Annotated in this window: 23 protein-coding genes (1 of these 23 running past the window's edge); 16 read left to right on the top strand and 7 right to left on the bottom strand. The window is 75.0% G+C overall.

All coding sequences use genetic code 11. From position 1 onward, the window contains the following. The first annotated feature begins 285 nt into the window (after window positions 1-285). The 4 genes from ABZ449_RS14265 to ABZ449_RS14280 all read left to right on the top strand — a co-directional run bounded on the left by ABZ449_RS14265 (window position 286) and on the right by ABZ449_RS14280 (window position 25977). Window positions 286-735 (top strand): YbaB/EbfC family nucleoid-associated protein, encoded by a 450-nt coding sequence (locus ABZ449_RS14265; protein WP_360345258.1) that lies wholly within the window; start codon window positions 286-288, stop codon window positions 733-735. Then, window positions 728-1024 carry a hypothetical protein gene (locus tag ABZ449_RS14270; RefSeq protein ID WP_360345260.1) on the top strand — a complete coding sequence of 99 codons (297 nt, stop codon included), beginning with the start codon at window positions 728-730 and terminating at the stop codon, window positions 1022-1024. Before ABZ449_RS14265 ends, ABZ449_RS14270 begins: the two co-directional genes overlap by 8 nt. Window positions 1025-1136: 112 nt before the next feature. Continuing rightward, window positions 1137-25304 carry an ADP-ribosyltransferase gene (locus ABZ449_RS14275; RefSeq protein WP_360345406.1) on the top strand — a complete coding sequence of 8056 codons (24168 nt, stop codon included), beginning with the start codon at window positions 1137-1139 and terminating at the stop codon, window positions 25302-25304. A gap of 25 nt (window positions 25305-25329) precedes the next feature. After that, window positions 25330-25977, top strand: a complete 648-nt coding sequence (locus tag ABZ449_RS14280) for a type VII secretion system-associated protein (protein WP_360345262.1) — start codon at window positions 25330-25332, stop codon at window positions 25975-25977. A 103-nt stretch (window positions 25978-26080) separates the two neighbouring features. Here the strand turns inward: ABZ449_RS14280 and eccD are convergent, their stop codons facing one another. Next, complete coding sequence (gene eccD / locus ABZ449_RS14285; RefSeq protein ID WP_360345264.1) at window positions 26081-27481, bottom strand: type VII secretion integral membrane protein EccD; 1401 nt, start codon at window positions 27479-27481, stop codon at window positions 26081-26083. A 235-nt stretch (window positions 27482-27716) separates the two neighbouring features. Here eccD and eccCa point away from each other — a divergent pair, with 235 nt between their 5' ends. Both eccCa and ABZ449_RS14295 read left to right on the top strand, forming a co-directional pair. Then, window positions 27717-31631, top strand: a complete 3915-nt coding sequence (gene eccCa / locus ABZ449_RS14290) for a type VII secretion protein EccCa (RefSeq protein ID WP_360345408.1) — start codon at window positions 27717-27719, stop codon at window positions 31629-31631. Then, window positions 31631-34054 carry a hypothetical protein gene (locus tag ABZ449_RS14295; RefSeq protein ID WP_360345266.1) on the top strand — a complete coding sequence of 808 codons (2424 nt, stop codon included), beginning with the start codon at window positions 31631-31633 and terminating at the stop codon, window positions 34052-34054. Before eccCa ends, ABZ449_RS14295 begins: the two co-directional genes overlap by 1 nt. 18 nt (window positions 34055-34072) lie before the next feature. On the opposite strand, the gene ABZ449_RS14300 is transcribed toward ABZ449_RS14295, so the two are convergent. Next, window positions 34073-34516: a DUF4259 domain-containing protein gene (locus ABZ449_RS14300; RefSeq protein WP_360345268.1), complete on the bottom strand. Its 444-nt coding sequence runs from the start codon at window positions 34514-34516 to the stop codon at window positions 34073-34075. A 278-nt stretch (window positions 34517-34794) separates the two neighbouring features. Here ABZ449_RS14300 and ABZ449_RS14305 point away from each other — a divergent pair, with 278 nt between their 5' ends. The 5 genes from ABZ449_RS14305 (at window position 34795) to ABZ449_RS14325 (ending at window position 42787) form a co-directional block, all read left to right on the top strand. Next, window positions 34795-35880: a hypothetical protein gene (locus ABZ449_RS14305; protein ID WP_360345270.1), complete on the top strand. Its 1086-nt coding sequence runs from the start codon at window positions 34795-34797 to the stop codon at window positions 35878-35880. 206 nt (window positions 35881-36086) lie between these two features. Then, window positions 36087-36524, top strand: a complete 438-nt coding sequence (locus ABZ449_RS14310) for a hypothetical protein (protein ID WP_360345272.1) — start codon at window positions 36087-36089, stop codon at window positions 36522-36524. A 79-nt stretch (window positions 36525-36603) separates the two neighbouring features. Next, window positions 36604-38067, top strand: coding sequence for a hypothetical protein (locus ABZ449_RS14315; RefSeq protein WP_360345274.1), 1464 nt, complete (start codon window positions 36604-36606; stop codon window positions 38065-38067). A gap of 86 nt (window positions 38068-38153) precedes the next feature. Next, window positions 38154-41513 carry a right-handed parallel beta-helix repeat-containing protein gene (locus ABZ449_RS14320; RefSeq protein ID WP_360345276.1) on the top strand — a complete coding sequence of 1120 codons (3360 nt, stop codon included), beginning with the start codon at window positions 38154-38156 and terminating at the stop codon, window positions 41511-41513. Further along, window positions 41510-42787 carry a S8 family serine peptidase gene (locus tag ABZ449_RS14325; RefSeq protein ID WP_360345278.1) on the top strand — a complete coding sequence of 426 codons (1278 nt, stop codon included), beginning with the start codon at window positions 41510-41512 and terminating at the stop codon, window positions 42785-42787. The genes ABZ449_RS14320 and ABZ449_RS14325 overlap by 4 nt, the downstream gene beginning before the upstream one ends. 37 nt (window positions 42788-42824) lie before the next feature. On the opposite strand, the gene ABZ449_RS14330 is transcribed toward ABZ449_RS14325, so the two are convergent. Together ABZ449_RS14330 and ABZ449_RS14335 are read right to left on the bottom strand one after the other, a co-directional pair. Further along, entirely contained in the window at window positions 42825-43085 is a 261-nt protein-coding gene (locus tag ABZ449_RS14330) for a hypothetical protein (RefSeq protein WP_360345280.1), read from the bottom strand. 276 nt (window positions 43086-43361) lie between these two features. Further along, window positions 43362-44348, bottom strand: coding sequence for a hypothetical protein (locus tag ABZ449_RS14335; RefSeq protein ID WP_360345282.1), 987 nt, complete (start codon window positions 44346-44348; stop codon window positions 43362-43364). A gap of 287 nt (window positions 44349-44635) precedes the next feature. Here ABZ449_RS14335 and ABZ449_RS14340 point away from each other — a divergent pair, with 287 nt between their 5' ends. Continuing rightward, window positions 44636-45013 (top strand): hypothetical protein, encoded by a 378-nt coding sequence (locus ABZ449_RS14340; protein ID WP_360345284.1) that lies wholly within the window; start codon window positions 44636-44638, stop codon window positions 45011-45013. A gap of 289 nt (window positions 45014-45302) precedes the next feature. Then, window positions 45303-45941 (top strand): sigma-70 family RNA polymerase sigma factor, encoded by a 639-nt coding sequence (locus tag ABZ449_RS14345; protein ID WP_360345286.1) that lies wholly within the window; start codon window positions 45303-45305, stop codon window positions 45939-45941. A gap of 125 nt (window positions 45942-46066) precedes the next feature. On the opposite strand, the gene ABZ449_RS14350 is transcribed toward ABZ449_RS14345, so the two are convergent. Next, window positions 46067-48928 carry a BTAD domain-containing putative transcriptional regulator gene (locus ABZ449_RS14350; RefSeq protein ID WP_360345288.1) on the bottom strand — a complete coding sequence of 954 codons (2862 nt, stop codon included), beginning with the start codon at window positions 48926-48928 and terminating at the stop codon, window positions 46067-46069. 349 nt (window positions 48929-49277) lie between these two features. Here ABZ449_RS14350 and ABZ449_RS14355 point away from each other — a divergent pair, with 349 nt between their 5' ends. Together ABZ449_RS14355 and ABZ449_RS14360 are read left to right on the top strand one after the other, a co-directional pair. Further along, window positions 49278-51941: a BTAD domain-containing putative transcriptional regulator gene (locus ABZ449_RS14355; RefSeq protein WP_360345290.1), complete on the top strand. Its 2664-nt coding sequence runs from the start codon at window positions 49278-49280 to the stop codon at window positions 51939-51941. A gap of 340 nt (window positions 51942-52281) precedes the next feature. Further along, window positions 52282-54666: a tetratricopeptide repeat protein gene (locus tag ABZ449_RS14360; RefSeq protein WP_360345292.1), complete on the top strand. Its 2385-nt coding sequence runs from the start codon at window positions 52282-52284 to the stop codon at window positions 54664-54666. 124 nt (window positions 54667-54790) lie between these two features. Here the strand turns inward: ABZ449_RS14360 and ABZ449_RS14365 are convergent, their stop codons facing one another. Continuing rightward, window positions 54791-56059, bottom strand: a complete 1269-nt coding sequence (locus tag ABZ449_RS14365; RefSeq protein WP_360345294.1) for a serine hydrolase domain-containing protein — start codon at window positions 56057-56059, stop codon at window positions 54791-54793. Window positions 56060-56392: 333 nt separating this feature from the next. On the opposite strand from ABZ449_RS14365, the gene ABZ449_RS14370 reads away from it, so the two are divergent. Further along, window positions 56393-57289 carry an alkaline phosphatase family protein gene (locus ABZ449_RS14370; protein WP_360345296.1) on the top strand — a complete coding sequence of 299 codons (897 nt, stop codon included), beginning with the start codon at window positions 56393-56395 and terminating at the stop codon, window positions 57287-57289. Between the two features lie 320 nt (window positions 57290-57609). Here the strand turns inward: ABZ449_RS14370 and ABZ449_RS14375 are convergent, their stop codons facing one another. Next, on the bottom strand, window positions 57610-57671 hold the end of the coding sequence (locus tag ABZ449_RS14375) for a hypothetical protein (protein WP_360345298.1). The gene runs 1009 nt beyond the window's last position; only the last 62 of its 1071 coding nucleotides appear in the window; its start codon lies off the right edge, out of view; its stop codon occupies window positions 57610-57612.

Below are 57671 nucleotides of genomic sequence, written 5' to 3' on the forward strand. Positions count from 1 at the left end.
GCCGGAGCAGGGGCGCCCGGCCAGAGCGAGAAGGAGCGGCAGCGCACCACCTGGCTGTCCGAGGACGAGGAGGTCTGGGGCACCGACTCGGGAGCGGTGACGGGCGTCATCGGCCGCTGACGGACCGGCCGCCGGGGCAGGCCGATCCGGCCCGGCGTCGAACCGCCGGCCGCGCCCCGGCCGTAGAGAGAACCGTACGACCCCACGAGCGGGTGCGTCCCGGGCCGGACCCCCGGGCCCGGGACGCGCCACGGGGACACCGGAAGAGACGGGAGAAGCGGGCGGATGACGTTCTCGTACGCCGAGCAGATCGACCAGGCCATGGCGGCCCTGGCGGAACAGCAGGTCAAGATGGCCGAGGCGGCCAAGGAGCTGCAGGCGGCCACCGCCTCGGCGACCAGCAAGGACCGGATGGTCACCGCCACGGTGGGCGCGCAGGGCCAGGTGGTGTCCCTGGTCTTCCACACCACCGGGTACCGGACGATGGCTCCGGCCCAGCTCGGAGCGATGATCGCCGACGTGCTGAACACCGCCCGGGCCGACCTCGGCGAGCGGTTGATCGAGACCATGGGGCCGTTCAGCGGCCTGGGCGAGACCCTCCGGGCCTCGATGACCGGCGGCACCGAACTGGACGAACTCTTCGCGCCGCTGCGGGAGATGCGCCCCGGGTACGCCGAGACGGAAGCCGCGGAGGAGCGGCGCAAGCGCGACCGGCAGGAGGAGTTCCGTGGGTAACCAGCTGAACATCGGCGCGGACCTGGACGCCAAGTTCAAGAAGTTCGAGCCGCTCTCGGACATCCTCGACGACATCGGCCGCCGGTGCGACGAGATCAACACCTTCAACAAGGAGTCGGCCGGGAACGACGAGATCGGCAAGACGTACCACGAGAACGTGGACAGCGCGACCGTCGACCTCGTCAAGCTGTTCGCCACGGTGAGCACCGAGGTGGAGAAGCTCGGCCTCAAGGGCCGGCGGACCTCCCTGATCCTGCACAACGCGGACGAGGACGCCAGGCGCCTCTGACCGGCCCGCCCGGCCTCCCCGCTTCCGCCCCGCTTCCCGTCCCCACCGGCTCCCGCCCGCGGCCGTGCGCCGCCCGAGCTCCCCGAACGCCTGGAGTGCCCCCGTGTCGATCATGCTGCCGCCGGGCTTGGCGAAGTTCTTCAGCATCGTGACCGGCATGAAGTGGCCGGAGGCGGACGAGGACCGGCTGCGCACGGCCGGGGACGACTACCTGGCCATCGCCAAGGAGATCCCGGAACTCCGCGACTGGCTGCGGCGGTTGCTGACCACCGTCCACGACAACGACGAGTTCGCGGGCGAGGCCGCCGACCGGTTCTACCAGCGGGTGCTGCCGCTCATCGGCGGAACCGGCGGCACCGACTACGTGACCTCGGCCGGCGTGATGGCGCAGCAGCTCGGGGACTTCGCCCACAAGGTGGCCAACCAGGTCGAGTACGCCAAGTGGATGATCATCGCCCAGCTCATCCAGCTGGTGGCCCAGATCGCCTGGGCGATCTCCATGCTGCCGATCACCTTCGGCGGCTCGGTCGCGGCGATCTTCGCGGCCTACGAGACCGCGGGCGCGATCATCAAGCAGATCTTCATCTGGCTGTTCAAGCAGCTCCTGCTGCACGAGTTCCTCTCCATCACCACCGCGATGGTGATGGACGGGATCATCCAGGCCATCCAGATCGACAAGGGCCACAAGGACAAGTGGGAGAAGGAGTCCTTCATCCAGGCCGTCGAGATGGGCGCGATCAACGGCCTGCTCACCGGTCCGCTGGAACTGCTCACCTTCGGCATCGGCAAGCTGTTCGGACGGATGCTCGGGCGCGGTCTCAGCAAGGAGCTCCAGGCCGACCTCAAGGCGCTGGCCGGCTCCGAGTTCAAGAGCCTGACGGAGAACGAGCTCAAGTCGCTGAGCGGCGCCGAACTGAAGCAGGTCGTCACCCTCCTGCGGAAGAACGAGACCAACCTCACCGTCCGGGAGGCCATCGCCCAGGTCCGGGAGAACCTCACCAAGGACCTGGGCAAGACCGTCACGAAGGACGTCGGGAAGACGGTCCGGAACAACGCCCTCAAGGAACTCGCCGACGGCGTCAGGAACAACGTCGCCAAGGAGGGCGCGGAGAGCGCCTTCAAGGGCGCCGGCAAGGATGCCGTCGAGAACGTCGCGCAGAAGCTCAGCAAGGTCGAGAAGCTCACCCAGCAGATGGGGGAGGCGTTCGAGCAGCACCTCGTCCAGCTGGGCGTCGACAAGGAACTCTCCAACGCCGCCGGCCGGTTGGTGGCCGCGCGGCTCGCCAGCGAGGGCGCCCGGCACGCCATCGACCTCGGAACCTTCAACAAGCTCGTGAAGACGCTGGCCGAGGGCGCCGGAGGGGTCGAGATCGGCGCGCTCAAGGCCGACCTGAAGGGCGTCCTCAAGAACATCGGCCAGGTGCAGAACGAGCTCAGGCACCTCAGCGGCGACGCGCTGGAGAACGGGACGAGGGACCTGGGCTTCCTCAGGGCGGAACAGCAGCACCTCTCGGAGACCATCCGGGCCACCCAGGACCTCGCGGAGCGCGCGGTGGGCCTGATGGACGGCCTGCACCCGCAGACCGCCGGGCAGTTCCTGTACCGGCTCGGCGAGGGCGTCGGCAACTACCTGAAGGGGGGCGTCCAGAACGTCCTCAGCGAGGGGGCCTACAACCTGACCTTCGGCGAGGACCACACCTTCACCGTCAGCGTCGAGAGCTTCTACGGCGGCGTCGCGATGGGGGCGCTCGGCCACCTCGGGCACATCGCCGGCGGCCCGTTGCGGCTGAAGCTCGCGGACATCAACCTCCCCAACTACGCGCGCTTCCCGCTGGCCGTGGTGTCCACCCTGATGGGCCACCCGACCTCGCTGTGGGTCTCCCGCCCGGACACCCCGGGGGCGGTGGGCGGCCCCGAGGGCATCGGCGGCAAGCTGCCCGGGACCGGCCCGCTGGACGCCTCGCGGCCGGAGAGCCTGAGGACGGACTCCGACGGCTCCGCGGCTCCGGCCGGGGACAAGTCGGCGAAGCCCCCGGCAGGCAGTCCGAGGACGACCGGCGGGGACGGCTCGACGAGGACGTCGTCCGAGGCGCCCAGGTCCTCCTCGAACAACGAGGGGCCGGAGGCTCCGAAGCCGGCCAATACGACGGGGGGCCCGAAGGAGACGCCGGAGCAGGCGCCGAGGCACGAATCGGAGCAGAAGACCGCGGAGCAGACCGCGGAGGGGTCCGCCCCGCCTGTGACGCGGTCCAGGACGGAGTCGTCGGCCGAGGCGCCGACGACGGCGGAGCACCCGGCCACACCGCCCCGGCAGCACGACGACGGCGGGAACCAGGGCACCCGCGAGCGGCAGGACCTCGACCCGAAGCCGAGGGAGTCGCACGACCCCAAGGACCCCAAGGACCCCAAGGACCCCAACGAGCCCGAGGGGTCGGACGGGCCGTCGAAGCCCCGGCCGGAGCCGCAGCCCGACCTGCAGCCGAAGCCCGACGCACAGCCGAAGCCCGAGCCGGTCGTCCACGAGCGTCTGGACTACCTCCGCACGGGCGACGACGGCGACGTCCCGTGGGACCGCGGCAACTTCCTGCCCGAGGGCGAGGGGCGGCAGCCCGGGTGGGTCGCGGGCAAGCCGGGCGCCGACCTGCCGGACGTGCTGTCGCTGCTGCCCGTCAGGAACGACCGCTACACCGTCGCGATCCACACCGACGACAGCGGCGTGCCCGTATCGGCGAAGGACCTGGCCGCCGTGATCGTGGGCCTGGACAGCCTCGGACACCTGTCGGGCGGTCGCCGCACGATCGAGTTCGTCTCCTGCAACCTCGACAGCGCGCACCCGAACTACATCAGGCAGGTGATGGCCGAGGTCTGGTCGCACCCGAAGCTCGCCGACCTGAAGGCGGTCGCGGCGAACGGGCCGGTCTGGGTGGCGCCCGGGTTCGACGGTACGACCATGAAGACGGCCTCCGGCACCGGCCACGTGATCGTCGCGGACAAGGTCGGCTTCGACTCGCTGGGCCGCCCGGCGGTCGTCGGCGGCGGCGAATGGCACACGTACGCCAAGTCGCCCGACGGCGACCAGCCGATCGTGACCACGACCGCATCGACGAACCCGACGGGGTACCAGCACCAGTCCGAGGGCGACCTGCGCCCCATGGACACCGCCGTGCGCTTCGGCACCGAATCGGACTCCTACCACTACACCGACGCCCCCGAGCACATCCGCGCCGAGGCGGACGGCGAGCGGGCGGAGCAGTGGCGCCGGACCCAGCGGGACCTCCAGGACCAGTACGAGGCCAAGCTCACCGACGCGGCCGAGGAGCTGCGGGCCGACCCGGACGGCAGCGGCCACCGGCGCGAGGACGAGGCCGAGCGGCTGCTGAACGAGGCCCTCGACGCCCCCGGCCGGTTCCCGGAGGACGCACCGGCGAACCTGCGCGGAGCGGTCCACGAGCGCGCCCGGGCGATGATGTACGAGGAGCTGGCCGCCCGGCCGGGGGAGCGCGAGCGGATCCTCGGTGACCTCGACGGCGTGGTGAGGGTCGCCTCCGTCCGAGAGGCGGCCGTCCGGGTGGCGGTGCAGCACTTCGACCGGGCGGCGGCCGCCTGGAACGCCCCGCGGATCACCGACGGCGCCACCGGAGTCGCGCACACCCCCGACCGCACCCCCGCTCCCGTCATGGACCTCGTCCGGCAGGACTTCACGGCGCGGGCGGAGGCGGAGGTCGCCCGGATCTACGCCGACGCGGACAGCCTCACCACCGAGGCCAACACCCGGGCCGGGAACGCCCTCCAGCAGCTCACCGAGCACGCGCGCGACGAACTCGCCCTGCACACCGACCGGGCGAACGCCCTGGCCCTCGCCAGGGACCGGGTCGAGTGGGCCGCCCACGACTGGTACGAGCGGCTCTCCCCGGCCGACCGGGAACTGCTCGACGCCGCCGGGGTGACGGAACGCCCCGACCTGTCGTCGAGCAGCATGCAGGCGGTCCGGGACCGGCTGCGCGACCGCCTCGCCGCCGACTTCGAGCGGGCGGCCGGCCCGCTCGACGGGGCGACCGGCAAGCGCCGGGACCGCGACGAGGCCGTGGAGCTGTTCACCCGGTCCCTGGCCGGGCACGACCAGGCGCTGCCGCACGAGTTCGCCGTCCAGGCGGTCCGCGAGGCGGCGATCCGCCGGGTCGTCGCGGAGACGGAGAAGGCTGCCGAATCCTGGGCCGAGGACGCCGCGCGCAAGGAGTTCGCCGAGAAGTTCGGCGCCGGCGAGTCCGACGTGCTGCGGGCCAGGGACACGGTGCTCCGCGAACTCGCCGAGGACGTGGACCGGGCCGCCGCCGAACGCGTCGGTGAGCCGGCCGCGCTCCGCGGCGCCCTCGACCGGCTCACCGACCGCGCCGTCCTGCACGACCGGCTCACCCACCAGGCCGCCCGCCTCGCCGTCCGCCGGCAGGCCACCGCGGAGGCCCAGGCCGTCGCCCGCGAGCACGGCCTGTCCACGCACGCCGCCGAGCGCCTGGCGGAGGGCCACGGCGACCGGATCGCCCGCGCCTTCGACGAGTCCTTCCGCTCCCACGAGGACCTCGCCGGCCGCCAGGAGCGCTGGGAGGAGAGCCGTCGCGAACTCACCGGGGAACTGGCCGAGCACGCCGCCTTCGAGAAGGAGGCCGCCCCCGCCCTGCGCGAGGCCGCCAAGGGCTTCGACGGGCTCGCGGCGCGCCACGACCTCAACGAGGCCCTGACCGACCACCTCAAGCGCGAGTACGGCGACGACTTCATCGCCCACTACCGCGAGTTGTGGACGCTCGCCCACTTCGACGCGGCCGGCTGGAAGGCCCACCAGCGCGCACACGAGGACGCCTTCGGCCGCCGGACGGAAGCACATCCCGAGGAGGGCGGCGACCGCTCCCCGTACGAGGGCGCCGCGGGGGCCCTGATCCGGACCACGGGCGGCGACCACGGCGGCGCCGACGGCCGAGGCACCGACGGCCGAGGCACCGACGGCGGAGGTGTCGTCCGGGCCCGGGACACCGCCGACCTGCCCGGCGAGCACGACCTGCCGGTGCCCACGACCCCGGAGCCCGGCGCCCCGGGCGCCCTCCACGAGCGCCCGCCGGCCACGACCGAGGTCCGCCCCGGTGTGCACTGGCTGGCCGACCGCGGCTCCGACCCGCGCGCCACCGAGGAGGCGCTCGCCCACTTCCCCTCCGACCCGTCCCACTTCACCCTGGTCTTCCACGGCAAGGGACCGGACGGCGCACCGCATGTCGACGGAAAGCCCGTCCCGCCCCGCGAGTTGGCCAGGACCGCGCTCGACCTGTACGACCGGGGCGTGTGGGACGGCCGGCCGCTGCGCCTGGCCGGCTGCGACGTCGGCCGCGGCGGCGCGGACTCGTACGCGGCCCGTTTCGTCGCCGCGCTGCGCGAGCGGCGACCGGCGCTGAAGGTCGAGGTGGACGCCCCGGGCGGCACCCTGTGGCTGGTGCCCGACCGCGTCGCGGGCGACGGTTCGCGCCGGCTGGTCGTCACCCGCGACGTCGGCTTCGACAGCGCCGGACTGCCGCGCGTCGAGTCGGGCGGCCACTGGATCCGGCTCACCGTCCCGGCGGAGCACGCCCCCGCCGAGCACATCCAGGTGGTGGCCACCGAGCTGCCGGCCCACCAGGACGGCGGGTCCGCACCGCTGACCGCCACGCCCGAGCACCGGATCGTCGCGCCGGACCCGCAGGCGCACGAGTTCGGCGCGGGCCGCAAGCACCTGTACAACGCGCCGGAATACGAGACCGTCGCGCAGAACTTCGAGAGGTCCGTCGGCCTGCTCGCCTACCGGGACGAACGGGCGCTGCAAGCGGCCCGGGGAAGTGCGTACCGGCTGTACGAGGTGCTGAAGGCGGCGCACGGCGACCCGACCGGCGAGCAGGTCTACCGGGTCTTCCTGAGCAAGGACCTGACCTCGGCCGGGCAGGTCGGCGAGCACCTCACCCAGGACGAGTTCCACGAACTGCTGGCGAAGGGCAACCTCCGCGAGCTGATGACGGCCTTCTTCAACGCCGCCTACGCCCACGACGGCACGCAGGCACCCGGCTCGTACGGTCTCAAGCAGGTGCTGAACGGCCTGGCCGAGCACGGGAGTCCGGCCGACCGGCTGCGCGAGCTGGGACTGGACACCACCCGGGTGCCGCACCAGCTGGACTACCTCAACAGCTCCACCCGGAAGGTCTCGTACAAGCTGACCGGCGGGACCAGCTACTTCGACAAGGACTACTTCGCCACCGGTGCGGTCGCACACCGGGCTCCATTGGCACTCCACCGGGAGTACCGGGCCAGCTCCGATGCCCGCAGGCCGCGGACCGAGACGAATCCGCCCGAGCTGGACCGGAAGCTCATCGAGCTCCGGATGCCGCTGAGCCCCCGGGAGAAGACCTTCCAGGGCGACGACCCGTCCCAGGCCCTCCGGTGGGAGCCCGGCAACTTCAAGCACGACGTCAACACGGCCTCCACGTGGTACGGCGAGACCCGGAACACCAAGGGGATGCAACTCAGCACCGGCGTCTCGGCGACCGCGGCGAAGATGCTCGGCGCGTTCCGCGCGCTCAAGGTCCCGGACGTACCCGCCCAGGACATGCTGCTCGCCCTGGTCGGCTGGATGCTGCCGCTCGGCGACCACTCGCTCTACGAGATCCTCAAGGGGGCCGAACTCGCCGGGGAGCTCCCGCCGGCGCCGGTGCACGTGCTGACCGAGGCCTCGGCCATGTACCGGCACGTCCCGGGTCTGTCCGAAGGCACCCTGCGGCGGGAGCTCGGCATGCTCCCGCACGAGGCGGTGTACCACGCACTGGCGAACCGCTCGCGCCGCAACGGCGGCTTCGACGAGCCGGGCCTGGAGTCCGCACGCCGGGTGTGGCAGCGGCTGACCGACCCGGGCATGCCGCTCCACCCGCACGAGCAGGAGTGGCTGGCCGACAACGGGCTGACGCGGGCCACGCTGGGCGAGCGGCTGAGCCTGGCCCACGTCGAGGCGCTCAACATCTACACCGGGACGCTGTACCCGCTGATCAACGTGCTGCTGAAGTACGACGGCGGACCGTGGTTGCACACCGCGCTGGGCCGGCAGATCGACGCCCTGCTGGCCGGACCGTCGTCGGCCCGGGTGCCGCAGATGTTCCTGCAGCACCCGGAGCTCGGTCCGCTCATCGCCAACCCCGAGCCGGCGTTCCGGACGCCCGAGCACTCCGCGGAACTCTCCCGGCTGGCGCGGAAGCTGCTCCCCGCGTTCGAGCGGGAACTGCGGATCCACACCGAGATGATCATCGAGGCGCTGGACCGGCTGCCCGCGGCGACCGGAGTCGTCTACCGGGGCGACTGGGCGCTGGGACGCCTGGACGGACCGGAGAACGTGTTCACGGCCACCAGGACCGGGAACGTGCTGAGCAGTTCGGCGCTGCTCAGCACCAGCCGACTGCCCCTGGCGGCCGAGAAGTTCCTGCCGTCCGACGAGAAGCTGGCCCTGCTCGGACTCTCCCACCGGGTGCTGGCCCGGATCCGCCTGGCGGGTGAGAGCGGCGTCGACATCACGCCCTTCTCCCGGTACCGTGCCGGGGAACGGGAAGTCCTGGTCAAGCCCGACACGGTCTTCACCTCCACGGGCAGCGGCACGGGCAGCACGACCGTCGGGCCGCACGAGCGGATCGACTACGTGGAGACCGCGTCCGCGCGGCCGTTCGAGTGGCGGAACGACTCGTCCGAGTGGCAGCAGCCGCTCCACGAGAAGCTCAGGTCCCAACTGGCCCGCCTGGCCAATGTTTCCGACGTGCGGTTCCACCGGGACCTCTGGCCGCTCGCCAAGGCCGCGGGCGCCCACCTCGGGCTGCCCGACGGGCACCGGGCCGACGCCGCCGCCCCCGACGCCGCCCTGGTCCGTCGGGCGACCGAGCACCTGTGGGACGCCGCCCGGATCGCCGCCACCCTGCACGAGGCCGTCGGGCACACCCTCGCCGAGGTCACGGGCGTGTCCCTGGTCGCCACCCTGGCCCGCGCCGAACTCCTCCTGCCGCCGGACCACCGGATGACCCAGGACGACCTGCAGCGGTTCACCGATCAGGTGACCGGCGCGTCCGGGACCGGCGACCACGACCTGCGGCGGCTCCTGGCGCTCGCCCAGGACGTCGAGTACACCGACCACGCCTCGGCCCTGGCCGCCCTGCGAACGGCCTGGTCGGCCGCCGGGCGGGCCGACGCCGAGCCGGTGGCCCCGGGCGAGCAGGGCCTGTACCTGCTGGGGGACCGGCCCGCGAACCACGACGACGTGGTCACGCTCCTGACGACGCTGCAGTACCGGGACGAGAACGTCACCGTGGTGCTGGACACCGTCGGCGGGCGCCCCGCCCTCAACGGCACCGCCCTCACCCCGGCCGAGGCCGCGCACGCCCTGTACAAGCTGGTGCAGGACGGAAGCTGGGACGTCCGCAGGCCGCTGCGCCTGTTGGCCACCGACCTGGCGTCGGACGCCCACCGGTCGTACGCCGAGCAGATGCTGGGCCACCTGTGGCGGATGAACCGGAAGATCGTCGCCTACGCGGCGGCGGGGAACGTCTGGATCGTCACCTCCACGCAGAACACCACGCACCTCCTCGTCACCGAGAAGGTCGCCCGGGCCGCCGACGACGGACATCCGGTGTACGTCGGCCCCGGCAACTGGGTCTGGCTGGAGCACGGGAGCCGGCCGGAGGAGGTCGGGCCGTTCTTCATGGACGAGTTCACCGAGTTCAACGTGGGCAACGGCGAGGGGGTCGTCACCTCCGGCCCGGCGCCACGCGCCGTCGGGCTCGGCGTCGACGCCTCGCTCGTCCAGGGGCTTCACCACCCGGATTCGGATCCGACCGGTGCCCAGCCGTCGCACACCCCGGAGGAGGAGTCCGGGGGGCGGATCATCGAGCTGGACGACCTGCTGGAGGACGGCTCCGACCACGAGTCGCAGGACGGGAGCAGTACGGGAGGGCCGCACCAGTCGCTGACGCCGCAGGTGCCGCAGCCTTCGCAGGCCGGGCCGCCCGTACCCGTTCAGCCCGCGCCCGTTCCGCCGGCGCCGGTGCCCGTGACACTGGCGCCCGTTCCGCCCGTGCACCAGCTGGCCGGCCCCGACTGGGTCCAGCCGGGCCGGCCGCTCGCGGACCAGGGGGGACAGTTCCACGGCTGGGTGCTGGACGGCAGCGTGCTGCCGGAGTTCGGGTACCTGGAGGGGTCGGCCGGCACCTTCGAGATGGTGGTCCACACGGACGCGGACGGCTACCCGACGGTCAACGGGCACCGGATCGCCGCCGACGAGATGGCCGATCTGATCGTCGCCCTCAGGTACCACCGGTACTACAACGGCCGGGACGACATCGAGTTCGTCGCCTGCCGGCTCGGCGAGACGCAGCAGGGCGCGTACCTGGCCGCCCTCCAGGTCCACCTCTCCGTCGCGAACGTGCACGTCACCGTCCGGGCGCCCAAGACGGACATCTGGTTCGCACCCTTCCCGGGCCTGCACGCCGACGACCACGCGCTTCCCGGCGGCGGCCGGGCCTTCGTCGCCTCGGCCACGGTCGGATACGACGCCCACGGCTTCCCGGTGGTCGCCGCAGGCGGCGAGTGGTCGATCGTCGACCCGTACGCGGGACACGGCGGCAATGTGCAGATGGCGACGGCGACCATGGAGATCCCGGCCGGATACGCGGAGGTCCCGGCCGACCAGGTCGTCAGGGAGCTGCCCGTGGAGCTGCGGTTCGCGGAGCGGAGCCCCGAACCGCCGCCGCTCGACACCGCCGGACGGTCCGGGCGCGGCGGCGACGAGGCCGCCGACACGATCGCCGACGTCCTGTCACCCCGGGCCGCGCACGACACCCGGGAGGCGGACGACCCCGCTCGGCAGGGGCCGTCGGCGACGCTGCCGCCGCCGGCGTCGACCGGGCAGGCAGGGCAGGCAGGGCAGGAGGGGCAGGCCGTCGTGGGCCGGCCGCCGGTGGGGCTGGGCGGCGGGGAGATGCCGGTGCCCGGGCCGCTGCACGAGTGGGTGCAGGTGTTGGAGCACCTCTCGTCGGAGGACCGGCGTGAACTCGCGGCGGACGAGGCCTTCATGGCGGGTCTGCGGAGCGAGCTGGGGCCGGAGGACTTCGCGCAGGCGGCGGCGAGGCTGCTCGTCGACGTCGACCCCCGGACGCACCAGCCGGTCGCGGCGCGCCGGACGGCCGAGGACCTGGTGGCGAGGATGCTGGCGAACAAGGAGGTCGCGGAGCGGCTGGTGGCGGCGGGCCTGCGGGTCGGGGTGGTGCCGCGTGACGTGCCGATGACGGAGGTCCCCGGCTTCTCGGCGTCCGGGCACGCTACGGGTGACGGGCGTGACTGGTCGGTGGTGCGGGGCTCCAGCGGGCACGGGACCGTGCTGATCACGGAGGAGAACCTGCTCGGTGCGCGGACGCCGGTGGGGCAGCATCCGGCGTACGCCGAGGGGTACTCCACGTCGGCGCACGAACTCGCGCACGCGATCCACGAGTTCGGTCTGACTGAGGCGCAGCGGGAGCTGGTCGGGCAGGCCTTCCGGGACCGGAGCGTCTCCGATGCGCTGGCGGAGCTGTTCGGCGAGGCGCCCGTGACGGCCTGGCCGGACGGCGGTCTGCGGGACGGGAACGGCGACCGGGTCGGGAACTACTCGGCGCGCGACGAGCACGAGTTCTTCGCGCAGCTGGTGACGGCGTACTTCGGGCACAACCACGGCAGCGACCCGTCGACCGGGTTGCCGCGCAACAACGGTGCGCAGTGGGTGCGGGAGAACGTGCCCGAGCTGGTGCCGCTGCTGGAGCGCCTCTTCGGGACGGACCCGCGGGCGGACCACCCGGAGCCGGCCAACCAGGTCAGCCGGACCGAGGCCGAGGAGCAGCTGTTCACCGGGTTCCGGGAGTTCATGGACTCCACGGTCCGCGAACGCAGGACCGTCGCCCGGCTGGACGACGAGGACCTGCTGGGCCGCTTCCGGGAGTTCATGGACTCCGCGACGCGGGAGAGCGCGACGGTCGTCCGGCCGAGCGAGGAGGAGGTGTTCACCGGGTTCCGGGAGTTCATGGAATCCGTGGCGCCGGTGGACGAGGCGGTCGTCGAGCAGCACGACCAGGGGCAGCACGCTCCTGCGGAGGTCCTGCAGCCGGGCGACACCGTCACCGACCTGAACGGTGTCGTCCACACCGTCGTCGGCCCGGACCTGCCCGCCCGTCCGTCGCGGATCGACGAGCACGGCCTGGCGGCCTCGGACGTGCTGATCGGGCTCGGCAGCACCCGCACGCAGCTCCTCGACCACTTCACCCGCCGGTTCGCCGCGGTGCTGCACGGTGAGGAGCCGGCGGCCAGGACGCTCGCCGAGAGCCTGTTCGGCGCGGAGACCCTGCAGGCGAAGCTCACGGCGCTGTCCCGGGGAGAGGTGTGGGACGTGCCGTTCTCGGCGGGCTCCTGGACCGGGACCGTCCGGGTCGGGGCCGACCTCGGGAACAGCACCTTCCTCAGGGCCGCCGACAACTTCGAGTTCGAGTACGGCTCGGAGCGGCAGACCTCGGTCGGCGTGACCGGGGACCGGCTGCTCCAGGGGAACGTGGGCGGCCAGGCGAAGTTCAAGTTCGGCAAGCCGGCCGACCTCACCGAGACCGTCGGCTACCGGTATGGCCGGCAGCACGGGACGACCGACGCCCAGGCGAGCCGGACGGTGGCCCGCGGCAAGACCTCGGAGACCGCCGCGCTGTTCGACACCGTCTTCCACCTGACGGCGCGGTTCCTCGACCTCACCCATCGCGGCACCGACGTGCCCCCGGAAGCCGTCCCGCGACCGATCGGACCGGTGGACGTGCAGGCCCAGGTCGCCGTTCCGCTCCGGGAGGCCGGCGCTCCGCGGCCGGTCGACCTCCCGCTCCTCCCGCCGCCCGGGGCGGGCCCGGGCGGGCGGCTGTCCGGCTCGCACATCGTGACGGACGTGTGGGCACTGCGGCACCGGCCGGAGCCGGTCGAGGGGCCCGAGGGCATCCGACTGCCCGACCTGAACGCACCCGGTACCGGCGGCAAGGGCATCGCCGAGTTCGTCGCGGGCTTCGAGACCCAGGCGCGGGAGCACTTCGGCAGTGCCTGGCCCGCGTTGAAGGCCAGGCTGCTGGACGAGGTCGACCTGGGCGCGCTGCACCAGGACCTCAAGGCGCTGATGTCGGGCGAGACCCTGACCTTCGAGGTGGACGGCCTCGTCGGCCCCAAGGCCGTCATCACCCTGAAGAACGCCCGGATCCACACGATCGGGCAGACGGCGGAGCTGCCGGCCACCGAGTTCAACATCGCCACCGGAACGTCCCGCTCGCACGTCCAGCAGGACACCACGAGTACCGGCTGGCAGTTCCCGCTGCCGCTCAGCGCGACCGGGTCGGCCAGGAACGGCGGCGGAGGCGCCGGCGCGGGCGCCGGTACCGGCCGGGACCGGGTGGTGCTGAACGGCGGCGGCGACGAACTGTCGCTGGGCACCAAGGTGAAGACGGCGGCGGTGGTGTTCGAGGGCGAGGCGCGGATCCAGGTCGAGTTCGGTCCCTTCGGCGCCCTGCGGCCCGGCCGGGCCCGTACCGTCGACGCCGGGCTCGGCTTCCGGGTGGTCGTCGACCGGGCGGAGACCACCCCGCCGACCCCGGGCCAGGAGACCCCCGCCCCGCACCCGGACCACGCGCCGCTGCCCCCCGGCACCCTGGTCCCGCACCCGCCGACCGGGATCTGGCACGGCTCGGACGCCTACACCGGCCTGCCCGTGACCACGGTCGTCCGTGACGTGAACAGCGTCGCACCGCTGCACGCCCGGCTGGACGAGATCGGCCGCGCCCAGCTGGGGGCGAAGACGTGGCGCGGGGTCAGGGAGGACGTCCTGCGGGCGTTCTCGCAGGCGGCCGTCGGCGCCCACCTGGTGGGCATGACCCACGAGGTCCCGCTGCGCGGCCCCGCCGTCACGCTCGGCCCGCTGAGCAAGCTCGGCATCGGCGTCACGGCGCACGTCACCTCGCTGACGTACCGGCGGGAGCAGGCGTCGGCGGACCTCAACCCCGTCCGGGAGAGCACCACCTTCGAGTCGAAGCGGCTGCTGAACTCCGACAGCAGGAACGTCTCGGCCCAGGCCTTCGGCAAGGGGCCGGTGCACACCCGCGAGAACGTGCTGGACGGGAACGGCAAGCCGTTCACGGACACCCTCCAGGGCACCGCCACGGTCCAGCACGAGGTGCGCGACCGGGACGGCTGGCGGGGCGGCGCCTCGGCCAAGAGCTACGCGAACGGCAAGTACCGCAGCGCGCAGGTGCTGTACGACGCGACGTTCGAGCTCCGGCTGACGCTGAACGGCAGGCCGCACGGCGAACCGGTCGCGCTGGACGCCGCGTTGAGCATGGAGCAGGCGCACACCGACGCCCGGGAGCGGGCCGACCGGGTCATCGCCAACCCCTTCGACGAGGCGGTGCCCCCGCCCGCCGACGTGCCGCAGCCGCAGCCGCAGCCCGCAGGGCAGGCCCCCGAGCACCTGAACGTCCCCGACAGGCTCGGCCACTCCGACGTGGTGCTCAGCGTCGGCCGGCGCGGCCCGTCCGTCCTGGAGGAGGTCCACCGCGTCCTCGGGACGGCCGGCCCGGTCTCCGCCCACGCGTCGGCCCGGCTCGCCGCCCGGCTGGACGCGGCTGGCCTGACCGCCTCGCTGTCCCGGCTCAGCCGGGGCGGCAGCCTCAAGGTGGCGGTGGACACCGGGAACTGGAAGGGGACGGTGGAGGTCACCGTCGCCCCCCTGGCCCTGCGGCACCGGCGGACGGTGGACGGATTCGAGTTCGAGCTCGGGAGCCAGCAGCGCACCGTCGTCGGCTACAGCTGGGACCGGCTCAGCCGTTGGCGGGGCGGGGTCTCCCTCAAGGGCACCGTCCCGCACGTGAGCATCACCGGCGAGTACGCCCACACCCGGGACAGCGCGCGCGGCCTCACCATCGAGCGCACCGGCGGCACCGGAAGCCGCGGCAAGAGCGTGGAGACCGCCGAACTGTTCGACGGGGACGCCGCGTTCACGGTCCGGTTCGTGCCGGGGCTGCTGCAGCGGTCGCTGGCCGAGGCGACCGCGCAGGCGCCGGTCCTGGTGGCCGCCCCGCACCGCGAGGTGGTCCGGCCCCCGGCCGACGACAACCCGGCGGTCCTGCAGCTCCCGGACAAGCGGCTCGGCTCCTCGGACATCGTCACCCGGGTCCACCTGGAGGCCGAGGACGGAACGGTGCGCACCGGGCCGCAGGCGGTGGCCGACGTGGTCGCCGGACTCCGGCCGAAGGGCCGGGCGGTGCTCGGCCGGGACTGGGAGGGGATGCGGACCCGGCTCCTCGACGCCCTCGACTTCGACAGACTGCACCCGCTGCTGAAGCCCATGACGTCGGGCCACGAGATCGTCCTGACGCACGGCCGCAGCACGGTGCGGATCACCGCCTCGGTGGACCGGATGACCAAGTCCGGCGACGCGCCCCAGGTCGAGTTCAACATCGGTGCCAGTGCCCAGACCGCCTTCACCAGCTCCGAGGCCGGCACCAACTCCGGCAGCGGGCACGCCGACTCGCTCGGGCTCACCGTGCTGGGGACCGTGGGCACGGGCGTGTCCGCCGTGATCGGCGGCGGCGCCACCCACACCCGGCGCACGGACGCACTGGAGTACGGCCGGGACGTCCTGGTGACCGGAACGGCCGTCAAGACCAAGCTCGCCGCCGAGGCGCACCGGGCCACGATCCGGCTGTCGGTGGTGATGGAGCGGCGTCCCGCGGTTCCGCTGCCCCTGGACGCCCGGCCGGTGCCGACCGTCCCCGAATCCGCCCGCTCCAGGACGCAGGCGGTCCTCCACAACCTGGCCGAGACCGGGAACGCGGTCGTCCCGCAGTGGCGGCTGCGCCGGACGGTCGCGGAGGCCGTCATCCACGCCGACGTGCTGACCGAGACCGCCCGCGCCACCGCGGACGCCACCGGGCCCGGGCAGCGGCGCGGCCCCTCCCTCCCGCGCGACCTGCGGGTGCCGCCGGCGGAGGTCTTCACCACGGGCCTGCGCCCGGGCGACGTGCTGCGCTGGGTCGGCGACACCGCGGGCCTGCGGAGCCTCCTGCGGACCGAGGGGCCGCGCTTCTTCGGCGGGGGCACCTGGAAGCGGCTGGAGCCCGTCGTCACCGCGGGCCTGAGCCACGCCCAGCTCTCCTCCCTGCTGGCCCCGGCGGTCGGCGCCCACCCGGGAGCCGGCGCGGCGGTCGGCCCGCAGCGGGCGATCGGCACCCCGTCCTCGGGCCGTCGCTGGTTCGTCGACGACGCGGAGGTGACGGTCAAGGCCTCCCTCGTCCAGCTGGAGCACCACGGCGACAGCACCGGGGCGGCGCTGAGCCCGGCGAACGAGTCGGGCGGCGGCAACCGGAGCACGCAGCTGACCGGCCGGCAGTGGAACCTGCGCGGCCAGGTCGGCGCCCAGGCCGACCTCGGGGCCCTGGTCGAGGGCACCGGTTCGCTGCTGCTCGGGGGCGCCTACCGCCGGCGGACGGGCACCGTCACGGACGCCGGCGGCCGGTACGTGGCCAACGCCAAGGCGAACACGCCGATGGCCCGCTACACGGGCTACGTCCGGTTCGAACTGGCCTTCCACAAGGGCGGCGACCCGGCCGACCAGGGCTCCGGCAGCAACCGGTCGCTGTCCGGCCTGCTGCCGGTCGAGCTGGAGATCCCGCACGCCGACACCAAGGCCGGCGTCTCGCCCGCGGACCACTGGACGCAGTTCACGTCCGAGCACCCGGACGGCCTGACCGTCCCGCGGCGCCCGGTCGGAATCCAGGTGGCACGCGCCCTGACCCCGCACCACGAGGGGGGCGTCCGCGTCCTGCGGGACCCGCTCGCCGACCACGCCACGCACGAGAACCTGGAGCGGAGCGTGCGGTCGATCGAGGAGGACCCGCGCTACTTCACCATCGCCTACCACGCCGTCACGGAGAACGGAGCGCCGGGCTGGAACGGCTGGCCCCTGCACCCGGACGACCTGGCCCAGTCGCTCGCGGAGCTCCACACCACCGGCGAGTGGGACGGCCGCCCGCTGCGGTTCGTCGCCTGCGACGCCCAGGAGTACGTCACCCAGGTGCTGCGGTCCCTGCGCGAGCGGCTTCCCGAGGTGGAACTGCAGGCGTACGTCGGGAACGGCAAGCTCTGGGTGGTCCCGGACCAGGGCCGCACCCACCTGGTGGTCGGCTCGCGGGTCGGCTGGGACGCCTCGGGCCGGCCCCGGCTGGAGGCGGGCGGGCAGTGGCTCCACCTGAGGCTGCCCGTGGAGGGCGCCGGAGCGCACACCCCGACCGTCGACGGCGGCGCGGGCGTCCACGCCCCGCCTCCGGCCCACGGGCCGGTCGTGGAGGTCGTCGAGGTCCACGGCCCGCAGCTGCACGACCCGCAGCCGCTCGCCGAGGCCACGGCGCAGCACCCGGTCGTCGACCAGCGGGACCTCCAGCCCCTCGGCGTCCCCAAGCAGGCGCTCCACGCGACCCCGGAACACCGGCGGCGCGCCGAGGAGTTCGAGGCACGGCTGGGTGCCCACGCCTTCGCGCACCCCCAGGCGCAGGCCGCGGCCCGCAACGCCGTCCAGCGGCTCTACGACGCCCTGCGGGCCGCCCACCCCGAGACCCCGGAGGGGGAGCTCTACCAGGTCTTCCTCAACACCGACAGGAAGCCGGACGAGGGCTCCGCCGGGCAGGTCGGCGAACAGCTCAGCCTGGCGGAGTTCCGCACGATGATGCGGACCGGCAACACCCGGGAACTGCTGACCGCGTTCTACAACGCGGCCTACGTCAAGGACTCCCCGTTCGGCCTCAAGCAGGTGCTCCAGCGGATGCTGGAGTCCCCCGACCCCACGGCGACGGCCGAGGCGATGGGGCTGGACCTGCGCGAGCTGGCGGCTCAGCGGGACTTCCTCCGGAGCGGGACCCGCTCCGTGCTGGAGGTCCTGCCCGGCCTCAACACCATGTTCGCCAAGGACCACTTCGGCACGGGCACCGTCATCAAGCAGGGCGCGGAACCGCTCAAGGCCGGTGCCGAGTACCTGGCCAGCCTGAAGGCCCGCCAGGTCCGTGAGCCGGTGCCGCCGAACGACCTGACGGCGCGGGGCCTCCAGGACCGCGGCATGCCGCTGAGCCCCCGGGAACTGGCGTACCAGCAGGGCGTCGGCGACGGAGCGGCGCTGACGTGGAAGCCCGGCCGGGCGCACTACATGCTCAACGAGAAGTCCGCCTGGTACGGCGAGGCCCACCGCGACAAGGGCATGCCGCTCAGCACCGGCATCTCGGCCACCACGGCGAAGATGCTGAACGCCTTCCGACTGCTCAAGGTCGTGGACAGCGCACCGCAGGACATGCTGCTGGCCCTCACCGGCTGGATGCTGCCGCTGGGCGACCACTCGCTGTACGAGATCCTCAAGGGCGCGCAGCTGCTGGACGAACTGCCCCCGCTCCCGCCGAACGCGCTGGACGACGTCTCGACGCTGTACCAGCACATCCCGGGCATCCCGCAGCACCAGGTGCGCGCCCTGCTGGGCGAGGACGGCATGCTGCCCCACGAGGCCGCCTACCACGACCTGCTCCACAAGCCGCGTGCCGAGGGCGGCTGGCGGGACGACGTGGTGGAGAACGCGCAGCGCAACCGCGACGGGTTCACGGTGGCCGCGAACGACCCGACCAGGGCCTCGCGGGTCGTGGCCGATTGGCTGGGCCGCAACCCGCTGAGCGCGCGGGAGGTGCTCGACCGGCTGACCCCCGCGCACTTCGACGCGCTGGCCGTCTACACCGGCCCCGCCTACGCGCTGATCAACGTGGCCCTGAGGTTCGGTCCGCTCACCCGGCAGCGGGCCCTGGAGGTCCAGATCACGGGGCTGCTGCGCACACCGGACCCGGCCCGCCTGCCGTCGATCCTCAAGCACGACCAGGTGCTCGCACCACTGCTCACCAAGCTGCCCCGCAACCGCACCGCCGACGACTGGAAGGCCCTGAAGAGTGCCGTGAAGGAGCGGCTCCCGCAGATCGAGCGCGAGCTGATCGCCCACGCGGAACTGATCTCCGAGTCGCTCGCCAAGCTCCCCCCGTACTCCGGCGAGCTCTGGCGCGGCGACCGGGTCGTCGGCCTGCCGGGACCGGTCGGCAGGCGGCTGTCGCCCTCCTACGGGGGAGAGACCTTCAGCAACCCCGACTTCGTGAGCACCAGCATGCACCGCCAGACGGCGATGATGTTCATGCAGACCCGCACCGAACTCCCGCTCACCTACCGCGCCCTGCTGCACTTCTCCGTGCGCGGCGGCGGCAGCGCCTTCGACATCCAGCCGTTCTCGGACAAGCAGGGCGAGGCCGAGGTCCTGATCCGGCCCGGCAGCACCTTCGACCTCGGCGGGCGGCAACTCCTCGAATCCCCTCTGCGGGAGCCGTACGTGCAGATCGAGGCCACCGAGCGGACCACGCCCTCGCCGTTCCCGAAGACGGGCGACGCCGACCAGCGGCTGCACGACGCCCTGGCCCGGCTCGCCAACGTCCCCGAGCTGCGCACCCACGACGACCTGTGGCCACTGGCCGAGTACATCGGAGCGGACCACGGGCGCCCGCTCGCCGGGCGGGTCAGCGACCTGGTCGCGGGGGAGGCGGCCCGCCGCGAGGCGAGCATGAACGCCTGGCGCACCGCCAAGCTCGCCCAGGAACTGCAACAGGGCACCGAGCGGATCACCCTGGCGCACCTCACCAGGCTGCGCCGCACCGCCGACCTCGTCCGCGAGGCCCTGCACCGGCCGGCCGACCACCAGGTGACCAGGGCGGACCTGGTCGACCACGTCCGGACGCTGAAGGGCGAGGGAGGCGGTGAGGTCGACGCGGGTGACCTGAGGACCCTGGTCGACGTGGTCGACGAGCTCAAGCGCCCCGGCCGCGCGGTGGCCGTCGCCGAGGTCGAGCGGCGCTGGCGCGACCCCGGGTACGAACCCGCCCCCGACCTGACCGTGCTGCAGTCCCAGGAGCTGTACTGGGTCGGCGACCGGCACACCGACTGGCAGACGCTCACCGAGTCGGTCTTCCCGAACCTCCCGCACGCGGACGACTACCTCACCCTGGCCATGCACACCGCCGACGGCGTGCCCGTGATGGGCCATGTCGTGGTCGCCCCGGCGGACGTCGCGGGCGGGCTGCTCAAGCTCTACGACGAGGACGGCTGGGACGGCGAGAAGCCGGTGCGCTTCGTCGCCTGCGACCTCAACATCCGGCCGGACCGCGAGTACGTGCGCGAGGTCATGGAGCACGTGTGGGCCCGGCTGCCCAAGGCCGTGGCCTACGCCGCCGACGGCCAGGTCTGGTTCGTCCCGCCGGCTCCCGCGGGCGGCACGGCGGGCGACGGCCGGGGCCACCTGGTGGTCACCTCCGGCGTCGGGATGGACGCGCACGGCCGTCCGGTGATCGTCCGCGGCGGCAACTGGCAGCGCATCGCCCAGGACGGGACCGTGGACCTCGGTGCCTACCTGAACGACGACGGCAGGGCGGTGTACCCGGAGGCCGACCAGGGAGACGTCCACGGCGGGATCGACGGAGCGGTGAAGTTCGGAGTCGACACGCCGCTCGACACCGGCACGCCGCTCGACCAGCAGCTCCCCCCCGGCGACGGCTCCCCGCCCGTCGTGCTCCCCGGTGACCAGCCGCCGCCCACGGCAGCGGACGTACGGCACGTGATCTTCGACGAGCCGCGGTACCGGCACCACGCGGAGGCCTTCGACCGGGAGCTCGGAGCGTGGACGGCGGGCGACCCCCGGGTGATCGACCGGGCCCGTGCGGCGCTGCGCCGCATCGCCGAGGCCACCGGGGCGGAGGGCACCGCCCACCTCGTCACCGGCGGGAGCCTGCACGAGGTGATGCGGGAGTTCCACCGGCTGGCCCGCGACGAGCGCTTCCGGCTCGACGATTCCGAGGCCCTGCGGGCCGACGCCGTCCGGCAGGCGAACCTGCGGGAGCTGGGGATCAGGACGGCGGACGGCGCGGCCTCCCGGGTCGCGGCCGAGGCCATGCAGGCGTACCGGCTCCTCGGGCAGGGCGACCACGACCTGTTCGCCCGGGCGCTGTACGGCTGGTTGCTGACGGGCGGGGAGCACTCGCTGCACGAGGTGGTGGCGGGCATGCGGCTCGCCGGCGCCTTCCCCGGCCACCGCTACGCCGACGGCGCCGAGCTGTACCGGAACGTGCCCGGGGTCCCGCCGGCGGAGCTGCGCCCGCCGGTGGAGGGCTGGGACGGGCCGGTCAGGCCGGCCTTCGACCACCCGGCACCGGCGGAGCTGACGGCCGGACTGCCGCACGAGCGCACATACCTGGAGTGGGCCCTCACCTCGAAGGAGGTGAACGACACGGTCCTGGAGGAGACGCGGCGGCGCTGGGAGTCGCTGACCGAGACCAACCCGGACGAGGGACTCGGGGCGCCCCCGTACCTGCAGTGGATGGCCCGCAACGGCGTCGCGAGGGCGACGGACGTGACCGACCTGCTGGGCCCGGCGCACTTCGTGGCGCTGTACACCTACACCGGCCCGGCCTACTCGCTGATCAACGTGCTGCTCAAGCACCCGGGCGCCGATGCCGTCCCCGCGCTCCGCGGGAAGATCGCGGCGTTGATCGCCAAGCACTACCGGGACCCGGGCACCGCGCTGCCCGGGTCGATCACCGGGATCCCCGAACTGCACGAGGGCATGCGGGCGAGGACCGAACCGTGGAGTCTCGTCGACTCCCTGACCGCCGATCAACTGACGGGCATCCAGCGGGAGATGCAGCTGCACAGCCACCTGCTGGCGGACGCGCTGCGGCTGCTGCCCGCGGCGAGGGGGACGCTGTTCCGCGGCGACGGCACCCTGGAGGACCCGATGCGGCCGACCGGCCGGCCCGCCGGGCCCGAGTACGGCGGCGACGTCATCCAGCACCGGACGTTCGCGAGCTTCAGCACCAACGAGAGCACCTCGCTGGGCTTCCTGAAGAAGTACGACGGCGAGGACGAGTACCGGGTGCTGCTGGAGCTGGAGGCGACCGGCCTCAACGGCCGCGACATCGCGCCGTTCTCCTCGCACATGGAGGAGGAAGAGGTCCTCTTCCTGCCCGGGGCCCGGATGCGGGTCACCGAGCGCACGCCGACGCTGACCGAGGACGGCGTCACGTACGTCCGCCTCAGGGCCCGGGAGTCGGCGTCCGAGGAGACGGACAACACGGCCGTCGTGCCGCCGCCCCGGCGCACCGGCGACGAGCCCGCCACGGACCTCACCGAGGAGACCGGGCCGGGCTCCGGCGGGGTGCGGCTGGCGGACGGGCGGACCGTCCCCGACGAGCTGCTGCTCACCCGAACCATCACCGACGCCACCGGCCGGGAGACCGGGCAGGCGCTCTTCGACGAGGCCGACTGGGCGAAGCGGTCGACGCTGTACCCCGAGCTGAGCGAGGTCACGAGCTTCGTGCCGCGCTCCGCCGAAGGCTTCGCGACCGGAGTGCCGCAGCAGGTGCCGTGGGACGGGAAGCACACCTACTTCTTCGCCGCGCACGCCCGTTCGGAGGGATTCGACCTCCCGCTGACCGACGGCACCAAGGCCCACGGGGTCACCGGCACCGAGGTCGGCGCCCTGCTCAAGCGCCGGCTCGCCGACCTCGCGCTGAAGGCGGCCGACGCGCACCTGGACGTGAACGCCGACGCGAACCGGAACGCCGACGCGGACGGCGGCGCGAGCCGCGGGCCGGCCTCGATCACGCTGCTCGGCTGCGAGTCCGCCGCGCAGGCCCAGGCCGTCGCGCGGCAGACCGGACTGCCGGTCCACGCGCCGACCGGCCGCACCGGCGTCAGCGGCAGGCCGGGCGGCCCCGACGGTCCGTCGACCGTGAGCGTCTACGTCAAGCCGGGCCCGGACGGGTCGGCCGGGCTGTTCCGGACCTTCCACCCGGACCCGGCCGGCGACACCCCGGGCGGGACGCCCCCGCCGCGCGACCCGGCGGCCGGCCGGCTCGAACGGCCGGCGCCGGTGGAACACGCGCTGGACAACACGGGGAACGGCGAGGGGTCCTCGCAGTCCTCCGGCCCCGAGATCCGCCACGAGAACGGGGTGGAGATCCACCGCTACGCGACCGGGGAGGAGGTCCACTTCCTCCCGGACCGGGAGGTCCACCACCTGGCGGACCGGGAGGTCCATTACCTCACCGACGGGACGGAGATCCAGCGCTTCGCGGACCGGGAGATCCACTTCCTCCCGGACAGCGAGGTCCACTACCTGGCGGACCGGGAGGTCCACTACCTCACCGACGGGCGGCAGATCCACCGCTTCCAGGACGGGACGGAGATCCACCGCTTCCCCGGCGGCGGGGAGACCCGCTACTTCGCGGACGGCCGGGTGGACACCCACGACGCCGAGGGCCGGCTGGTCGAGCGCTACCGCGCGCCGGAGGACCACCACCAGGGGCCCGACCTGCGCCCGATGGAGGTCGTCCTCGACGAGCGGAACGTCCACCTGGACACCGAGTTCGGCGCGCCCGAGGTCCCGCTGGTGCCGAGGGACGACGTCCCGCACGCCGCCGCGCAGGAGCCCCCGAACCCGGTCGCGACGAGCCGGTATGTTGACCTGGACGCGCTGCGGGAGGCCCAGTCCGTGCCCCTCATGTGGCGGTACGACTCCGGCCACCTGTACCGGTGGGAGCGGAGCCGGTCCGACATGGTCGACTACCCCGAGGTCTTCGAGGGCGGAATGCGGCCGAGGCAGGAGGACCGCTATCCCGACCTCCAGGACTACGTGGGGAGCAACGAGGCCTCGGCCCTCGTGAGCACGACACGCTCCCGCACGGCCCAGCACGTCGACTGGGGGACCTGGCACCGCTACGTGATCGACGCACCGGGAGGCATCGACGTCCGCGAGACCCTGAACCGTCCGGGCCTCTCGGAGGAGGAACAGGAGGTCGCGTTCCCCGGGGGCATCGACGGCCGGTACATCGTCGGCGTCGAACTCGTGCGCGGCACCGAACTGGACCACGAGAGCGGCCGGTACGTGGAATCGGTCGAGTTCGTCCCGAACGAGGACTACCGGCCGGACCACCGGACCCCGGAGCAGACCGCGGCGATGGGGCTGACGGAGCCCGCCGCGGAAGCGGACGGGCACCCGGGCGGGCACGTCGGAGACCACACGGCCGACGACATCGAAAGCGTCCTGAACGGCCTGGGCGGGCTGAACATCGTGAACGGCGACGACTCCTCGGTGGGGTCCGACTCCGACAACAGCGCGGCGCCGCCGGGAGGCTGGCACCACCAGCTCCCGGAGCACGACCCGGAGGTCTGGGCCGATCCGTCCGGCTGGGCCCTGGCGGGCATCGACGGCACCCAGGCCGCCGACCTGTTCTGGCGCGACGGCGGCTGGACCATGACCACGGCGGAGTTCGACGCGATGCCGCGGGCGTTCCGGGAGCGCCTCGCGCAACTGGAGCTCTTCGGGACCGACCAGCAGAGGCTCGGCCGCGACGCCTACTACGACCGGCACGGGCTCGAACCGATGGCGGAGCTCGTCCGCGGGCTGAGCGACGAGGAACGCGGGGCACTGGAGTTCTACACGGCTCCGAGCGAGACCGGGGACGGCGAGGTCGCCGAGCAGTTCTCGTACTACGAGGTCAAGCAGATCCGGTGGCAGCTGACCATGGCGGGTCAGGACCACACCGCGCTGCCCCCGGGCCCGATGCGGGAGGTCATCGGGAACCTCGACAGCTCCATCGAGCAGAGCCCGGTGACGGGGGACCTCGTGGTGAGCAGGGGAGCGCCGTACGTCGGACCGGGGCTGCACCCGGGCACCCTGGAGGTGGTCCAGGTCGTCACCGAGCCCACGTACGTCTCGGTCTCGGCGGGCAGCCGGCTGCACGGGGCCTTCGGCCAACGGCTCATCCGGCTGTACCTGATGCTGCCCGACCGGACACCGGGGGCGTTCCTCCGGGAGGTCTCGCACAGCCCGGCCGAGAACGAGATCCTGCTCGGCGCCGGACTGCGCTGGCGGCCGGTCCGGATCATCCCCCCGGAACACCCCCTGCAGCAGGAGACCCTGGACGGTGGGGAGGCGGACGTGCCCCCGGAGAGCCAGTGGATCGTCTACGGCAGGGTGGAGCCGCCGGACGACGACGCCGACGAGGACTTCGAGCCGATGGGGGACGAAACGGCGGAGCAGTTCGCCCCGAACCCCGACTACGGTCTGACCGACGACTGACAGCCACCAGACAGCGAGGACCGCGATGACCGCTCCCGGACAGGGCCACGACGAACCGACGGCCGACACGCCGCCACCCGACGGGGCGCCGGTGCCCGAGCGCATCCTGGCCGCCGCCCGGGCCGCGCCGGGGCAGTGGATCGGACTGGTCGACCCGAACTGGCAGGGCGAGGGGCAGCCACCGGACTGGGCGGTGATCGGCCGGTGGCGTGCGGGCGAGGACGGCTCCGTCGAGGAGTTCGCACCGAACGCGGAGTACCGCCCGTCGCCGCTGGCACGCGAGTGGCCCGCACCGACCGACCCGGTCGATGCCGCCGTCCAGCTGGCCGCGACCGGGTACGGGCCGGGCGACGACGTCTACCGCGCGCTCGCCTCGGCCCGGGTCGCCGTGCTGCTGGACGAGTTCGGCACCGTCGGCGGCTTCGGACTCCCGGACGGCGAACCGGCGGTGGTCGTGTTCTCCGCGCGCTCCTGGCTGGAGGCCGCGGGAAGCCCCGGGCACGCGGTGGTCGGCCCCGGCACGCTGCTGGAACGGCTGCCCCCCGGCCTCGGGATCGTCGTCAACCCGGGGGCCCCGGCCGCGATGAGGCTGGAGCCCGGCTCCCTGTGGGCGGCCCTCGACGCCCGGGAGCGGGCCGGCGACCGGGGCGGCCCGCTCCGCCCGTTCGGCTGAGCCGGTCCGCTGTGCCCGTTCGGCCGTGCCGGCCCGCCACGGGGCGGGCAGCGGAAGGGCCCGCCACCGGGGACGGTGACGGGCCCGCGGATCCCCGCCCGGCTCAGCCGCCCAGGCCGCGCAGGGTGTGGTAGACGCCGCAGGCCTGCAGGGCCAGCGGCAGCAGGGCCAGCGCGCTGAGGGTGTGCAGGATGTCCGCGATGCGGCCCCAGTAGGGGAGCAGGCGGCGGCCGGGCACCGTCCAGGCGGCGACCAGGAGGGCGGCGGTCAGCGCCAGCAGGGCGCCGAGCAGTTCCAGGCGGTCGAGGGTGGAGGCGCCGGTGGCGGCGCGGGCGACCAGGACCAGGCCGCCGAGGACGCCGGGCAGCAGCACGGCCAGACGCTGGCGGATGCTGCCGACGGCCCGTCCGTGCAGCAGGAGCAGCAGGCTCAGCGCGCCGGCCTCGGCCGGGCCGGCCCAGCCGTCGGAGAAGGGCAGGACGGTCAGGCAGACGGCGCAGACGGCACCGATCGCGGTGTGCAGGGCCATCAGGTAGTCGTCGGCGACCAGGGCGCGGGGCAGCACGGCGGCGGCCGGGACCGGCTCGATGTTCTCCTGGAGCTCGTCCGCGTTGCGCGGCAGCATCGGCAGCCGCAGCCCGGACAGCCGGAAGGCCAGCGAGGGCACGAAGGCACCGACCAGGACGGCCACCACCGCGACCACCGCGACCAGCTGGGCGAGCGTCATCCCGGCGAGCACCAGCACGCCCGACACCACCCCGAGCAGCGCGACCAGCGCCACCCCGAGGAACAGCGGCGCCGCCGCCCCCACCGCCGCCACGGCCAGCACCGCCGCCCCGGCCCCCGCCGAGGAGGCCGCCAGGATCCGGGCGCCGAGCAGCTCGCCCCCACCGCCCCCGCCGGACCCGCCCGGCCCGTGGGGCAGCAGCAGCGCGGCGAGCGCCAGGTACGGGACGGCGGCGGCGCCCAGCGCGGCACCCGCGCCCGCGTCGGCCATCGCCCGGGAGGCGCTGGCCGCGCCGAGCAGCAGCAGGACGGCGACCGCCGCGGCGGCCGTCTCGCGCGGGGCGGCCGGGCCGGGCAGGGCGAGCAGCACCCAGCCGGCCGCGAGCGCCGTCAGCGCCAGGGCCAGCGACAGGACACGGGTGAGGGCCGGGCGCCAGGTGTCGCCGCGCTCGTTCACGCCGGTGGCGACGCCGTCCACCAGGTCGTCGAAGTGCACCTCCGGCAGGGCCTCGTGGCGGGCCCGCAGGTACAGCGCGTCGCCGTCGTGCAGGCCGAGCACCTCGGGGGTGCGCTCCTCGTCCAGGGGCTCCTCGCCGAGCCGCTGGAGCACCCAGCCGCCGTGCTCCAGACCCTCCTCGGCGAGTTCGGCGCCGGCGTGCCCGAGGACGGCGGGCAGCAGGTCGGCCAGGGGCACGTCGGCGGGGACGGCCAGCTCGAAGGCCGTCCCCGGCGCGTGGAACCTCAATCGGCACAGTCCTGCCACGACACTGCTGCTCACGCCGGTCCTCCGGTTCGCTGGGGGTGGTCCGCTTCTCCGCCCGGATGAACGGCCTGCCCGGCGCGCCGCGTTCAACCGGCGTGCCGCGGCCGGCCGGCGCGTCGCCGTCGGAACCCCCACCGCTGAACCTCCGGTGCCGCGCCGTCCGTCAGCCAGAGGGAACGGCCGTGGTGAGAAGGAGCCCTGAGTGAGCGTGGAGCTGATCAACCGGACGCCCCGGCGTCCGGGGCCCGAGATGCCGGACGGCGAGATCCAGCTCCAGGAACCACCGGGCCTGCCGGAGAAGCAGAGCGGCATGGCCGGCGTGATCAGCATGGCGCCGATGGCGCTCGGCTCGCTGTCGATGGTGTTCATGTTCCTGCACCCGGGCGGGGGCGAGGGCAGCGGTGGCATGCTCAGCTACGTCGCGATGGGCATGATGGCGCTGTCCGCCGCCGGGATGCTGGTCACCCAGCTGATCCGCGGCTCCAGCGACCGCAAGCAGCAGCTGCGCGCCGAGCGCCGCGACTACCTGCGCTACCTCTCCCAGATGCGCCGTCAGGTGCGCCGCTCGATCGACGCCCAGCGCAAGGCCCTGGCCTGGCGGCACCCGGCCCCGGACGAACTGGCCTCGCTGGTCGGCACCAGCCGGCTGTGGGAGCGACGGGCCGCCCACCCCGACTTCAGCGACGTCCGGATCGCGCTCGGCTCCCAGCGCCTGGCCACCCCGCTCGCGCCGCTGGCCACCAAGCCGGTGGAGGACCTGGAGCCGCTCTGCGCCCACGCGCTGCGCCGCTTCATCCACGCCTACGGCACGCTCGCCGACCAGCCGATGGCGATCCACCTGCGCGGCTTCGCCCACCTGCTGCTGCGCTCCGACGACCCGGAGGCCGCCCGCTCGCTGGTGCGGGCGGTGCTGGCCCAGCTGGCCGTGGTGCACGGCCCGGACGAGCTGTGCCTCGCCGTCGTCACCGACCCCGAGCGGCGGGCCGAGTGGGAGTGGGCCAAGTGGCTGCCGCACGCCCTGCACCCGACCGACACCGACGGCGCGGGCCCGGTCCGGCTGGTGGCCGGCAGCCTCGGCGAGGTCGAGCAGCTGCTCGGCGAGGAGTTCACCGGCCGTCCCGGCTTCGAGCCGGACGCCGTGCCCGCCCGGGACGAGCCGTTCACTGTCCTGGTCCTGGACGGCCCCGGCGCCCACTCCGGCAGCCGCGCCGCGCTGACCGGCTACCGCAACGCCGTCCTGATCGACCTCTCCGACTCCCTGGAGTGGCGCGCGGCCCGCACCACCCTGCGGCTGCGGATCGACGACGCCCGGCTCACCATGGTCGGCGCCGACCGCAACCGCAAGGACGTCGTCACCGACCTCGGCCGCCCCGACGCCCTCTCCCTGCCCGCGGCGACCCGCCTCGCCGCCCGGCTCGCCCGCTACCGGATCGCCGACGGCGTCGACGCCGCCGAACCGCTCGCCACCGACTTCGACCTCACCGCCCTGCTCGGCATCCCCGACCTGCACGCCCACGACGTCGAGGCTCTCTGGGCGCAGCGCGGCATCCCGCAGCGGATGCGCGTCCCGCTCGGCCTCGGCCCGGACGGCCGGCCCGTCGACCTGGACCTCAAGGAGTCCGCCCAGGGCGGCATGGGCCCGCACGGCATGCTGATCGGCGCCACCGGCTCCGGCAAGTCCGAGCTGCTGCGCACCCTGGTGCTGGCGCTCGCCGTCACCCACTCCTCCGAGGTGCTCAACTTCGTCCTGGTCGACTTCAAGGGCGGCGCCACCTTCCTGGGACTGGACACCCTCCCGCACACCTCCGCCGTGATCACCAACCTCGCCGACGAGGCCGCCCTGGTGGACCGGATGCGCGACGCCCTGCACGGCGAACTCGTCCGCCGCCAGGAGGTGCTGCGCGAGGCCGGGTACGCCTCGCTGCTGGACTACGAGACGGCGCGCGCCGCCGGCACCCCGCTGCGCCCACTGCCCACGCTCTTCGTGGTGGTCGACGAGTTCAGCGAACTGCTCTCCGCCCACCGGGACTTCATGGAGCTCTTCGTGATGATCGGCCGGCTCGGCCGTTCCCTCGGGGTCCACCTGCTGCTCGCCTCGCAGCGCCTCGACGAGGGCCGGATGTCCGCGCTGGAGTCCCACCTGTCCTACCGGATCGGTCTGCGCACCTTCTCGGCGATGGAGAGCCGCGGGGTGCTCGGCGTCCCCGACGCCTACCAGCTGCCCTCCCAGCCCGGCAACGGCTTCCTGCGCAGCGACATCTCCACCCTCAGCCGGTTCAAGGCCGCCTACGTCTCCGGCCCGTACCGGCCCAAGCGCCGCGCCGGCCAGCAGGCGGCCATCGCCGGGCAGGTCGTCGCGTACGGCACCGAGTACGTGATGCCCCGGCAGCGGCCGGCGGCGGAGACCGAGCCGCAGGAGGAGCAGCCCTCGGCCGGCTCGCTGCTGGAGGTGGCGGCCGGGCGGCTGCGGGACGCCGGGCCGCCCGCACACCGGGTCTGGCTGCCGCCGCTGGACGTCCCGCCCACCCTCGACGAGCTGCTGCCGCCGTTGGTCCCGCACCCCGAGCGCGGCCTCACCACCGAGGACGACGCCCGCCACGGCGTCCTCGGCCTGCCGGTCGGCGTGGTCGACCGCCCCTTCCACCAGCTGCGCGACCTGCTCACCGCCGACCTCTCCGGCGCCGGCGGCCACGTCGGTATCGCCGGGGCCCCGCAGAGCGGCAAGAGCACCCTGCTGCGCGCCCTGATCACCGGCCTGGCGCTCACCCACACCCCGCGCGAAGTCCAGTTCTACTGCCTGGACTTCGGTGGTGGCACGCTCTCCGCGCTGCGCGGCCTGCCGCACGTCGGCGGGGTCACCGGCCGGCACGACGGCGAGCGGGTGCTGCGGACCGTGGCGGAGGTCAACGGGATCATCACCCGCCGGGAGCAGTACTTCGCCGAGCTGGGCATCGACTCCGTCGCGTCCTTCCGCCGCCGCCGGGCCGCGGGCGAGCTGCCCGACGAGGCGCACGGCGACGTCTTCCTGGTGATCGACGGCTGGAACACCCTGCGCCAGGAGTTCAACGACCTGGTCCAGGTGCTCACGCTCGTGTCCCAGCGCGGTCTCAACTACGGCGTCCACCTGGTCATCGCCACCACCCGCTGGGGCGAGGTCAGCAGCGGTCTGCGCGACCAGCTCCAGACCCGCTTCGAGCTGCGCCTCGGCGACTCCGTCGATTCCGTGATCAACATGCGGGCCGCCGCCAAGGTGCCCAAGCTGCCCGGCCGCGGCCTCACCGACGAGCAGCTGCACTTCCTCACCGCCCTGCCCCGGATCGACGGCTCCGGGCGCACCGACGACCTCGGCGAGGGCGTCGCCGACCTGGTCGACGCGGTCGCCGCGCACTGGACGGGGCCGCGCGCCCCCGAGGTCCGGATGCTGCCACTCACCCTGGACGCGGCCCGGCTGCCCGCCCCCGAGGGCCGGCTGCGGGTGCCGATCGGCCTGGAGGAGACCGAGGTCGCGCCGCTCTGGCACGACTTCGAGGAGAACCCGCACCTGCTGGTCGTCGGCGACAGCGAAGCCGGCAAGACCAACCTGCTGCGGCTGATGATCAAGGCCATCACCACCGCCTACACCCCGGCGGAGGCGCGGATCATGGTGGTCGACTACCGGCGCGGCCTGTACGACGCGGTGCCGGAGGAGTACCGCCTCGGGTACGCGGTGGCCGTCGACAAGCTCCGCCAGATCGTGGACGGCGCGTCCCGGGCGATGAAGAACCGCATCCCGACCGCCGACATCACCCCCGCCCGGCTCAGGCTGCGCGACTGGTGGACCGGCCCCGAGCTGTTCATCCTCGTCGACGACTACGACCTGGTCGGCTCCAGCAGCGGCGCCCACCCCTTCGCGGCCCTGCTCGAGGACCTCTCCCAGGGCGCCGAGATCGGCCTCCACCTGGTCGTCGCCCGCGGCGCCAACGGCATCGGCCGGTCCCTGGGCGACCCGCTGATCCGCAAGCTCCAGGAGGTCAACTCGCCGACCCTGCTGATGTCCTGCCCGCCGTCGGAGGGCTACCTGTTCGGCAACCTCAAGCCCCGCCAGTTCCCGGCCGGGCGCGGACTGTACATCACCCGGCGCCGGACGGTGCAGGTGCAGACCGGGCAGCTGGCGGAGGAGGAGTGATGGGCGCCTCGACGCTGCGGGCGCTCGGCCCGCACTACGTGATCGCCCCGCCCGGCGCGGAGGCGGACGGGCTGGCCGAGGCGCTGGCGCCGGTGCCGACCGAGCCGAGGGCACTGTTGCTGCTCGCCGCCGCCGCGGACGCGGCGCCCGTGCTGCTCGCCTCGCTGGACGAGCTCGCCCGGGCCGCGCGCGAGCGCGACGCCGAGGTGCTGGTGCTGGCCGCCTCCGGGCTGGCGGCGCTCGGCCCGGACGGCCGCCGGCCCGCCGAACTGCTCGCCCGGCGCTGCGGGTTGACGGTCGTGGCGCCGGACGCGGTGGTCAGCATCGAGGCGGACGGCACCCTGCCGGCGGTGAACGGCACGTGGTGGCGCTGCCGACCCGGCGGGGGAGCGGAGCCGCTCGGCGGGCGCTGGCCCGCCGCCGCGACCCTCACCCCGCTGGCCGCCGGGGTGTTCCGGGTCACCGAGGCGGCGGTGGGGCCGGTCCGGCCCGCCGTGCTGGACCAGGCCGCCGCACCACCGGACGGGCTGCTGCTGATCCTCGGCGATCCGGCCGGGCCGCTGCCCAGCGGGGCCCAACTGGCCAACGCGGCGGTGCGGTTGCAGGAGGCGACCGGGCGGGTGGAGCGGCTCGTGCTGAGCGCACCGTGGGCCGATCCGGTCGAACTCATCGAACTGGCAGCCGTGTTGGCGGCCTCGCTCGGGCAGGAGGTGCGGGCTTCGATCGGTGTGCCGGTGGGCACGGCGGGGGCGGCCGGGGCAGGCCCGCGGACCGTCCACGTGGCGCCGGACGGCGGCGAGGGCTGGGAGCCGTACCTCACCGAGCTGGTCGCCCGCCCGAGCGAGCGCACCGTCACCGCCGTCGGCTGGCGCACCCGCCCCGACCTGCCCCCGGCGCCCGGGACGGCCCGCTACCCGGCCTTCCCCGGCTGGGAGTTGGAGGCGGTGGCGGCCGGTCTGTGGCTGCGTCCGGCCGTCACCGCGGACCGCGGCCCCCGACTGCGTCGGCCGGACCCGGCGCGGCCGGTGCTGGTCGTGGGCACGCCGGGCCGACCGGTGCCGGAGACGGTCTGGGACCACCTCGGTACGGTGCTGGGCTCGCTCCCGACCGGGCCGGGGCGGCTCGCGCTCGCGGTGGCCGGGGCGCTGGACGTCGGGTCGGCGGCGGTGGGGCGGTTCTGCGCCCGGCTGTACGGGCTCGACTGGATCGGGGCGGAGACGCTCGCTCCGGAGCCGTCGGCACGGGCCGCGGTCGAGGCGGTGGGCGAAGCCGAGGGCGAGGTGGTGGGCGAAGCCACGGTGGAGGTCGCGGTGGAGCCGGAGCCGGTGGTCGCGCCCGATCCCGAGCCGGTGAGGCCTCCTGAGCCCGCGGCCACGGTGTCGACCTCGGGGGGAGCGTTCGTGGTGGAGGCTCCGGAGGAGGTCGACGAGGGGCCAAGTTTTGCCCCTGAGATCCTCCTGGAGGAGCCCGCGGCGGAGGAGCCGGTCACCGGGGCAGCACCCGTCGAGCCCGAGCCCGAGCCCGAGCCCGAGCCGGAGCCCGAGCCGGAGCCCGAGCCGGTGCCCGAGCCCGAGCCGGAGCCTGACCCGCTTCCGGAGGCGGAGCCCGTGGTGCCCGTCGTGACCCCTCCGCCGTTGTCCCCGTCCCCGTCCCCGTCCCCGGTGCCGGCGTCGGGGCCGGAGTCGGCGCCGGCGGGACCCGCCAGCCCCGCCGAGGACGGCGCGGCCCTGGTCGCCCGACTCGGCCCCGCCTACCAGCGTCTGGCCCGGCGGGCCGAGGACGTGGCCACCCGACTGCCCGCCCTGCGCGTCCGGGCGGAGGACGGCGATCCGGCGCCCGAGCTGGTCGCCGTCCTGCTGCAGCACGGCGACTGCGGCCCGCTGGCCCCGCGCGCCGAAATCCTCGCGGCGGCCCGCTCCGGCGCGCCCGGTCCCTACGGTCCGTACCTGCGCTGCCTGGCCGCCGGCCTGCGGCGGCTGCCCAGCCACTACGGCGGCGTGCTCGTCGCGGGCCCGGCACAGGACTGCGACCTCGCCGCGTACACCCCGGGCGCGGTGCTGACCGAAGGTGCCCCGGTGACCGGCCTGGCGGCGCCCGGAGCGGACCTGGGGGAGGACGTCGGGATCGAGTTCGCCATCTGGTCCGTCGGCGGCCGCCGCAGCTCGGCCTTCGGTGATCCGGGGGACCAGCCGACGGTGATCTTCGCCCCCGGCGCGGAGTTCGAGGTGGTCGACGTCGAGCCGGCCGCCCCGGAGGAGGGCCGTCCGGCCCGGGTGCTGCTCCACGAGATCGGCGGTGTCCGCCCCGGCCCCGACCGGCTGCGTACCTGGCTCGCCCGCCGCGACGCCGTCGCCCCCGCCGACCGGGTCCGCCCCGCCGACCCCTCCCGCTACGTCCTGGCCCTCGGCGCCGGCACCGCATGACGGTCGAAACGGCGGAGCCTAGAGGTCGAACAGTGCGTCCTGCGGCTCGGGCTCGGGCGCGAGCACGGCGCGAAGGCGCCTGACGTCCTGCCGCCACTTCGTGCCGCCGGGCGCCTCGTCCCAGAGCTCGGCGAGCTCGGAGGCGTCGGCGACCACGCGGTCGAGCGCCTCCACGGCGAGCGACCGCAGATCGGTGGCGAAGGCCGGAAGGGCCTGGTCGGGCCAGTAGCTCGTGTCGATCGGTTCGTCGCCGGGGCACTGGGCGGCGACGAGGGCCGCGGCGGCGACGGCCTCCGTCCCTTCGAGGTGCTCGACGTACTCGAGCCGGCCCCGGGGCGGGACGGTGCGGACCAGCGCCGCTCGGACCAGGGCGTCCCGTTCGCCCTCGGCGGCCTCGTCCAGGGCGTCGGCGAAGTCCATCGCCGTGTCGTTGTCGAACGGGCCGATGCCCCAGGTGCCCATGGCGGTCTCCTCGCGTCACTGTGCGGTGATCCTCCCAGCGACCACCGACAGGTGGGGGCGGCGCTCCCCGGTGAACCCCGCGCCGTCGACGGGCCGTCGGGGCCGATGGTGCGTGTGGTGCGGATGGTGCGGCACGGAGGCGGCGCGGCCCTGTGCGCTGGGGGGCATTCTTCGGTGCGCGCAGTGGCAACCACGGTGGCCACGACGGACGAGACTCCTCACTCGACTGCCACGTACGGGAACGCCGGACGTCGCAGGTAAACGGCAGGGAGGTCGTTGTGTCCTTGATTCGTCCGCGCATGGCCCGCGGCTGGCACGCGGTGCTGGCCGCGTTCGCCGGGGTGATCCTGGTGCTGGCCGGTACGCCGGGTACGGCGCAGGCCGCGGAGACGGAGTGGATCAGTCTCGACGGAAGTCAGGCCCGGGTGCTGTCGGCGGTGTACTCGGTGACGATCGCCGGTGCCACGTACGACGTCGCCCGGGGCACTGACAACAACATCTGGTTCCGCTACAACGGCGGGAGCTGGCACGCCCTCGGCGGAGACGACGCGTCCCGGACGACGTCGCCGCCGCGCATCGTCGAGTACCCTCCGGGGCGCGCGATGGTCGTCATCCGAGGCACGGACGGGGAGATCTGGTACAGCCAGGCGAACAACGGTTCCCTGAACTTCTGGACGAACTGGGTGCGGCTCCCGGCCGGTGCCAACGCGATCGGCAGCCCGATCCTCACCATCAGCTCGGCCACCCGGGACCTCATGATCGAGGCACCGAACGCCAACCGGCGCATCAACATCACGTTCCTGAGGAACTACAACGGAACACTGACGGCCGACGGCTGGCGAGTGACCTCGCACGCGCTCCTCGGCACCAACGCCACGGACATCGAGGGTGACAGCCAGATCGCCGTCTACGGCACCGAGTACTACGAGTCGGTGCTGCGCAGCTTCTTCACGGGAACCGACCACCGTGTGTGGCGCGAGACGACGAATCCCACGACCGGCGCGGTCCTGGGCCTGTCCGAGGTGAACGGCGGTGGCGAGTGCGCCAGCGGCGTGGGGGCGGCGCGACTCGGGAACCAGACCACCGTGGTCAGCCCCGGTCAGACGGGCTACTCGGACCAGCAGCGCGTCATGATCTCCTGCATCGGAAACGACGGGTACGTGTGGGAGACCACGTCGAACGACGGTGGTCGCACCTTCGACGGCTGGCGCCGCCCGGCCGGTGCTCCGGCCCCGTCGGCCTCGACGCCGGCGGTGTTCCCGACACCCCTGGGATACGCCTCGTGGACGATCACGATCAGGTGGAACGGCGCCAGGAGCACCCTGTTCCCCGACAACGCGGCGGTCGCGAAGCGTATTTGGTAGATCCGCCGGAAGTCCCCGTGGGAAGCACGGCCGGAATCCCTTCCGGCCGTGCTCACGGAAGCCCGGTGGCGGTCTCCTCGCGTCACTGTGCGGTGATCCTCCCGACGACCACCGACAGGCGGGGGCGGCGCTCCCCGGTGAACCCCGCGCCGTCGACGGGCCGTCGGACGGGACGTAGGGATGTGGTCGGCAGGAGGAGTGCGGCGATGGGCGAGACGGTGCAGGGCGGGTTCCGGCTGGCGGCGGTGTTCGACGCGGTGGATCCGGTGACCGGTCCCGGGTTCGCGTCGGACCGGCCGCGGCTGGCGGCGGGGGCGGAGCGCGAGGCCGTCGCCCGGTACCTGCGGGCCGGGGCGACGGTGCTGCTGACGCCGATGCTGATGGACGACGTGGTCGACCCGGGGCGGCGCGGCGTCGTGCCGATGGGCTTCCGTACCGACGGCCGGTGGATCTGGACCGACACCGTCACGTACTACCTGGAGGAGTACGGGCTGGCGCCCGACCCCGAGCTGCTCGCGCACGTGCGCCGGCAGCTCGACGAGCCGTGGGTGGAGCCCTCGGTGTCGGTGCTGGAGCAGGCCGTGGCCTTCGTACTGACCCCGCCGGAGGCGGCCGCCGAGCCGGTCTGGACGGTCGGGGACTGAAGAGCGCCGATCCGGCTGAACCGGTTCGGCCACGCGGGCCGTAGCTCCCCACAGGAGAGTCGTCGAACGCAGGGGATGCATGGTGGGCGAGGAGCAGCGCGGCGAGCCGGAGCGGAGGGCGGGGGGCTTCCGTCTCCCGGCGGTGAACTGGGCGTTGGCGGCCGAGGCGGACCCGGGTGAGCAGGCGGCGCCGGTGGAGGAGCCCGCGAGCGCCGCGACGGCGGTGCTCCCGGAGCCGGCGCCGTCGGCTGCCGGGGCCACCGGCGCGGTGACCGGCGGGGCACGGACCGAGCCGAAGCCCGAGTCCGAGGCCGAGGCCGAGCCCGAGCCCGAGAGCGGGACCGGTTACGGGCCGGCGCTCCTGCCGTCCCCCGTCACCGCGGCGGCGGCCCCCGCCGCGCCCGAGGCGGTGGCGCTCGCCGCCGGCGCGGCCACCGAGCCGGTCGGCGAGGGCGCCGTGGACCCCGGGCCGCGCCCCGGCCGGGTGTCCCGTCCGATGATCGCCGCGGCCGTCGCCGTCGGCCTGGTGCTGATCGGCACCTCCGTGGTGGTCACCCAGCTCGGCGGCAACGATCCCAAGCACGGGCCCGCCCAGGCCGATGCCCCGCCCGGCTACGGGCAGGGCGGCGGGGACGGCGGCAACGGCTACGTCCCCGGCTTCGACCAGCACGGCGGCAGCGTCGACCCGGCGAACCCCACGCCCGACGGGCAGCCGGGAGCGGTGGTCCCGCCGCTCGACGGTTCGGCCTCACCGGCTCCGGGCGACCAGGCGGCCGCGGCCCCGAACGGCACCGGCGGCGCCGGCACGGGTACCGCCGCACGGCCCGGTGGCGCTGCCAACCCCGGTGGGGGCGGCGGCGGTTCGGCCGGCGGGGCGGACCGCCCCCAGGGCGGGTCGGGCTCCGCCTCGGGCGGGTCGGGCGGCTCCGGCGGAGCCAACCCGGCCCCCAACCAGCCCGCGCCGAACCAGCCGGCCCCGAACCAGCCCGCGCCCAACCAGCCGGCGCCGAACCAGCCCGTGCCGCCCGTGGCCGCCAAGCCGCCCGCGCCGGTCACCGTGATCGCCGGTCCGTACTGCAAGTCCAGCGGGGTGTACAAGGCCAACGGCTGGTTCGACCAGGGCAGCCGTGGCTGGAACAACAACTCCGGCGGCTACAGCGGTGACGGCTGCACCGGGAACTACGTCTCGATGCCGATGTCCGGGGACGCCAACAAGGACGACAACGGCAACTCGGTGGTCTGGACCTTCACCGTGGACAAGGTCACCAGCTGCACCCTGGCGGTCTACATCCCGGCGAGCGGCGACGTGAAGCAGGTCGGCGGCAACCCGAGCTACTACACCGTGCAGAGCGGCGGCGGCCAGGTCGACGCCTTCTCCATCAACCAGACGGCCAACCGGGGCGGTTGGGTGAACCAGAAGACCGTGCCCTACCGCGGCCCGATCTCGGTCACGCTGCACAGCCGCGGCCTGGACTGGTCGGGCAGCACCGAGACCTACGCCCACCACGCCGCCAGCGCCGTCCGCGCCACCTGCACGGCCTGACCGCGCCCGCACCCCCTGAACCACCCGACCACCGAACCACCCGAACCACCGGGCCACGACGCCCCACGACGAAGGGAACCCCAGGCATGTCGCGCCCGGTGCTGACGGTCTGCGCGGAGCAGCGGGAGCCCGGCTCCTACCGCACGATCGGCGAAGCCCTCCAGGCTGCCCGCAGCGGCGCGGTGATCTCGGTCCGCCCCGGCCGGTACGACGAGAACCTGGTGCTCACCAAGGTGGTGAGCATCACCGCCGAGGACGTCCGGGGAAGCGTGCGGATCAGCCCCCGGCGCGGTTCGGTGGTCCAGGTGCTCACCGAGGCCGTCCAGCTCACCGGCCTGGTGCTGCAGGGGCAGGACGACGACCTGCCCGCCGTCGACGTCCCGCGCGGCCAACTCGCCATGCAGGACTGCGAGGTGATCGGCAACGCGTGGACCGCCGTGCTCACCCGCCAGCAGGGCGAACTCGCCATGCGCGGCAGCCGGGTCACCAACCCGGCCGGCGCCGGGCTGGTGGAGACCTCCACCGGCACCAGCGTGATCGAGGACAGCGTCATCGAACACCTGGGCACCTCGGCCGTGGTCATCGGCGAGCGGGCCAACCCGACCGTCCGGCGCTGCGTGCTGCGCGACGCGCGCGGCAACGGCCTGTGCGCCAACGGCGAGGCGCGCGGCGTCGTCGAGGACTGCGAGATCTCCGCCACCGACAAGCCCGCCGTCGCCCTGGAGGAGCAGAGCACCACCCGCCTGCTGCGCACCGAGATCCGGGACGCCGCGCTCGGCGTCTTCGTCGGCTCCACCGCCCGGGTCGTGCTGGAGGACTGCACCGTCACCGCCGTCCGCTCCCACGGCTACGTCCTCACCAACGGCACCGACCCGCTGCTGCGCCGCTGCCGCGCCGTCCGCCCCCAGGGCCACGGCCTGCACATCGCCGGCCGGGCCCGGGGCACCCTGGAGGACTGCGAGGTCACCGCCCCCGCCCTGGCCGGCATCCACGTCGGGGAGTCGGCCGGGCCGAGCCTGGTGCGGGCGGTGGTGCGCGACGCCGGGACGGACGGCGTCGAGCTCACCGAGGAGAGCGCCGCCGAGTTCGACCGCCTGGAGGTCCGCGACGCGGCAGGGGTCGGCGTCGTCGTGCGCGACGGTGCCAACCCGCTGCTGCGCCGCAGCACCGTCACCGCCGCCGGCGGCCACGGGATCGAGGCCCTGCGGGACGGGCGCGGCCGGCTGGAGGACGTCACCGTCGTCGACGCCGGCGGGCACGGGGTGCGGATCGCCGATGGCGCCAACACCTACCTCGGCGCCAGCCTGGTGCGCGGCAGCGGATCCTGCGGGATCTCGGTCGGTGCCGAGGGCATCGCCACCCTGCGCGACGTCGAGTCCGCCGACAACGTCCTGGACGGCGCCGAGGTCGAGCACGGCGGCGAACTGACCGCCACCCGCACCCGGCTGCGGACCAACCGGCGGCACGGCCTGCACCTGTGCTCCGGCGCCCGCGCCACCCTGACCGCCTGCCAGCTCGGCGACAACACCGTGGACGGGCTGCGCTCCGAATCCGTGGAGCCCGTGCGGCTCACCGACTGCACGGTGGCCGAGAACCAGGGTGCCGGGCTGCGGCAGACCGAGCCGACCGAGCGCCTCGCCGTGGAGAACCTCGACAGCCGGGACAACCGGTCCCCGGACGCCCACGGCGCGGCGGCCGTCGCCACCACCGAGCCCGGCGCCGACCCCGCCGCCGACGGGGCGGACGCCCCGGCCGAGGGGGCGGCGGCCCCCGCCCCGGCCACCCCGCAGGGGCCGCAGGCCGTCCTCCAGACCCTGGTCGGGCTGCAGGGCGTCAAGGAGCAGGTCGCCACCCTGGTCAACCTCAACAAGCTGGCCCGCCGCCGCGAGCAGGCCGGACTGCCCGCCCTGCCGATGAGCCGGCACCTCGTCTTCGCCGGTCCGCCCGGCACCGGCAAGACCACCGTCGCCCGGCTCTACGGCGCGATCCTCGCCGAGCTCGGCGTGCTGCGCAGCGGCCACCTGGTCGAGGTCGCCCGGGCCGACCTGGTCGCCTCGATCATCGGCGGGACGGCCCTGAAGACCACCGAGGTGGTCAAGGAGGCGTTCGGCGGGGTGCTGTTCATCGACGAGGCGTACACCCTCTCGGCGGGCTCCGGCGGCACCGGACCGGACTTCGGCCGGGAGGCCATCGACACCCTGGTCAAGCTGATGGAGGACCACCGCGACGACCTGGTGGTGATCGTCGCCGGGTACGAGGCCGAGATCCGCGAGTTCCTGGCCTCCAACCCGGGCCTGGCGTCCCGGTTCAGCCGCACCGTCGAGTTCCGGAACTACAGCGACGAGGAGCTCACCACCATCGTCGAGCACGCCGCCGCCGGACACGGCTACGAGCTCGCCGAGGGCACCAGGGAGGCGCTCGCCGCCCACTTCGACCGGATGCCCAAGGGCGCCGACTTCGGCAACGGCCGGGCCGCCCGCAAGGTGTTCGAGGAGATGGTCGACCGGCAGGCCTCCCGGCTCGCCGAACTGGAGCACTTCGACAACGAGGCGCTCACCCGGCTGTTGCCCGCCGACGTGGGCGAGCAGGCCGCCGCGGCCGCCGCGGGGGAGGCGACCTCCGAGGAACCCGGCCTGCTCGACCGGCTGCGCGGCATGGTGGGCCTGGCCGCCGCCAAGGAACAGGTCGAGGACCTGGTCAACCTGACCCGGCAGACCCGGCGCCGGATCGAGGCCGGGCTGCCCGCCGCCACCATCAGCCACCACCTGGTCTTCTCCGGCCCGCCCGGCACCGGCAAGACCACCGTCGCCCGGCTCTACGGCGAGCTCCTCGCCGAACTCGAGGTGCTGCCCTCCGGCCAGCTGATCGAGACCGCCCGCGCCGATCTGGTCGGCCGCTACATCGGCCACACCGCCCAGCTCACCCGGGACGCCTTCGAACGCGCCCGCGGCGGCGTGCTGTTCATCGACGAGGCGTACACCCTGACGCCCCGCAACGGCTCAGGCGGGGACTTCGGGCAGGAGGCCGTGGACACCCTGATGAAGCTGATGGAGGACCACCGCGACGAGGTCGTGGTGATCGTGGCCGGGTACCAGGAGGAGATGCGCGGCTTCCTGGCCTCCAACCCCGGCCTGGCCTCCCGGTTCTCCCGGGAGATCACCTTCGACCACTACGCGGACGAGGAACTCGTCACCATCGTCCGGGTGCAGGCCGAGGCCGCCGGCTACGCCTGCGCCCCGGAGACCCTGGCCGCGCTCGGCACCCTGTTCGCGGCCGTCCCGCGCGACCGCTCCTTCGGCAACGGACGCTTCGCCCGGCAGGTGCTGGAGGCGATGATCACCCGCCAGGCGGGCCGGCTGTCCCGGCTGGACGTCGCGGACCTCGACGAGCTCAGCCTGCTGCTGCCGCAGGACATCCCGGCCGAGCGGATCGGCAGCCTCGCGTGAGGGCGGCGCCCCGCGTCCGGGCGGTGGCCGGGGTGCTCGTGGCCGGACTGCTGCTGCCGGTGGCGGGCACGGCCGCCGCCGACAGCCCCGCCGCGCCCGCCGTGCCCGGCACCACCGCCGCGTCCGCCGTGCCCGACGCCCTGCCCGGCGTCAGCCAGCAGCGACGCGACGCGAGCGGGCGGCCGGCCGGCTGCCTGCCGCCGTCCGGCAAGGGCACCCAGCTCACCCCCTGGCCGCAGACCTTCCTGCGGCCCGACCGGGTCTGGCCGCTCAGTCGCGGTGAGGGCGTCACCGTCGCCGTCCTGGGCTCCGGCGTCAAGGACGGCGGCGGCCTGCTGGCCGGCCGGCTCGACCCGGCCCCGTTGCCCGGCGGCTCCGACCCCGCCCAGGACTGCGTCGGCCACGGCACCTTCCTGGCCGGGCTGATCGCCGCCGACCAGCGCGAAGGCGCGGGCTTCGCCGGCCTCGCGCCGCGCGCCCGGATCCTCGCCGTCTCGGTCACCAACGAGGCCGGAACCCCCTCGGCGGAGCTGCTGGCGCAGGGCATCACCACGGCCGCCGACCGCGGCGCGCGGATCATCGCGATCGGGGTGGCGCTGCCGAACGGCACCGACGCGCTGGCCGCCGCGGTCCGCGCGGCGCGCGGCAAGGGCGCGCTGATCGTCGCCCCGGCCGCACCCGACACCGCCCCGACCGACGCCTCCGGAACCGTCAAGCCCGCCCCGGCCTACCCGGCGGCCTACCCCGAGGTGCTCGCCGTCCGTGACCTCGCCCCCGGCGGCGTGCTCCCGGACGGCCCCGCGGCCGTCCCGGTCGGCGGCCGCGTCGACCTCGCCGCCCCGGGCGACGCCGTCACCGGCCCCGGCCCGGCCCCCGGCGGCTACTACACCGGCGCCGGCCCCAGCTTCGCCACCGCCTTCGTGGCCGGCAGCGCCGCCCTCGTCCTCGGCTACCGCCCGGACCTGACCGTCGACCAGCTGACCGACCGGCTGGAGACCACCGCCTACCGCAGCCCCGACCCGCGGTACGGCCACGGCACCGTCGACCCCGTCGCCGCCGTCACCCGCCTCTCCGCCCCCGCCCAGGCGGCCCCGCCGGCCGCGGCCGCCGCCCCGAGCATGCCCCCCGCCCCGCCGCCCTCCGACGCCGGCGGCCAGGCGAGCCTCGTCGCGCTGGCCGCCCTCGCCGTCGTCGCCCTCGTCGCGGCCGCCGGCGCGGTGGCCCCCCGCGCCCACGCCCGCGGCTGGCGCCCGGGCCGGGCGGAGGAGGGCTGACGGGGCGCCGCCCCGGCGGGCAGTGGTTGTCCGGCGCTCAGCCGTCGAGACGGGACCGGCGGAAGCCGTGGTCGAGCAGTGGTGTCGACGTCCCGCGGTGGAGCGCGGCGAAGCCGATGCCCGCGTCGGCGCCGTCGATGCCGGCCGCCGCGAGCGGGCCGGGGGCGACGAAGAACCTCGCGGCGTCGTAGGTCGATGGGAACGGGCTGAGCGGCACGGGCCGGAGCGTGCTCAGCAGCGAGCCGAGGCCCGCGGCCGACAGCCGGTGGGTCCGGGCGTGGTACGGAGCGGCGATCATCGCTTCGACGAGCGTGTACTTCAGCAGGAACCGGTTCGGCGGTTCCTGCTCGACGGTCGTCCCCCGTTACGCGCCGTGCGGGTCCTCGGTCTGCCGTACGACGGGGTCGGGTCCGTCCCGCCGCGGCGCCGGCCAGGGGACGGACCAGTCGCGGTAACCGTGCGCCCACCTGGCGAAGACCGGCCGGTCCTCCGTGCGCTCCGGCCGCTCCGGCACCGGGTCGTGGAACCGGTGGAGCGCCGGTCGCCAGGACCGCCCCGCCCGGCTGCCGCGGTGTCAGCCGTGGCGGTCGGCCATGGCGTCGCCGAGGAGGGCGGCGAGTTCGAGGTAGTCGAGGCGGGCCCGGGGGCGCAGGCCGGTGGGGGCCGCCTGGGGGCGGGCCGGGAGGGTGAGGGTGAGGGCGCCGCGGCAGCGGGTGCGGAAGTGCGGCAGGAGGTCGCGGTCGGCGATCGGGCGGTCGGTGGCCGGGGCGGGGGTGAAGACGGCGGTCGCCCCGCGGACCAGTCCGTCGTGGCCGAGGCCGGTGAGGTGGTCGAGGAGGGCGTCGGCGGTGCGGGCGCCGCCGGCGGAGGCCTGGGCGCACAGGAGCAGGTGGTCGGCCTGTTCGACGGCGGCGAGCTGCACCTCGGCCGGGGCGGCGGTGGTGTCGGCGAGGACGACCGGGTAGTGGCCGCCGGCCTCGTCGAGGGCCTCCCGGAGGGCGGCCGGGTCCGGCCGTACGGACCGCAGCACGAGCCGGCCGCCCGTACGGCACTCGCTCCCGGCGGGCCCGGCGGTGGAGAGGACGAGCACCGGGTCGGCCCGGTGCTCCGCGAGCAGGGCGCCGAGGACGGCGGCGGCCCCCTCGGCGGGGCCGCCCAGGACGGCGATCCGGTGGCAGGCCCGCAGTGGCACCCGGACGCGTTCGACCAGGCGCCGCCGCCGTGCCTCACCGCCGCCGGGGAGGGCGAGCCGCCGGGTGCGCGGGTGGTCCGTCGCGGGGCGGGGCCGCGCGGGCGCCGGGCCGGGGGCCGCCCAGGCGCCGCTCCCCCCGAGCGGCGTCGGCGTCGGCGGGAGGAGCGGCTGCGGCGCCGCCGGCGGCGCCTGGATCTCCGGGGCCCGGGTGAACAACTGCCGCTCGGCGGGCGGGATGAGCACCGTGCCGAGCGGGTCGAGCGGGCGCCGGGGCAGCAGGGCGACGGGCTCGGGCCAGGCGGCCGGCGAGTAGTCGGGGGCGGCCTGCGTGGTGCTGCCCGCGCCCGCGGTGCCGTCTGAGAAAGCCATCGGATGACCTCCCGGTCCATGGGGCGCCGGACCGGTGCCTCCGGTTCGGCCGGCCCGTACAGCCGGGAGTACGGCTGAATGGGCCCTTCCGGTTCACCTGAACCGCCCGTGGCGCAGGCCCCGTTGAGCGGAGCGGGGCGCGCGGGAGCGCCCTCCGCCACATCGGGAGGTGCCGTATCGGGGAACCCGTCGAAAACCCTCCGCCCCACCGGCTACCGATCGGTACCGTCATCGGGTGGCACCCGGCGTCCGCCGAGTGCCACCGAGCCGGAAGGAGCGTGAGTCCCGTGAACGGGACGGGGGAGGGAGACGGCATGGCCGCGGACGGGTTGGAGGTGCGGGACTTCATCGCGGCCCTGGTGCGGGGTGGGGCGCCGAGCACGGCCGGGCCGCCCGGGCTGGCGGTGCCCGAAGCGGCGGCGGAGGAGGTGATCGCGGTCGCCCGACGGCTGGCGCTGCGGGTGGTGCCGGAGGGCCGGTGGTGGCCGCGGCCCACGCCGGCGCTGCTGGACATGGCGACGGCGCTGGTGGTGGACGGGCACCCGTCGGCCCCGCGGTGGTCGCAGGCGGAGCGGCAGCGGCTGGCGACCTGGGTCGCGGTGCTGATCGAGCACCGGGGCGAGGACGGGGTGCAGGAGCTGCTCCGGGCGCTCTCCGGGGGCTGACACCGCGGCGCCGCCGACGCCCGCCCGGGACGGTCCGCGACGCCGCCCGGGCGGCGTCGCGGGAGCCGCGGCTCACGGCCGCTAACGATCGGCCAACAGTCGCCGGTGCCCGCCAACGGTGGCACCCGGGACCGGACCGAGTGCTCCGGGCCGGGGCGTTGGCGCTTCCTTGGTGCGGACTTGGCGGCCTGCGGCAGGGTGCTGGTGCAGCCGCCGCCGGGGGATGTCCGGTCGCTGCCCAGCACGCCCTGCCCGTGCTGCGTCCCCTGCCCGACCTGAGAGGTAGCGCGTGTCGAAGCCGTCCGTCGCCCAGCCCACGTCCGTCACCCCGTCGTCCGAGGGTCCGGCGGACGCGCCGGAAGGCGTCACCGCCCCGGCCCGTCCGACCCTCGACCCGGACGTGCTCGCCGAGATCCACCGGCTGCACGGCGGCTACCTGCTGCGCGCGCTGCTGCGGGCCACCGGCGGGGACCGCGGCAAGGCCGAGGACATCCTCCAGGAGACCCTGTTGCGCGCCTGGCAGCACCCGGAGGCGCTGTCCGCCGGGCCGGAGGCGAGCCGGCCCTGGCTGTTCACGGTCGCCCGGCGGATCGCGATCGACCACTACCGGATGGCCGCCGCCCGCGCCAAGGAGGTCATCGGCGAGCCGGTGGAGGACCGGCCGGTCGCCGACGACCCGTACGAGCGGGTGGTGGTGGCCCGGGACATCGCGCTGGCGCTGCGCCGGGTGCAGAAGCACCACCGTGAGGTGCTGGTCGAGCTGCACCTGGAGGACCGCTCGGTGCTGGAGGCCGCGGCCCGGCTGGGGGTGCCGCCGGGGACGGTCAAGTCCCGCAACTTCTACGCGATCCGGGCGCTGCGCCCGGTGCTGGCGGCGGAGCACGGGTACGCCCCGGCGGAGCGCGGCCCCGCCTCGGCCGCAGGCTGATCGGGCCGACGGCCGGTCAGGCCGACCGGGGCAGTCGTTCGCGGGCCGGGCAGCGGTTCGCGGGCCGGGCGCCGTTCGTCGGTCGGGCCAGCCGTCTGTCGGCCGGGCGGCGTTCGTCGGTCGGGTCAGTCGTCCGTCGGCCGCCGGCCGGAGCGGAGGTCGAGCGACTCCTCCAGGCCGGTGGTGAACCCGCTCCGGTAGCCCGCGCGCCGTTCGTGCGAGCGGAAGCGGTCCAGCGCCGAGCGCAGCCGGGCGCGCACCTCCGGTTCCCGGCCCCGGGCCAACAGGTGGGCGGCGTAGGACTGTTCGGCCAGGGCGTGCACGTACAGCAGGCCGGCCTCCTCGCAGGCGGCGAGCAGCCGGTGCCAGGCGAGGTCGGCGGCGTCGTCGCGGACGGTCGGCGGGAGGGCCTGCGCCTCGGTCAGCAGCGACCAGAGGTGGACCTGGGTGACGGGCGTGGCGGGCAGCAGCTCCCGGGCCTCCCGGGACCGGCGCTGGGCGCCCTCCCGGTCCCCGGTGGACAGGCTCACCGAGCCCTGGTGCACCTTGGCGTCGACCAGCCGCCGGCGGTCGCCGGACTCCAGCGCGAGCGCGGTGGCGGAGGCCGCCAGCCGTTCGGCCTCGGCGGAGTGGCCGAGCATCGCGGTGACCAGGGCCAGCGTGGCGAGCGCCCGGACGTGCGCGGAGGCGGCCGCGGGCCCGGTCGCGGACTCGGCGGCGGCCACCGCCCTGCGGGCCGCCTCCGCGGACTCCTGCCGGCGTTCCAGCGCGACCAGGGCCTGCGCCCGGCAGTTGAGCAGAAGGGCGACCGCGACCGGGTCGCCGCACCGTTCGGCCGCCGCCTGCCCCAGCCGGGCGCAGGCGAGCCAGTCGGTGAAGCGGCTGGCGCCGTAGTAGAGCGAGCCGCAGGTCAGCGCGAGCCGCCAGGCGCGGGCCGGGTCGGTGCCGGGGGAGGCGACCAGCGCGGAGATCGCCGGCTCCTCGGTGTCGAACCAGTCGAGCGCGGTGCGGATGTCGGCGACGGCCGGCAGGGTCTGCGCCGGGCCGCCGGGCGGGGCGGTGTCCTCCTGGCCGGGGTCGAGGAAGGAGCCGCAGTGCCGAAGGACCGTGAGGTAGTGGTCGGCCAGGCGTTCGCGCAGCAGCCGCCGGTGCCGCTCGGGCCGTTCGGCGAGCAGTCCGGTGCCGTACAGCCGGACCAGGTCGGTGCGGACGTGGCGCCCGGGCGAGGTGCCGGTCAGCAGGTGGTGGGAGGTCAGTTCGCCGAGTGCCCGGTGGGCGGTGGCGGTGTCGCTGCCGAGCAGCGCGGCGCTCGCCGCCGTGTCCACCTCGCGGCCGGGGTGGGCGGCCAGGACGGTCAGCAGTTCGGCCGCGGGTCCGGAGAGCCGGCGGTGGGTCAGCCGCAGCCGGCCCGCGACGGAGAGCGTGCCGTCGGCGTCCAGGACGGCCAGCCTGGTCCGCTCGTCGGCGAGTTCGGCGACCAGTTCGGCGATCGTCCAGTCCGGCCGGGCGGCCAGCCGGGAGGCGGCGATCCGCAGGGCGAGCGGCAGGTGGTCGCAGAGCCCGGCGAGCCGGGCGGCGGCCTCGGGCTCGGCGCGCAGCCGCGCGGGCGTCAGCGTGCGCTCCAGCAGGTCCAGGGCGTCGTCCTCGGGCAGCGCGGCCAGGCTCAGCAGGGTCGCTCCCTCCAGGGCGACCAGGCCCTCCAGCGAGCCCCGGCCGGTGACCACGGCGGTGCCGGCCGGGCCCGCGGGCAGCAGGTCGGCGACCTGGTCGGCATCGGCGGCGTCGTCCAGCAGCACCAGCAGCCGCCGGCCCCCGGTGCGTTCGCGGTAGAGGGCGGCCCGGGCGGCGCGCTCGGCGGGGATGCCGTCCTCCGGCACGCCGAGCGCGCGCAGGAAGCCGGCCAGGACGGCCTCGGGCCGGGCCGGGCCGTCCGGGGCGAGGCCGTGCAGCTCGGCGTGGAGCACGCCGTCCGGGAAGCGGTCGGCGGCCCGGTGCGCCCAGGCGGTGACCAGCGCGCTCTTGCCCACCCCGGCCGGGCCGACCACCAGCACCGGGCCGTCCGAGACCCGGCCGACCCAGCCGGGGCCCGGCCCGCAGGCCCGGTCGAGTCGGGCGAGCTCGCCGGCGCGGCCGACGAAGTCCGGGTGGCGGCGCGGCAGTTGGCGCGGCACTCGGGGGGCCTGCGGTTCCGCCGCGGCCTGCGGCGCCGGTTCGGCGGCCGGGGGAGCGAGCAGCGGCGGCTCCACCGTGCGGTCGTCGGCCAGCACCTCGGCGAGCGCCGCCCGCAGCGCCGGGCCGGGGTTGAGGCCCAGCTCCTCGGCCAGCCGCACCCGGGCCTGGTGGTAGGCGGTCAGGGCCTCGGCGGGCCGGCCCGCCTGGCGCAGACAGCGCATCAGCAGCGCCACCAGTTCCTCGCGCAGCCCGTCCGTCCGGACGCCCTGCTCCAGCAGCGGTACGGCCGAGGCCCCGGCGCCCTGGCCCAGCCGCAGCCCGGCCCAGCGGAGCAGGGCGGCGGTGCGGGACTGCTGCAGCCGGTCCACCGCGGCGGAGCGCAACGGGGTGTCGGGCAGGTCGGCCAGCGCCTCGCCGCGCCACAGCCGCAGCGCCTCCTCCAGCCGTGCGACCGCGGCTCTGCCGTCGCCACCGCCGGCGAGCCGGTCGGCCGCGCCGGTGAGCTCCTCGAAGCGCAGCGCGTCCACCTCGTCGGCCGGCCCGGTCAGCAGGTAGCCGGAGTCCCGGGTGTGCAGCTCGAACGGCGTGCAGGCGAGCACCTTGCGCAGTGCGGCGACGTGCCCCTGCACGGCCGCCCGCGCGCTCGGCGGCGGCTGCTCGTCCCACAGCAGCTCGCACAGCTGGTCGACGGTGACCAGGTGCCCCAGCCGCAGCGCCAGCAGCGCCAGCACGGCCCGCCGCTGCGCGCCCGCCACGCTCGCGAAGCCGTCTGCCCCGACCCGCAACTCCACCGGCCCGAGCAGCCGAATCCGCACCAGTACCCCCACCTCACCGCAAACCACGCATCACACCCGAAGTGCCCGACGGCCCTCGGGGTGGAGCAGTGTAGTGCGAGAACATGTCCAGCCATGTCGGCCGACCGCTCCCGCCCCGGTGGACGCCGTGGGGGCGGCCGAAGGTTGCGTCGGCGGGCGGGTGAACCGGCACGTGGGTGTCGCACCCCCTCGGTACGGTGCCCGAAGAGGGGTCCGACCCGGTGCGAAGGAGGGGGCCGACGGGAAGGACCCCGGCCGGCGCCAAGGACCCCGGCCCGGTGGGAAAGGCCTGGTCGGCCCTATCCTCGATCGGGCCGGGAAGTCGATGGTGGGGGAGGGGAACGGGCGCGTGCACATCGATCTGCTCGGACCGGTGGTGGTGCGGCGCGAGGACGGGACGGCGGTGACGCCCTCGGCGCCCAAGCGCCGGGCACTGCTGAGCGCGCTCGCCGTACGACTGAACCGTACGGTGGCCACCGAGGAGCTGATCGAGCTGGTCTGGGAGGGCTGCGCGCCGCCCACCGCGCGGGCCGCCCTGCAGGGCCACGTCGCGGCGCTGCGCCAACTGCTGGACGGCCCCGGGCTGGAACTCGACACCCGCGGCTCCGGCTACCTGCTGGCCGGTGAGCCCGACCGGATCGACGTGCTGCGCTTCGGCCGGCTCTGCGAGCAGGCGGGCGTGCTGCTCCCCGAGCCCGCCGGCCCGCCCGGGGACGCCTCGTCGGAGCGCACGCTGCCCCTGCTGCGCGCCGCGCTGGACCTCTGGCGCGGCCCGGCGCTCGCCGACTGCGGCTCCGCCCTGCTGCGCGAGCGGACCCTCCCGCACCTGACCGACCTGCGGCTGCGCACCCTGGAGCGGCTGGCCGACGGCCTGCTCCGGGCGGGCCGGGGCGGCGAGCTGGCCGCCGAGCTCGCCGAGGCCGCCGACGGCCACCCCGCCCGGCAGACGCTGACCGCCCGGCTGGTGCGCTGCCTGGAGCAGGACGGGCGGAGCGCCGAGGCGCGGGAGCGCTACGAGCACGCGGTGGCCCGGCTCGGCCGGCCGCCCGGCGCTGAGCTGCGGCGGGCCGGGGAGCAGTCCGGCGCCCGGCCCGCCGCCGACCGCCGGTTCGTCGGCCGCGGCACCGAACTCGCCCGTCTGGACCAGGCGTTGCCCGCCGCACGGGACGGCCGCCCGATCCTGGTCACCGGCCCCGCCGGAGTCGGCAAGACCAGCCTGGTCCGGCAGTGGACGGCCCGGCGCGGCGACGCCTACTTCCCGGACGGCATCCTCCAGGCCGAGCTGCGCGGCTTCGACCCGGACGGGCCGCGCGAACCCGCGGAGGTGCTCGGGGAGTTCCTCACCGCCCTCGGCGTCGACCCGGACGCGCTGCCCGCCGGACCCGAGGACCGCGCCCGCCGTTACCGCGAACTGGTCGGCGGCCGGCGGATGCTGGTCGTGCTGGACGACGCCGCCTCCTACGAGCAGCTCGCCCCGCTGCTGCCCGACCCGCCGGCCACCGACAGCGAGCCCGCCCCGGTCGCGGTCGTCACCAGCCGCAGCCGGCTGCGCCACCTGCTGGTCCGTACCGGCGGCACACCGCTGCCGCTCGGCCCGCTCGGCCCCGAGGATGCCGCCGCCCTGCTCGCCCGCATCCTCGGCGCGGACCGCACGGCCGGTGAGCCGGAGGCCGTCGCCGAACTCGCCGAACGCTGCGACCACCTGCCGCTGGCGCTGCGCCTGGCCGCCGCCCGCCTGGCCGCCCGGCCCGACTGGTCCGCGGCCGACCTCGCCGCCGAACTCGCCGACGAGCAGACCGGCCTGGCCGTCCTCTCCGGCGCCGGCGCCGGCACCGACCGGGGCCCGCTGGGCCTCACCACGGCGCTGGACCGGACGTACCGCACGCTGGCGCCGGACGCCGCCCGGCTGTTCACCCTGCTCGGCCTGCACCCCGGCGCGGAGATCGGCACCGACACCGCCGCCGCCCTCGCCGACCTCCCGCCCGGCGCCACCCGCACCCTGCTGACCCGGCTCGACGCCGTGCACCTGCTGGAGGAGACCAGCCCCGGCCGGTACGCCCGGCGCGAGCTGGTCCGTCGCCACGCCGCCGCGCAGGCCGCCGAACTCGCCTGCGACGAACGGTACCTGGCTCTCGACCGGCTGATCGCCCACTATCTCGACGTCACCGTCGGCTGGACCGCCGAGGGCGCCGCGAGCGGGAGCACGGCGGCCGGGGGCACGGCGGCCGGGGGCAGCGGGCCCGCTGCCGCCTGGTTCCGCCGCGAGGAGAGCGCCCTGCGCGCCGTCGTGCTCTGCGCCGAGCAGAAGGGACGGCCCACCGCGGCCTGGCGACTCGCCCACCGGGTCGGGCGGTTGTACGAGACCACCGGCCACGACCGGACGCACTGGCGGACCGTCGTCGAAGCCGGGCTGCGCGCCGCGCACGCGGACCGGGACGAGGCGGCGATCGCCCGGCTCGGCACCGACCTGGCCGTCCTGCACGTCGACCGTGCGGCCCACCGGACCGCCGCCGACCAGCTGGAACGGGCCGTCGAGGCCGCCGACCGGGCCGGCGACGCGGCACTGCGCCACCACTGCCGCAGCCGGGTGGCCGCCGCCCTGCTGCGGACCGGCCGGTACGAGCGGGCGGTGCCCATGCTCGGCGACCTGGTGGCCGCCGCCCGCACCCCCGCCACCGACCACCTGCTGGTCCGCGCGCTCACCGACCTCGCCGACGCCCTCGTCCTGGCCGGCGACCCCGGGCCCGCCCTGGACCACGCCGACGAGGCGGTGCGCGCCGCCACCGCCCGCTCCGGCGGAGCCGAAGCCGTCCTCGCCACCCACAGCCGGGCCCGCGCCCTGCACGCGCTCGGCCGCCGGGACGCCGCCCTCTCCTCCGCCCGGCTCGCCGTCGCCCTCGGCCGCACCGTCGGCGACCCGGCCCTCGAAGCCCGCTCCCACGGCCTCCTCGCCGACCTCCTGGACGCCCTCGGCCGCACCGCCGAGGGCGCCGAGGCGAGACGCCTGGCGTAGGCCCGGCCCCGTCCCCGGCCCCGTCCCCGGCTCCGCGTCGCCCGCGCCCCGCCGCCGTCGGCGGAAATCCGCCGGGACGACCGGCCGCCGGTGGCGGAGAACCGCTGGCCGGTCGGCGGAACCACAGGCGGAACTACCGGCGTCCCGCTCCTCGCGGAACCACCTCCGCACACGCCCTTCCGCCCATCCGCATCCCTTCTGACCTGGGCGGATATCCTGCGGAGGGGGCGAGTGGGAGGAACTTGTCCGCCCGGGCATACTTCTGCCTGGAACGAACCGCCGGAGGAGACTCCAGGCAGAAGTGCGGAACTGCGCAGGACCGAGTGAGTGGGGGCGGGGCATGGCGGCCGGGGACGGCACGGACACGGACGCGAACGAGTTCAGCCGTCTGCTGACCGGGCACCGGGTGGCGGCGGGCCTGACCCAGGAGGAGCTCTCCGCGGCCGCCGGGGTCAGTCTGCGCGCCCTCGGGGACATGGAGCGCGGCCGCACCCGTGGCCCCCAGCGGCGCACCGTGCGGGCGCTGGCCGAGGCGCTCGGGCTGGACGGTGCGCAGGCGGAGGTGCTGGACCGGTCCGCGCAGTCCGGACGCCCGCGCGGGGTGCGGCCGGGCTCGGCGCCCGCCGGGAGCCACTCCCGGCCCCGCAGGTCCACCGGGCGCGAAGCCCCCGCGCGCGACGCCACCGCCCGTCGGGACGTGCCCCGCGCCGTCGCCCCGCCCGAGCCCCCCGCCGAGAGCGGCCAGAGCGCCCTCGCGCTGCCCCGCGACATCGCCGACTTCACCGCCCGCGAGGACGCCCTGACCCTGCTCGCCCGGCTGGCCGAGGACGAGCGGCCGTCCCATCCGCGCGTGGTGGTGGTCAGCGGTCAGCCCGGCCTCGGCAAGACCTCGTTCGCCCTGCACGCCGCCCACGCGCTGGCCGAACGCTTCCCGGACGGCCAGCTCTCGCTGGACCTCGGCGGCATGTCCCCGCAGCCGCTGCCGGCCCGGGACGCGCTCGGTCAGGTGCTGCGCGCCCTGGGCGTCGCCGACGCCGCGGTGCCCGCCGGGACGGAGGAGCGGGCCGGCCTCTACCGGGCGCTGGTCCGTGAGCGGCGGCTGGTCCTGGTGCTGGACAATGCCGCCGACGAGAGCCAGGTGCGCCCGCTGCTGCCCGGCTCCGGCCCGGCCGTGACGATCGTGACCAGCCGCAACGTGCTGCCCGGCCTGGAGTCGGTGCACCGGCTGAGCCTGGACGTGCTGTCCCCGGCGGAGGCGGCCGGCCTGCTGGCCCGGATCGCCGGCCGTGAGCGGATCGAGGCCGTGCCGGACGCCACCGCCGAACTGGCCAGGCTCTGCGGCTACCTCCCGCTCGCGCTGCGGATCGCCGGGCAGCGCCTGGTCGCCCGCCCACAGCAGCCGGTCGCCCACCTGGTGCGCCAGCTCACCGCCGAGGAGAACCGGCTGGACCTGCTGGAAACCGGCGACCTGGCCGTCCGCCCGGCCTTCGAGCTGTCCTACCGCCGGCTGTCCGTCGAGTCCCAACTCGTTCTCCGCCGGTGCGCGTTGACCGCCGGGCAGGACTTCACCGCGGAGATCGCCGCGGCCTACGCGGGCCGGTCGGCGGCCCGCACCGAGTTGGTGCTGGAGCAGCTCGTCGACGCCGGACTGATGCAGGCGGCCACCCCGGACCGCTACCGCCTGCACGATCTGGTGCGGCTCTACGCGGGCGAGCGGCTGGCCGCCGACGAGACGCCCGAGGAGCTGGCCGAGGCCCGCGTCCGGGCCGGCCGCTGGATCCTCGGCCGGGCGGCCGAGTACGGACTGCGGTTCGACCCCGACCACGCCACGGACGGGTCCGACACCGGCGGCTCCGCGCCCGCGCACCTCACCGAGGCGGCCGCCTGGCTGGAGTACGAGCACCCGGAGTGGCTGGCCGCCCTGCACCAGGCGCAACTGGCCGGCCGGTACCGGGAGGTGGTGGACACCGCCGAGGCGATGCACTGGTTCTCCGACCGGCTGCTGAGCTGGGGCATCTGGGCCGAGGTGTTCCAGCTGTCGGCGGACGCCGCCCGCGCGATCGGGGACCAGCGGGTCGAGGCGGTGCACGTCAACTACCTGGCCTGGACGTACGTCACCTGCCTGCACCGCTACCAGCGTGGCATCGAACTGGCGACCGAGGGCCTGGAGTTGGCCCGTGCGGTGGGCGACCGGGAGCAGCAGGGCTGGGCGCTCACCTACCTCGCCTCGGGTCTGCGCTACCTCCAGCGGCACCGCGAGGCGACCGACGCCTTCCACCGGGCGGCGGACGCCTTCGCCGAGGTCGCCAACCGCTCGGCGATGATCGGCCGGCTGGTCACCCTGCGGGGCGCCGCCAACTGCCTGCGGGAGTCCGGCCGGGCCGAGGAGGCGGTGGAGTCACGCCGACGGGCCCTCGCCGGGGCACTGGAGCTGGTGGAGCGCTGGTCCTCGCCGCTGATCCACCTGCTGGCGGCCATGACCGCGCACGAACTCGGTCTGGACCGTGCGGCGCTGAAGCGCTGGCCGGCCGCCGAGAAGGCCTACCGGCAGGCCCTGGTGCACTTCGAGGCGGTGGGCCGCCCGGACAGCATGACCAAGACGCTGACCGAGCTGGGCACCGCGCTGATCGAGCAGGGCCGCGCCGAGGAGGCCCGCGAGCTGCTGACCGAGGCGCTCACCGACCTGAGCGCGGAGGGCCCCCGCGCGGCCGGCGCCCGGCACTGACCGGCTCTCCCGGGGAGCGCCGCAGGCAACGGCCGTACCCCGCAGCGGCCGTACCCCGCAACGCCCGTGCTCGCGCCCGCGGTCACGGGCGCGAGCTCGGGCCGAACCGGCCGGTGCGGACCGGTCAGATCCGGGTGTCCTCCACCACCGGCAGCGAGTCGACCGGGGCCGGGACCGAGGCCGGCGCGAAGGCCGTCCGCGGGGCGACGGTCGGCTGCTTGCCGCAGAAGGCCGGCTCCAGGGTGTTCATCAGGCCCTGGGTCACCGAGCCGTTGTTGGAGGCGTTGGCGAAGACCACCACGCTGCGCCGCCCGTCCGGGGTGGTGAAGGACTGGCTGTTGAAGCCCTGCACGATGCCGCCGTGGCCGTACACGTCCCCGCAGGAGAGCGAGATGCGGCGCAGGCCCAGTCCGTAGGCGATCTTCGCGGTGGGCGTGGGCACGGCGGCGGTCATCTGCCGGAGCGAGGCGTCCGAGACGAGGCCACCGTTGTCGCCGGCCGTCAGCGCTGACAGGAAGCGGTCGAGGTCCTCCGCGGTCGAGATGACGGCCCCGGCGGCCCACACCCAGGAGCCGGTCTGCGCGGTGGAGTCCAGCAGCGGCTTGGTGCGGTCGTCGTGGGTGAGGTAGCCGGTGACGTGGGCGCCGCGGATCTCCTGGTCGGGCACGACGAAGGAGGTCTTGTTCAGGTCGAGCGGCTGGATGATCCGCTCGTTCAGCACCTCCGGGAACGGCTGGCCGGTGAGGTGCTCGACGGCCAGGCCCATCAGCACGAAGTCGGTGTTGGAGTAGGAGTATCGGCTGCCCGGGGTGGACTGGAGGCCGTGCTTGACCGACATCGCCACCAGCTCGCGCGGGTCGTAGACCTTGCTGCGGATGCGCGCCTCGAAGGCGCTGGTGGTCTCCTCGCCGGCCTGCTCCAGCAGGTCGTTGGTGTGGTCGAAGATTCCGGCCCGGTGCTCCATCACCTGGCGGCCGGTCATGGTCCAGCCCTCCGGGAGGGTGCCCTCGGGCAGGTACTCGCGCAGCGGCCGGTCGAGGTCGATCCGGCCCTCCTCCACCAGCTGCATCACGAGAACGGCGGTGAACATCTTGCTGTTGCTGCCGACCCGGAACCTCCACGAGGAGTTCATCGGGGTCCCGTCCAGGTCGGCCAGGCCGACGCTGACCGAGCGGGTCCGGTCGCCGTCGCCGTGGTCGCGGATCACCGCGAAGGCGCCCGGGGCGCCCGCCGCGGTGGTGGCCTGCAGGGCGGCGCGCACACCGGCGAGGTCGGGGGCGGTCGGGGCGGTGGTGTCCTGGCCGGCGGCCGCGGCGGGCAGGGCACCGGTCGCCACCAGGACGGCGCCGGCGGCGGCCACCGCGAGCGGACGCAGAAGGCTGGTCTTCGCCATGTTCCTCGGTTCTCTCGTGAGCTGACGCGGTGTCGGACCGCGCCGTTCGAAGATCACTATCACGGGCCCGGGCGGTCCGTGGCAATGTGAACCGGTTCGCCCGCATTTCGCGTTGTGGGTGGTGAATTCAGCGAGCGCACCGTTCGTTTTCCACTCCGGGGCCAAGGTTTCACCTGCCGTGGCCTACCCGCGTCCACCGGGGAGGCCCATGCTGTTCGGGCGCTCGCGCCCCGGCACCACCGCCGGCGCGCACCCCGGACGCCGCATCCCGGCGGCAGGCACCTCCCGTCCCGAGCCCGGCTCGCCGGGCCGTCTCCCACCCGAGGAATTGTCATGACTTCGTCCACGAAGCCCCTGAGCCCCCGCTCCCGCCGCACCGCGACCGCGATCGGCTCCGCCGTCGCCCTGCTCGCCGCCTCGGCCGGCCTCTGGGCGGCCACCGCGAGCACCGCCCAGGCCGCCGCGCTGCCCACGCCCGACCACATCGTCGTCGTGGTGATGGAGAACCACGCCTACACCCAGGTCATCGGCAGCAGCAGCGCCCCGTACATCAACAACACCCTGAAGGCGGGCGGCGCCAACCTCACCCAGTCCTTCGGCATCACCCACCCGAGCGAGCCGAACTACTACGCGCTGTTCTCCGGCTCCACCCAGGGCACCGTCGACGACAGCTGTGTGACGGTCGGTGGCTTCCAGGCCGCGAACCTCGCCTCCGAGGTCATCGCCGCCGGCAAGACCTGGGCCAGCTACAACGAGTCCCTGCCCAGCCAGGGCAGCACCGTGTGCAGCAGCGGCAGCTACGCCCAGAAGCACAACCCGTGGTTCGGCTTCGGCAACGTCCCGCTCAGCTCGGCGAAGACCTTCGCCCAGTTCCCGACCGACTACAGCACCCTGCCGAACGTCTCCTTCGTGGTGCCGAACCTCTGCAGCGACATGCACGACTGCTCGGTCGGCACCGGCGACACCTGGATCAAGAACAACCTGGGCGCGTACGCCACCTGGGCGCAGACCCACAACAGCCTGCTGGTCGTCACCTTCGACGAGGACAACAAGCTGTCCGGCAACCGGATCCCGACCGTGATCTACGGCGCCCACGTGACGCCCGGCAGCAGCAGCGCCACCACCTACAACCACTACAACGTGCTGCGCACCCTGGAGGACCTGTCCGGTGCCTCCGGCCACGCGGGCAACGCGGCCTCCGCCGCCGACATCACCGGCATCTGGAACTGAGCCGCGGGGGTCGGGCCCTGACCTGATCCCCGTTCCTCCTCTTCCTGCTCCTGGCCCCGGGCCCGAGCCGGTGGCCGCTCGGTCACCGGCTCGGTCACCGGCTCGGGCCCGGCGTCGGCCGCACTGTCGGCCGCACTGTCGGCAGTGGCGTCGGCCGCGGGCCGTGTACCGTGCCGCCCGACCCCGGGTACCGCCGCCGTGCCGGCGCAGACCAGTGTCACCAGCCCCGCCGCCACCAGCAGCGCCCTTGTGGCCGGCGTGGACCCCGCGGTGTCGGTGGCCCGGTCGGCGCGCCGACCGGGCCACCGGTGTGGCCGGGGTCAGCTCGTCCGGGTCTGCGCCCAGTCGTAGAGGCGGTGGGCGCTGTCGCCGAAGCGGGTGG

The sequence above is a fragment of the Kitasatospora sp. NPDC005856 genome (assembly GCF_040629945.1).
Taxonomy (GTDB): Bacteria; Actinomycetota; Actinomycetes; order Streptomycetales; family Streptomycetaceae; genus Kitasatospora.

What these genes read in the sequence shown, in the direction of transcription:
- ABZ449_RS14360 (WP_360345292.1), top strand. Translation starts at nt 52,282, where the DNA reads ATGGCGGCCGGGGACGGCACGGACACGGACGCGAACGAGTTCAGCCGT.
- ABZ449_RS14310 (WP_360345272.1), top strand. Translation starts at nt 36,087, where the DNA reads ATGGGCGAGACGGTGCAGGGCGGGTTCCGGCTGGCGGCGGTGTTCGAC.
- ABZ449_RS14330 (WP_360345280.1), bottom strand. Translation starts at nt 43,085, where the DNA reads ATGATCGCCGCTCCGTACCACGCCCGGACCCACCGGCTGTCGGCCGCG.
- ABZ449_RS14295 (WP_360345266.1), top strand. Translation starts at nt 31,631, where the DNA reads ATGGGCGCCTCGACGCTGCGGGCGCTCGGCCCGCACTACGTGATCGCC.
- ABZ449_RS14315 (WP_360345274.1), top strand. Translation starts at nt 36,604, where the DNA reads ATGGTGGGCGAGGAGCAGCGCGGCGAGCCGGAGCGGAGGGCGGGGGGC.
- ABZ449_RS14265 (WP_360345258.1), top strand. Translation starts at nt 286, where the DNA reads ATGACGTTCTCGTACGCCGAGCAGATCGACCAGGCCATGGCGGCCCTG.
- ABZ449_RS14300 (WP_360345268.1), bottom strand. Translation starts at nt 34,516, where the DNA reads ATGGGCACCTGGGGCATCGGCCCGTTCGACAACGACACGGCGATGGAC.
- eccCa (WP_360345408.1), top strand. Translation starts at nt 27,717, where the DNA reads ATGCCGGACGGCGAGATCCAGCTCCAGGAACCACCGGGCCTGCCGGAG.
- ABZ449_RS14275 (WP_360345406.1), top strand. Translation starts at nt 1,137, where the DNA reads ATGCTGCCGCCGGGCTTGGCGAAGTTCTTCAGCATCGTGACCGGCATG.
- ABZ449_RS14365 (WP_360345294.1), bottom strand. Translation starts at nt 56,059, where the DNA reads ATGGCGAAGACCAGCCTTCTGCGTCCGCTCGCGGTGGCCGCCGCCGGC.
- ABZ449_RS14335 (WP_360345282.1), bottom strand. Translation starts at nt 44,348, where the DNA reads ATGGCTTTCTCAGACGGCACCGCGGGCGCGGGCAGCACCACGCAGGCC.
- ABZ449_RS14280 (WP_360345262.1), top strand. Translation starts at nt 25,330, where the DNA reads ATGACCGCTCCCGGACAGGGCCACGACGAACCGACGGCCGACACGCCG.
- ABZ449_RS14370 (WP_360345296.1), top strand. Translation starts at nt 56,393, where the DNA reads ATGACTTCGTCCACGAAGCCCCTGAGCCCCCGCTCCCGCCGCACCGCG.
- ABZ449_RS14320 (WP_360345276.1), top strand. Translation starts at nt 38,154, where the DNA reads ATGTCGCGCCCGGTGCTGACGGTCTGCGCGGAGCAGCGGGAGCCCGGC.